The organism is Hominimerdicola alba (genome assembly GCF_900109655.1).
GTDB lineage: Bacteria > Bacillota > Clostridia > Oscillospirales > Ruminococcaceae > Hominimerdicola > Hominimerdicola alba_B.
Genome location: NZ_FOAT01000009.1, coordinates 1 through 57,671, shown reverse-complemented (window position 1 = coordinate 57,671; position 57,671 = coordinate 1). Strand labels below are relative to the sequence as shown.

Annotated in this window: 46 protein-coding genes, 1 pseudogene and 1 CRISPR repeat array; of the genes and pseudogenes, 31 read left to right on the top strand and 16 right to left on the bottom strand. The window is 38.5% G+C overall.

Annotated features, from left to right (window positions below):
- The first annotated feature begins 153 nt into the window (after positions 1 to 153).
- The 8 genes from BMY75_RS10790 to BMY75_RS18255 all read left to right on the top strand — a co-directional run bounded on the left by BMY75_RS10790 (position 154) and on the right by BMY75_RS18255 (position 6,058).
- Complete coding sequence (locus BMY75_RS10790) at positions 154 to 1,281, top strand: hypothetical protein (RefSeq protein ID WP_074833709.1); 1,128 nt, start codon at positions 154 to 156, stop codon at positions 1,279 to 1,281.
- On the top strand, positions 1,250 to 1,426 hold the full coding sequence (locus tag BMY75_RS10785; protein WP_081350523.1) for a helix-turn-helix domain-containing protein: 177 nt from the start codon (positions 1,250 to 1,252) through the stop codon (positions 1,424 to 1,426). The genes BMY75_RS10790 and BMY75_RS10785 overlap by 32 nt, the downstream gene beginning before the upstream one ends.
- A 113-nt stretch (positions 1,427 to 1,539) precedes the next feature.
- Positions 1,540 to 2,862 carry an ATP-binding protein gene (locus BMY75_RS10780; RefSeq protein WP_074833706.1) on the top strand — a complete coding sequence of 441 codons (1,323 nt, stop codon included), beginning with the start codon at positions 1,540 to 1,542 and terminating at the stop codon, positions 2,860 to 2,862.
- A 102-nt stretch (positions 2,863 to 2,964) separates the two neighbouring features.
- Positions 2,965 to 3,396, top strand: a complete 432-nt coding sequence (locus tag BMY75_RS18490; RefSeq protein ID WP_242940224.1) for a hypothetical protein — start codon at positions 2,965 to 2,967, stop codon at positions 3,394 to 3,396.
- Complete coding sequence (locus tag BMY75_RS18485) at positions 3,371 to 4,075, top strand: HipA domain-containing protein (RefSeq protein WP_242940223.1); 705 nt, start codon at positions 3,371 to 3,373, stop codon at positions 4,073 to 4,075. The genes BMY75_RS18490 and BMY75_RS18485 overlap by 26 nt, the downstream gene beginning before the upstream one ends.
- 370 nt (positions 4,076 to 4,445) lie before the next feature.
- Complete coding sequence (locus tag BMY75_RS10770; protein WP_081350522.1) at positions 4,446 to 5,213, top strand: class I SAM-dependent methyltransferase; 768 nt, start codon at positions 4,446 to 4,448, stop codon at positions 5,211 to 5,213.
- An 18-nt stretch (positions 5,214 to 5,231) separates the two neighbouring features.
- Positions 5,232 to 5,855: a transglutaminase-like domain-containing protein gene (locus BMY75_RS10765; RefSeq protein ID WP_074833702.1), complete on the top strand. Its 624-nt coding sequence runs from the start codon at positions 5,232 to 5,234 to the stop codon at positions 5,853 to 5,855.
- Between the two features lie 2 nt (positions 5,856 to 5,857).
- Positions 5,858 to 6,058 (top strand): type 1 glutamine amidotransferase family protein, encoded by a 201-nt coding sequence (locus tag BMY75_RS18255; protein WP_207646273.1) that lies wholly within the window; start codon positions 5,858 to 5,860, stop codon positions 6,056 to 6,058.
- 35 nt (positions 6,059 to 6,093) lie between these two features.
- Here the strand turns inward: BMY75_RS18255 and BMY75_RS10755 are convergent, their stop codons facing one another.
- On the bottom strand, positions 6,094 to 6,267 hold the full coding sequence (locus BMY75_RS10755) for a helix-turn-helix domain-containing protein (protein ID WP_002851751.1): 174 nt from the start codon (positions 6,265 to 6,267) through the stop codon (positions 6,094 to 6,096).
- 264 nt (positions 6,268 to 6,531) lie between these two features.
- On the opposite strand from BMY75_RS10755, the gene BMY75_RS10750 reads away from it, so the two are divergent.
- Genes BMY75_RS10750 through BMY75_RS10725 form a run of 6 tightly spaced genes read left to right on the top strand, consistent with a single transcriptional unit; the run spans position 6,532 to position 10,925 of the window.
- A complete protein-coding gene (locus BMY75_RS10750; RefSeq protein WP_074833700.1) occupies positions 6,532 to 7,479 on the top strand; it encodes a YqaJ viral recombinase family nuclease in 948 nt (315 codons plus the stop codon).
- A complete protein-coding gene (locus BMY75_RS10745; protein WP_074833697.1) occupies positions 7,476 to 8,012 on the top strand; it encodes a Rad52/Rad22 family DNA repair protein in 537 nt (178 codons plus the stop codon). Before BMY75_RS10750 ends, BMY75_RS10745 begins: the two co-directional genes overlap by 4 nt.
- 55 nt (positions 8,013 to 8,067) lie before the next feature.
- On the top strand, positions 8,068 to 9,189 hold the full coding sequence (locus tag BMY75_RS10740; RefSeq protein ID WP_074833696.1) for a zinc-binding protein: 1,122 nt from the start codon (positions 8,068 to 8,070) through the stop codon (positions 9,187 to 9,189).
- Between the two features lies 1 nt (position 9,190).
- A complete protein-coding gene (locus tag BMY75_RS10735) occupies positions 9,191 to 10,159 on the top strand; it encodes a class II glutamine amidotransferase (protein ID WP_074833693.1) in 969 nt (322 codons plus the stop codon).
- 15 nt (positions 10,160 to 10,174) lie between these two features.
- On the top strand, positions 10,175 to 10,489 hold the full coding sequence (locus BMY75_RS10730; RefSeq protein ID WP_074833690.1) for a DUF960 family protein: 315 nt from the start codon (positions 10,175 to 10,177) through the stop codon (positions 10,487 to 10,489).
- Between the two features lie 40 nt (positions 10,490 to 10,529).
- Positions 10,530 to 10,925, top strand: a complete 396-nt coding sequence (locus tag BMY75_RS10725) for a hypothetical protein (protein WP_074833687.1) — start codon at positions 10,530 to 10,532, stop codon at positions 10,923 to 10,925.
- Positions 10,926 to 11,041: 116 nt separating this feature from the next.
- On the opposite strand, the gene BMY75_RS10720 is transcribed toward BMY75_RS10725, so the two are convergent.
- Genes BMY75_RS10720 through BMY75_RS10690 form a run of 7 tightly spaced genes read right to left on the bottom strand, consistent with a single transcriptional unit; the run spans position 11,042 to position 26,060 of the window.
- A complete protein-coding gene (locus BMY75_RS10720; protein WP_074833685.1) occupies positions 11,042 to 11,704 on the bottom strand; it encodes a phospholipase D-like domain-containing protein in 663 nt (220 codons plus the stop codon).
- Positions 11,686 to 13,443, bottom strand: a complete 1,758-nt coding sequence (gene drmB, locus BMY75_RS10715; protein WP_074833681.1) for a DUF1998 domain-containing protein — start codon at positions 13,441 to 13,443, stop codon at positions 11,686 to 11,688. Before drmB ends, BMY75_RS10720 begins: the two co-directional genes overlap by 19 nt.
- A 2-nt stretch (positions 13,444 to 13,445) precedes the next feature.
- Positions 13,446 to 16,784 (bottom strand): DISARM system helicase DrmA, encoded by a 3,339-nt coding sequence (drmA, locus tag BMY75_RS10710; RefSeq protein ID WP_074833678.1) that lies wholly within the window; start codon positions 16,782 to 16,784, stop codon positions 13,446 to 13,448.
- Between the two features lie 15 nt (positions 16,785 to 16,799).
- On the bottom strand, positions 16,800 to 19,421 hold the full coding sequence (gene drmD / locus BMY75_RS10705; protein ID WP_074833675.1) for a DISARM system SNF2-like helicase DrmD: 2,622 nt from the start codon (positions 19,419 to 19,421) through the stop codon (positions 16,800 to 16,802).
- The gene (locus BMY75_RS10700; protein ID WP_074833673.1) at positions 19,399 to 20,694 is read right to left on the bottom strand and encodes a DNA cytosine methyltransferase; all 1,296 of its coding nucleotides are present in this window, start codon (positions 20,692 to 20,694) and stop codon (positions 19,399 to 19,401) included. Before BMY75_RS10700 ends, drmD begins: the two co-directional genes overlap by 23 nt.
- A gap of 21 nt (positions 20,695 to 20,715) precedes the next feature.
- Positions 20,716 to 23,619, bottom strand: coding sequence for a DEAD/DEAH box helicase (locus BMY75_RS10695; RefSeq protein ID WP_074833670.1), 2,904 nt, complete (start codon positions 23,617 to 23,619; stop codon positions 20,716 to 20,718).
- A 2-nt stretch (positions 23,620 to 23,621) separates the two neighbouring features.
- Positions 23,622 to 26,060, bottom strand: coding sequence for a DNA methyltransferase (locus tag BMY75_RS10690; RefSeq protein WP_074833668.1), 2,439 nt, complete (start codon positions 26,058 to 26,060; stop codon positions 23,622 to 23,624).
- Positions 26,061 to 26,456: 396 nt separating this feature from the next.
- Here BMY75_RS10690 and BMY75_RS10685 point away from each other — a divergent pair, with 396 nt between their 5' ends.
- On the top strand, positions 26,457 to 26,795 hold the full coding sequence (locus tag BMY75_RS10685; protein WP_074833666.1) for a type II toxin-antitoxin system RelE/ParE family toxin: 339 nt from the start codon (positions 26,457 to 26,459) through the stop codon (positions 26,793 to 26,795).
- On the top strand, positions 26,764 to 27,861 hold the full coding sequence (locus BMY75_RS10680) for a HigA family addiction module antitoxin (RefSeq protein WP_074833663.1): 1,098 nt from the start codon (positions 26,764 to 26,766) through the stop codon (positions 27,859 to 27,861). Before BMY75_RS10685 ends, BMY75_RS10680 begins: the two co-directional genes overlap by 32 nt.
- A 263-nt stretch (positions 27,862 to 28,124) precedes the next feature.
- Here BMY75_RS10680 and BMY75_RS18815 read toward each other — a convergent pair whose 3' ends face one another.
- Together BMY75_RS18815 and BMY75_RS18000 are read right to left on the bottom strand one after the other, a co-directional pair.
- Positions 28,125 to 28,280, bottom strand: a complete 156-nt coding sequence (locus BMY75_RS18815; protein ID WP_431602521.1) for an IS3 family transposase — start codon at positions 28,278 to 28,280, stop codon at positions 28,125 to 28,127.
- A 15-nt stretch (positions 28,281 to 28,295) separates the two neighbouring features.
- A complete protein-coding gene (locus tag BMY75_RS18000; RefSeq protein WP_170844287.1) occupies positions 28,296 to 28,451 on the bottom strand; it encodes a hypothetical protein in 156 nt (51 codons plus the stop codon).
- 91 nt (positions 28,452 to 28,542) lie between these two features.
- Here BMY75_RS18000 and BMY75_RS10670 point away from each other — a divergent pair, with 91 nt between their 5' ends.
- The 14 genes and pseudogenes from BMY75_RS10670 to BMY75_RS10600 all read left to right on the top strand — a co-directional run bounded on the left by BMY75_RS10670 (position 28,543) and on the right by BMY75_RS10600 (position 50,216).
- Positions 28,543 to 30,585, top strand: coding sequence for a DUF4357 domain-containing protein (locus BMY75_RS10670; RefSeq protein WP_081350520.1), 2,043 nt, complete (start codon positions 28,543 to 28,545; stop codon positions 30,583 to 30,585).
- Between the two features lie 78 nt (positions 30,586 to 30,663).
- The gene (locus BMY75_RS10665) at positions 30,664 to 31,701 is read left to right on the top strand and encodes a hypothetical protein (protein ID WP_081350519.1); all 1,038 of its coding nucleotides are present in this window, start codon (positions 30,664 to 30,666) and stop codon (positions 31,699 to 31,701) included.
- Positions 31,702 to 32,040: 339 nt separating this feature from the next.
- Positions 32,041 to 33,177, top strand: coding sequence for a hypothetical protein (locus BMY75_RS10660; RefSeq protein WP_074833656.1), 1,137 nt, complete (start codon positions 32,041 to 32,043; stop codon positions 33,175 to 33,177).
- On the top strand, positions 33,174 to 34,292 hold the full coding sequence (locus BMY75_RS10655; RefSeq protein ID WP_074833654.1) for a hypothetical protein: 1,119 nt from the start codon (positions 33,174 to 33,176) through the stop codon (positions 34,290 to 34,292). The genes BMY75_RS10660 and BMY75_RS10655 overlap by 4 nt, the downstream gene beginning before the upstream one ends.
- Before the next feature lie 561 nt (positions 34,293 to 34,853).
- Complete coding sequence (gene cas13d, locus BMY75_RS10650) at positions 34,854 to 37,688, top strand: type VI-D CRISPR-associated RNA-guided ribonuclease Cas13d (RefSeq protein WP_074833651.1); 2,835 nt, start codon at positions 34,854 to 34,856, stop codon at positions 37,686 to 37,688.
- Positions 37,689 to 37,769: 81 nt separating this feature from the next.
- A CRISPR array of direct repeats spans positions 37,770 to 38,069; the repeat unit is 36 nt; unit sequence CTACTATACTAGTGTGATTTTACACTAGTCTAAAAC.
- A gap of 133 nt (positions 38,070 to 38,202) precedes the next feature.
- A complete protein-coding gene (locus BMY75_RS17995) occupies positions 38,203 to 38,349 on the top strand; it encodes a hypothetical protein (RefSeq protein ID WP_170844286.1) in 147 nt (48 codons plus the stop codon).
- 221 nt (positions 38,350 to 38,570) lie between these two features.
- On the top strand, positions 38,571 to 39,251 hold the full coding sequence (locus tag BMY75_RS10645) for an SOS response-associated peptidase (protein WP_074833649.1): 681 nt from the start codon (positions 38,571 to 38,573) through the stop codon (positions 39,249 to 39,251).
- Positions 39,252 to 40,003: 752 nt separating this feature from the next.
- Positions 40,004 to 41,926: a hypothetical protein gene (locus BMY75_RS10640; protein WP_074833646.1), complete on the top strand. Its 1,923-nt coding sequence runs from the start codon at positions 40,004 to 40,006 to the stop codon at positions 41,924 to 41,926.
- Between the two features lie 152 nt (positions 41,927 to 42,078).
- Positions 42,079 to 42,939, top strand: coding sequence for a serine hydrolase (locus tag BMY75_RS10635; protein WP_170844289.1), 861 nt, complete (start codon positions 42,079 to 42,081; stop codon positions 42,937 to 42,939).
- 52 nt (positions 42,940 to 42,991) lie between these two features.
- Complete coding sequence (locus BMY75_RS10630; protein WP_074833641.1) at positions 42,992 to 44,674, top strand: SEL1-like repeat protein; 1,683 nt, start codon at positions 42,992 to 42,994, stop codon at positions 44,672 to 44,674.
- 49 nt (positions 44,675 to 44,723) lie between these two features.
- Positions 44,724 to 46,163: an AAA family ATPase gene (locus BMY75_RS10625; protein WP_242940222.1), complete on the top strand. Its 1,440-nt coding sequence runs from the start codon at positions 44,724 to 44,726 to the stop codon at positions 46,161 to 46,163.
- 8 nt (positions 46,164 to 46,171) lie between these two features.
- A complete protein-coding gene (locus BMY75_RS10620) occupies positions 46,172 to 47,191 on the top strand; it encodes a lipase chaperone (RefSeq protein ID WP_074833637.1) in 1,020 nt (339 codons plus the stop codon).
- An 863-nt stretch (positions 47,192 to 48,054) separates the two neighbouring features.
- A pseudogene (locus BMY75_RS10605) lies at positions 48,055 to 49,640 on the top strand (AAA family ATPase).
- A 138-nt stretch (positions 49,641 to 49,778) separates the two neighbouring features.
- The gene (locus BMY75_RS10600) at positions 49,779 to 50,216 is read left to right on the top strand and encodes a DUF4869 domain-containing protein (protein ID WP_037287285.1); all 438 of its coding nucleotides are present in this window, start codon (positions 49,779 to 49,781) and stop codon (positions 50,214 to 50,216) included.
- Positions 50,217 to 50,638: 422 nt separating this feature from the next.
- Here BMY75_RS10600 and BMY75_RS10595 read toward each other — a convergent pair whose 3' ends face one another.
- The 5 genes from BMY75_RS10595 to BMY75_RS10580 all read right to left on the bottom strand — a co-directional run bounded on the left by BMY75_RS10595 (position 50,639) and on the right by BMY75_RS10580 (position 55,561).
- Entirely contained in the window at positions 50,639 to 51,820 is a 1,182-nt protein-coding gene (locus BMY75_RS10595) for a tyrosine-type recombinase/integrase (RefSeq protein ID WP_074833630.1), read from the bottom strand.
- Positions 51,821 to 51,950: 130 nt separating this feature from the next.
- Positions 51,951 to 53,147 carry a plasmid recombination protein gene (locus tag BMY75_RS10590; protein WP_074833627.1) on the bottom strand — a complete coding sequence of 399 codons (1,197 nt, stop codon included), beginning with the start codon at positions 53,145 to 53,147 and terminating at the stop codon, positions 51,951 to 51,953.
- Positions 53,148 to 53,489: 342 nt separating this feature from the next.
- On the bottom strand, positions 53,490 to 53,663 hold the full coding sequence (locus BMY75_RS17990) for a hypothetical protein (RefSeq protein ID WP_170844288.1): 174 nt from the start codon (positions 53,661 to 53,663) through the stop codon (positions 53,490 to 53,492).
- A gap of 3 nt (positions 53,664 to 53,666) precedes the next feature.
- Positions 53,667 to 53,963, bottom strand: a complete 297-nt coding sequence (locus tag BMY75_RS10585; protein WP_074833625.1) for a helix-turn-helix domain-containing protein — start codon at positions 53,961 to 53,963, stop codon at positions 53,667 to 53,669.
- An 86-nt stretch (positions 53,964 to 54,049) separates the two neighbouring features.
- Positions 54,050 to 55,561 (bottom strand): YfjI family protein, encoded by a 1,512-nt coding sequence (locus tag BMY75_RS10580; RefSeq protein WP_242940221.1) that lies wholly within the window; start codon positions 55,559 to 55,561, stop codon positions 54,050 to 54,052.
- Between the two features lie 255 nt (positions 55,562 to 55,816).
- Between BMY75_RS10580 and BMY75_RS17690 the strand changes: the two genes are divergently transcribed.
- Complete coding sequence (locus BMY75_RS17690; RefSeq protein ID WP_139199802.1) at positions 55,817 to 56,845, top strand: BAR domain-containing protein; 1,029 nt, start codon at positions 55,817 to 55,819, stop codon at positions 56,843 to 56,845.
- A 155-nt stretch (positions 56,846 to 57,000) separates the two neighbouring features.
- Here BMY75_RS17690 and BMY75_RS10565 read toward each other — a convergent pair.
- A partial coding sequence (locus BMY75_RS10565) for an IS256 family transposase (protein ID WP_139199800.1) occupies positions 57,001 to 57,671 on the bottom strand: 671 nt, incomplete at its 5' end.

The window sequence follows — 57,671 nt, the reverse complement described above, 5'->3', positions numbered from 1 at the left end:
GCGATAGAAAAAAGGTAGCCCCCATACCCCCACGATCAATATTATAATACTTGTTATGTAAAAAAATAATAAATTATAAACTATAGTACTAATAGGTAATAATAAGCTATTATTTTACAACATTGTTATAATAATCAGATCGGAGGAATTATAATGAATAATTACTTTGTACATACCTTTGAATTGTCGTACCGAACGACACTAGACGACATATTAGAATTGACTGACCATAAGCTTGCCAATATAAATGGCGAGTATAAAAGCACTAAGTATACAGATCGAGGATTGACTATCGTAAGTCGAAAATGTAAAAAGGAAGGCAAAGACGGAAAGGGAAACCATAAGCTGATCCTGATCGTAAATCCAAGCAAACTGATCGAGCCCGGTACATTTTCAAATAATATAACGTGCGGAGACGATTTTGAAATGGCTTTAGTTATACTGGATAGGATGATAAGCCATTTATTCACGGAACTTGAGTTAGATGACTTTAAACTAAGCAGGATAGATATAACAAATGACATCCATAATGTACCTGAAAGCATTATTCAGGGATATATACTTATAATGCGTAAAATGTCGTTAAGCAGAGGCTACAGACCCAATACTGAACTGGAGGAAAATACACCTGAGTTCAGGTGTGAGGATTCCTTTAATGTGTGCAATGTATCTCAGGGTGCTGAGTTTGTAGTGTATAACAAGCACCGTGCATCAATAGATCAGGGTTATCCTCAGGAGGTATTATACTCATTTGAAGAAACTATGCGTGTTGAATTAAGATGCAGCCGCAGGTATATCAACAGGAAGACTAAAGGTCTTTCAACAAGTGATGCACTCTTGTTTATGTATCTGAGTCGAGCTGATCTGGTAAAAGAGTTTTATGATGCGATGTTCAGGTATCGCACCGACCTCTGCTATGTATCTGAAAGATGGCAGGGGCTATTGATCGAAAAATGGTTTGGCGGAAAAAAGAAAGCCAAGAAGTTGATTGACTATATCAAAAAGCTGTCGGAAATGGACATCCATTCAGAGACAGCATTGTATGACAGCTATAATACGAAGAAAGTGCGGATCAGAACACCATCAGTACTAAATGATATCGGTTTTTCACCGATCCCTATCCAACAGGATACAGTCTCATATATGTCACCACTTGACACAGTTTTAGGGTTTACTGATAAAAAGGTAAAAGATAAATGCTATAGGATCATAAAACACAGTAAAGGCAGAAAGAAGGTGATTTTCAGATATGAAGACTACAGATTATCTTACTATAGCTGAGGCAGCAGAAATACTGCACGTTAGCAAGCAGAAAGTCTATGCTATAGTAAAAACGGGTGAATTAAAGGTCATTAAGCTGGGACCCAGATCAAATAGGATCGCAAAAAGCAGTCTTGAAGAGTATATTAAGGATAAAACTAATTGATCGGATACGAAGCATATATTTTGAAATTTATCTAATTTGTGCATTTCAGTGCATAAACTTGACAAGAATAAATTTTTATGCTATGATAATACTATTGAAAGGAGGACAGAACCATGATAGAAAATAAAGAACTCAGGAACAGACCGCAGTATCTGGATAAGCTAATAGGCTTTCAGGATACCGAACCTGTAAAGGTAGTAACAGGAATACGCCGCTGCGGAAAGTCCAGCCTGTTAAAGCTGATGGTGAGACATCTGCTCGAAGAGGGCAAGTCGGAAGATCAGATAATACAGATGAACTTTGAGTCATATGACTTCAAAAACATGACTGTGGATGATATTTACAGCTACGTTAAAGAGCGTATTGTGCAGGGCAAAAGGATGTATCTGTTCTTTGATGAGCTTCAAAGAGTGGAAAAGTGGGAAGATGCGGTCAATGCTTTTCGTGTTGATCTGGACTGCGATATCTACATCACAGGCTCAAATGCTTATCTGCTGTCCTCCGAATATTCGACTTATCTTTCGGGAAGATGTGTTGAGATAAAAATGTTACCACTGTCGTTTGTGGAGTTTACGGACTTCTATGGCTTTGAAGTAAGAGAAGTCAACAGTGCTTTGGGAGGCACACGAAAGCTCGCATACGATAAGAATGGTCAGCAGTATGATCTGCGTGAGATATTTGATGCGTATATGCGCTTCGGCGGAATGCCCGGTATCGCAGATATAGGACTGGATCAGGACAAAGCACTTACGTTGCTTGACGGCATATATTCCACCGTAGTTATCAGGGATATCCTTGAACGTGAAAAGCGCAGAGGTCAGAAAAGTATAACTGATGCTTCACTTCTGCGCAAGATTATAATGTTCCTTGCAGACAATATCGGAAGTAGTGTTTCGGTATCGTCTATCGGGAATACACTTGTGAATGAGGGTCTGCTGAATGAAGAAAAAAGAAAAGGCAAGCCAAGCGCACATACGGTTTCGGATTATGTGAATGCCCTTACAGAAAGCTATTTCTTCTACGAGATAAAGCGCTTTGATATCAAGGGTAAGGAATATCTGCGTACCCTCGGCAAGTATTATATCGTAGACATCGGTCTGAGAAATTTCATGCTGGGCTTCCGTGACAGGGATACCGGTCGTGCTCTTGAAAACATAGTTTATTTTGAACTTATGCGAAGAGGCTACGATGTGGCTATAGGTAAGATAGACAATGCTGAGGTGGATTTCATAGCAACAAAAGCAGATGACAAGCTGTATGTCCAGGTCACTGAGTCGATGACAAGCGAATCAGTCAGAAACAGGGAACTTGCTCCGCTTATGAAGATAAGGGACAACTACGAGAAGATAGTGCTGTCCCTTGATACAGGACTTGAAAGCTCATTTGAGGGGATCAAGTCATTGAATGTACTGGATTGGCTTTTGAAATATAGTTGATGAAAACCTGTAATGAGGACTTTTTTCACGGAAAGCTGATCTTTAAGCGCACTTTTCTTGACATGAAAACAAATGATATAATGAGCTAAAGGTGGTGAGAACATGTTCAGGTATAATTTAATGCACAAGAACAAGATCATTGCTAAAGTCAAAGACAGCAAAGTAACAGCTGTTTTCGACAAGGCTCTTTGCCCTGACTGTATTTTTGTTGATGCTGACCTTGAAGTGTGGCTGAAAAGCAGAAGCATTGATACTCACCGTTCAAATTCCCGAAGGCTTTACCAACGTCTTGGATTGCGCACCGATGCGGATATTGATGAGATGATAAATATCGGTCATGGTATAACAATAACAGATAACTGGTGGATACAGCGCGAAGATGAGTCACTGGATTACTACTCACTTAAACAGTACAATGAGGAGCTTGCTGATATTTCGCTTTTCGGCTTTTCTGATAAGTGTAAAGAGAAATCAAAAGGCTACACCCAGCTTGGCACGATCGGAAGCTATGAAAAAAGCATGGCGTTTTATTGACGGAGCATGGTATATGTTCAAACTGGGAAGTAAAACAGAGCTAATATCGGAATACTATGCGCACTGCTTTCTTAAACATTTGAATGTAAATTGTGCCGATTATAAAGTTGAAAGACATGTGCTCGAAACAGGTCTTGAACAGGAATGTATTGTCACTAAGGATTTTACGCAAAACGCGCAGTATGATTTTGAACCATTTTTCAACTATTTCAATGAGAACGAGGATCCCGATTTTATACTGACAAGATTAGCACAAGCGGAGCAGAATGATGTTATGTTGAGGCTTACCGAGGATTATGTTAAGATGTGCTATTATGATGCACTTCTGATGAACGTTGACAGACATAATCTCAACGCAGGATTTCTGAGGGACAGCCAAAATGGTAATATTATTTGTCTTGCACCTAACTTTGACTACAATCTGTCACTTTCTGCGGCTGTATCCTTGCATTTCAATGAAACTAATGCAGATCTTATGAAGTTTTTCACCGAAAACGATAGGCTTTTGGAAGTAATGGGTCCTCTTATGCCCCGCAGGGAAGAGATAATATCTGCGGTTGAATTTGCGGAAGAAATGACGAAGAAAGCCTTTCCGAATGACAATTTCAAGTATTCGCTGTTCAGTGATTATATCATCTCGGCTTACGATTATTGCCGCAAAAAAATATGTAGTAATTGAAAGGGGCTGTTGCACAGCTTTCCCGCCGCTGTTTTCGGCATTTCACCGAGCAGCTACGCGGCTCGTTTCGTGTTTTTATGCTTATCAAAGTGCGATTATGCGCGAATCACGGTTACGCTGTTCGTGCAACAGCCCCATCTTTTTTCGCGCTTTCACGGAGTTGCGAAGCAGCGCCGTGATAAATAAACCCTGTAATTATGCAAAGCTGTACCAGCCCATTTTATCATCATTCTCCTGCTCCCCGGTCAACCATAATAGCTATCAGACCATACAGACCTTTGAAAAGCTGTTGACTCCCGGACAAATATATGATAGAATGATAGCATACAGATCGTAACGCTGGCGAGAGGCAGTGCTGCTTTAAAGCCGCATGAAAGGAGATGTTACCATGTCAGATACCAAAGAAACCATAGCCGCAGCAAAGGAAGGCTTTGAAGCGGCCTTCGCTGAGAAAAACTTCTATGCCAGACAAACCCAGGATGATACGCAGCTGAATGCGATAATCGACTTCCTTCCTGTAAGACCCGGGATGAAGATACTCGACCTGGGGGCGGGGACAGGGTATCTTACATTTGCGATAGCCAAGAGTTTTCCCGATGTTACTATTGTCGGCCTGGATATAGTTGAAAAGGCTCTGGAAAACGACCGCAGGCGTGCAGCTGATGAAAAGCTTGACAATATCAGCTTCTGCGTATATGACGGAGTGAATTTCCCCTTTGCGGATAAGAGCTTTGATATGGTGGTATCGAGATATGCGCTGCATCACTTCCCGGAGATAAGGGCGAGCCTTTCGGAAATATCCCGGGTGCTTACGGATGAGGGTTATCTGTTCATCTGCGACCCGACCCCCAACGATAACGACAAAGACGGTTTTATAGACGAATATATGCAGGTCAAGCCCGATGGTCATATCAGGTTTTATTCAGCAGAAGAGTGGAAAGAGCTTTGCAGGGAAAGCGGTCTGTTTCCTGCTGATTCTTTCAAGAGCAGTATCCGTTTTCCGAGAAAAATGGAACAGGCCTATCTCGATATTATGCGGAAATATGACCGTGATGTTGTCGAAAGCTACGATATGAAGATCATCGACAAAGAGGTATGGGTCACGGAATGGGTCAATAATATGCTGTTTTGCAAATAAGTGAAAGGACGCTACAGAATGGATATTACGGTTTATTCCGATAAGATTGAGGATTATCTTAATTGCTCCGATGCAATAGATTATTCCGATCAGGCTGTTTCAGAGCTTGCTGACACATTGTTCAATAAAGCAACAGATGAAACAGACTTTGTAAGAATAGTCTTTGAATATGTGCGTGATAACATATCACACTCGGCGGATATAAATGCAGATGAGCTGACCTGTTCGGCATCGGAGGTCTTGAAAGCGGGACATGGGATATGCTTTGCAAAATCTCACTTATTAGCTGCGATACTGCGCTGCAAGGGAGTCCCCGCAGGATTCTGCTATCAGAAGCTGATACTGGACGATGACGTCGCACCCATCCTCATTTATCACGGTCTGAACGGAGTATATATAAAGTCTGTCGGCAGGTGGATCAGGCTTGACCCAAGAGGCAACAAGCCGGGCGTGAACGCGCAGTTTTCTCTCGAAACAGAGCAGCTTGCATTCCCGATCCGTCCCGAGAAGGGAGAACGAGACGGCCTGACGGTCTATCCCGAACCCGCACCTCTGATAGTTTCAAAATTTGATAAGTACAGTTCAAGAGAGAAATTATGGGATGATCTGCCGGATGAACTGGGTTATATAACGGAGGATTAAACATGAAAGTATTGCTTTTTCTTGCTCAAGGCTTTGAAACAATGGAGGCGAGCGTTTTTGTTGATATTATGGGCTGGGCAGGTGTCGATGCTGTTACCTGCGCTCTGCGAAAGACGGTCACAAGCACTTTCGGTGTGTCGGTCAACGCGGAATGGGTGATATATTACAATGTGTTATATTGTTCTGGCTTTTCACAAAGGTAAGGAGGCTGTTGCGGTGTGCAACAGCCTCTTTTTGTCTATCTTCTCATAATAAAATCGATAACACTATACTTGTATATCCTCCATCTGTTGCCGATCTTGAATCCCTCCAGTTCACCTGAATGAAGATATTTCAGCATAGAATTTTTTCCGATCTTCAGAAGTTGCATACACTCCCTGGGTGTAAGGATATCCGGTACTTTTTCAAACATGATAAAACTCCTTTCGTAAGAAAAATGTTGGTTTAAAACGGTTTGTTATGTGTTATTTAAGTGTTCAATAAACCGTACACTTTTAAAAACGCATACCGGAATTTTACAGCTATACATTATCCTTTTGTAAACCATTGGTTTAATAAACAGACAGGAGGTTTTATTAATGAAAACAAAAGGTATCATGATGCTGGTAAGCTCGGTGCTGCTGAATGTCACAGGCAGGCTGATCCTGAATGCGCTCAAGAAGAAGGTGAGATGAACATGAAAGCAAAAGTATTTGCAGATACATCTGCAATGACCCGTGAGGAGTGGCTGAAATACCGTACAATGGGTATAGGCGGCTCGGATGTTTCTGTTATCGCAGGGATAAATCCCTATCGCTCTGTTTTTCAGCTGTGGCTTGAAAAGACAGGTCAGACCGAGCCCTGTGAAAACGGTAATGAGTGTACACATTTTGGTACAGTTCTTGAACCCATAGTAAAGCAGGAATTTACCGAAAGAACAGGCATTGCTGTTTCAGAGCCTAAGTACATCTTTCAGCACCCCGACTATCCTTTCATGTTCGCAAACCTTGACGGTGTAGTCAACGTTGACGGAGAAGAATGTATCTTTGAAGCAAAGACAGCATCAGTATACAAACAGAATGAGTGGAACACAGGCGTACCACCGGAGTATATGCTGCAGATACAGCACTATATGGCGGTGACAGGACTGAAAAAGACCTACATAGCCGCTCTTATCGGCGGTAATCATTTCGTGTATAAGACAGTTGAGCGTGACGATGAAATGATCGCTGAAATAATCGAAATGGAACGCAGATTCTGGGAAGAAAATGTCCTGGGCGGAGAAGAACCTGTACCTGATGGTTCCGAGGGTACAACATCATGGCTGAACGAACAGTATTCCGAAAGCAACGGTGAGAGCATAGAACTCCCCGAAGAGACTATTTCCATCTGTGATGAGTATGAAGATATTTCCGAACAGATAGAAGCATTGTCAGCAGAGAAAGACGCTCTTGGCAACCGCCTGAAAGCTATGCTCAAAAATAATGAGACAGGTCTGGCAGGGAAGTATAAGGTCAGCTGGAAGACCGTAAATTCATCCCGCTTTGACAGTACAAGGTTCAAGGCAGAGAATCCCGAGCTGTACGGTAAATATGTAAAACAGTCAAGTTCACGAAGATTCGGTATATCGGGAGGTGCTACATGAATAATCTGAGCATCAGACTTCTTCGAGCTGATGAGATAGAGTGTCGTATAGGTACCATAAGCGATAAAGGACTGTCCCTGCTGCTTTACACAGATGCCCGTGCAGATATGAAGATACTGGACGAGACCTTCGGTGTACTGGGATGGAAAAGATCTCACCAGAGTATAAACGGAAATCTCTACTGTACCATCGAACTCTGGGACGAGGATAAAAAGCAGTGGATATCCAAACAGGACGTGGGAACTGAAAGCTATACCGAAAAGGAAAAAGGTCAGGCTTCGGACAGCTTCAAAAGAGCATGCTTTACTGTAGGCATAGGAAGAGAATTATATTCTGCTCCTCATGTATGGGTGTCAGCCCAGAAGTGCAGGATACAAAGGCGCGGAGATAAGTTCGTCTGCTTTGATAAATTCTCTGTTGGACATATCGTGTACAGCGATGAACGTGAGATAGTCGGGCTCACTATAATCAATTCCGATACAGGTGAAGTGGTCTATAACGGCTACAAGAGATCACAGAAGAAAACAGCATGAGTTAAGCCCCTTGGCGATGATCGTCAAGGGGCTTTTTGTATTTGGAGGAACTTTTATGAATGAGATCTATGAGTGTGCAAACTGCGGATGCACCATTGAAAATGAGGAAGACCTTTACGAAGTTGAAGATCAGATAATATGTGAAGACTGCTTCAACGATGAGACATTTACCTGCAGTCACTGCGGAGAAAGATTTTTCTACCGTAATTCTGTATCCGATGATAATACAGCTATATGTCAGAACTGCTATGACAACTACTACCGCCGATGTGAACGATGCGGGTGTATCATCCATGATGATAATGTGTACTGGGACGGTGATTATCCCTATTGCAGTGACTGCTACGATGAAGAAGAACAGTGCAGGCATATCCATGATTACGGATATAAGCCTGTGCCTATCTTTTACAGATGCAGTGATGAAGGTGAAAATGTCCGCTGTTACGGAGTTGAGCTGGAGATAGACAGGGGAGGGAAGGACGATGACAACGCAGATACCCTTGAAAGCATAGCAAACAGGGAAGAAGAGATCCTGTACATAAAATCGGACGGTTCTCTTGACGAGGGTATGGAGCTTGTAAGTCATCCCTGTTCTTTATATTTCCACAAGTATGACTTCCCCTGGGAAGAGATAATGAAAAGGGCAGTACGTCTGGGATACAGGTCACACAACACAAGCACCTGCGGTCTTCATGTGCATATAGGCAGGTGTTCCCTGGGTAACACATACGAACGTCAGGAAGATGTAATAAGCAGGATACTTTTCTTCTTTGAGAGCCACTGGAACGAGCTTTTCAGATTCAGCAGACGTTCCGAAGAATCTGCCGAACACTGGGCAGCGAGACACGGCTATGAAGATCGTCCCAAGGAGATACTTGAAAAGGCAAAGAAGAGCAGCAAGGGCAGATATGCCTGCGTGAACATAACCAACATCAGCACAGTGGAGATAAGGCTGTTCAGAGGTACGCTGAAATGGAATACCTTTATGGCATCTCTGGAACTGGTTGATGCTATATGCGAGAATGCTATACGTCTGAATGATGATGAACTGCATAAGCAGTCATGGGCGGATTTTGTTATGGATATAAGTCCCGAATACACGGAGCTTATATCTTATCTGAAAGAGAAAAGGCTCTATGTAAATGAGCCGACAATTATTGATGAGGAGGATAATTGATATGTGCGCTATATTTGGATTTGTGAACTACCGTCATGCAGTAAGCGGAAGGCATCTGAAAGAGCTGGTAAACAGGCTGGCAGTTGAATCGGAAGTAAGGGGAACGGATGCAACGGGAATAGCTTACATCAAAGAAAATGAGCTGAAAGTCTACAAGAGACCGAAGCCAGCCCACAAGATGAGGTTCTATTTCCCCGAGGATACTACCATACTCACAGGTCACACCAGAATGACAACACAGGGCAATGCGAAATACAATTACAACAATCACCCTTTCACAGGACACACTGTGGAGGGTGATTTTGCTCTATGTCACAATGGTGTTTTATTCAATGACGATATTCTTCAGAAGGATGAAGATCTGCCGAAGACACAGATAAAGACAGACACCTATGCGGCTGTACAGCTGATCGAAAAATACGGCAGTTTAAGCTTTGAGACCATAGCGAAGATGTGCGAGACAGTTAAAGGTAATTTCGTGTTCACCATCCTTAATGAGGACAATACACTATATCTGGCAAAGGGAGATAATCCGTTGTGCATCGTACATTTCAAACAGCTTGGTCTGTATGTGTATACCTCTACTAAAAAGATAATGGAAGAAGTCATAGAGAACACTTTCCTGAAAATATACAAGTTCGACTTTATAACTTCCGAGGAAGGAGAGATAATTCGCATAGACAAGAACGGTGAGTTGATCAGGAGCAAATTTGAGTTTGAGGACTATTATGCTCTTGAAAGGCACTGGAATTACGCATCATACGGTCATCACCCGGATTATCTTTACGAGCTCTGCAATCTGTTCGGGCTGACAGTGGACGATATTTCTCTTCTGTATGAAATTGGTTACTGCGATGAAGACATTGAGATGATGCTGGATGACAGGGAGTATCTCAATATGTGTCTTGAAGAGGCTAAGGACTACTACGGTGACTGGCTTATGGAAGAAAGCTATGGTGTTAAGGTTTAGTGAAAGGAGATAGCTATGGTTTACAGATTTGACGGAAACAAGTATATTACAAAAGGAATAGAAGCGGAGATACCGCCTGCCTTACAGGTGATGATGTTTGAAAGCCTTGCGTTAATGGAGCGCAAGGCTGGAGAACTGGACAGGCTTCAGGTATTTAAGTTGACTACGACAGAAAAAGACGGTACCTTCCTGCTTAACATAAGGCATGAACAGGAGATACCGGAAGCTTTGATGGATTACTTTATGCCTGTGGATGCGGCGATCAATACTAAGGTCTATATTATTGATGATGTGGATCATGTTACTATGCTGCTGGCGGAGGAATACTGAATAGTATCTATGCATCATTATTTTGGAAAGGGGTGATAAAATGGTAGTAATGAACCCTAAAGGTGAGGTAGTTATCGCTCATCACGGCAAAAAGGAACTACGTGTAAAGTTTTGCAGAGACGGGATCCGAGCGCGTTCTGAACTTGGGTACAAGTCCTTTTATCTGTACAATAAAGATTTGTTTGTCAGGTCAACAGAAAGCGGTTATGTAAGTGAAAACTTGCAGTTTTCGCTTGTAAGGATCGAGAGATTCCTGATGAATGCTATGAAAATAATCGGTGCCGGGTTTGAAGAAAATGCTATACCCTCCGAATCCCATAAAGCAGCGGTTTTGATTATGCAAAATGTAAGCGATACTGAAATGACTTCGATCGAAAGATGGGCTGACTTTGACAAAAAGGTTGACCGTTTGGGCGGATGGTTTGGGAATTGGTAGAAAAAATACAGAGGCTGTGAGCAACAGCCTCTGTACAATTATAAAGCTAGGCGATATGAAATCTTCACATAATGAGTAAATAAAAATTGTTTATATAATGTATGTATATACTACTGTTATTTTAGTTCAACAAACGTTTTTTTGAATACAAGCTGTACAAAAACATCTTTGACTTGTTTTGCAATTTGTTCTGATTCAATTAATGTACCAAGTTCAATATTTCCTTCTTGACCATGATACGATAGATTAGCCGATGTAATTAATGTTTTTTTCTCATCTACTGAAATTACTTTAGCATGTAAAGCAGACATGGAATCATTGTTAGCAGAGTAATTATATACTCGCATAAACTTTCCTTTGTACCTATTTATCTTTTCTACGTTCTTCTGACTTTCAAAATCATTGATATAGAATTCAACGAAAACACCTGTTTGACTTTTATATATTATAATGTCTATCAAATCGTTGAAATACTCTGACAAAGAGTAACCCGTTATCAAGATGCTTTTCTTTGCCCCATTCACCATCGATTTTACTGTATTCTTAGTTGATTTTGCTTTGATTGAAAAAGTTGGTGGTGCTGTTACTGCAAGAGATATCTTTTCTTTTGATTTCATTTCTTTCATCGATAGGATAAGATCTGAAATCTCTTTAGCTTCTTTTTCATTCAATGATGGATACCTCTGTTTTACAGCTTCTATTCTCTTAATATTTTCATGAGTGTAAGATTCAAGATATTCGCTAAGAAACAAGTCAAGATTCAGATTTCCAGTTGACATAGATCTACCACCAATTCATTAAAATAGGCTTGATTTTCTCTGTTAGCAATAGGAACAACTAACGCTCTGTCAAGCATACGGTTTCCGTTTTCACATGCAGTTTCGGAAATCATACAACAAGAATGACAAGCCGCTCCGTTTGAATTATTGATTGCTGGCGTATTATTAAGACACTCAGGATCATTAGTACAGAGCAATGCTTCTTGAAAAGCATCTCTCATTAGTGTTAGCAGTTTTTTAACCGTTCCAAGTTCAACTAATCCGCCAAGTGAACCTTCTTTATCCGAACTACCCGTATAGAGAAGTATTCCACTCATTGTATCACCAAAATAAATCCTTTCGCGTATTGCTGCAGAAGAATATCCTGATGACATTGACATTTGTTTGATCAGCAAATGAGCAAATGTGTGCATCAAAACATATACTGCATTTCTTGGAATGGTAATTTTCCATTTCTTTTCATTGCAAAACTGAGTATAGCTTTCTTCGTATTTACGAGATACAGCTGAAACAGAAGCTATACTAAGCCAAGACTCCAAGGTATCTTTATTGAATTCAATAAAGATACCTTCGCCATTAACTTCCGCTGCCGGAAGCCACTTTTCGGTTTTGCCTTTATTTAAGTATACAATATTCGCTTGAACATCCGCATCAGGGTCTGGCGCATCTACTCTTGTAAATCCAAGCAGAACACGTACTTCTCTTAGTCTTGTAATTCTAATGATTCTAGAAAAGTATTTTTTAATTGTATATGGAAGATCTTCTTCCTCTGCTTTAAAATGTTTCTTATTTGAAGCATAAGCAGGATCATTATGATGAGTTATGGCATCATACTCCATCTGTTTGATTTCTTTGAATTCTGTGATATTCTTTTGTCTTCGTTCTAACGCTGAGTCAAATTCCTGTTTTGTATAATTCTCGGCAAAGTACATCTCATATATTTTCTCTATACCATCATTTCCCATCAACTTTTGAGCTAACTCTATATCACGAAGATGTTCATCTATCAGATTAAATAATGGATTGATCCAAGGTGGAATAGATATCGCACTTCTGCTGACTGAAAAGTAAACATTAGATGCACCACGTTGAGATGGTATCACGGGCTTATTACAGTTTTCTGGTCTGGAGTTAGGTCTGAAAGGATGATGCCCGGGACATTTTATTCCTATAAAATTATCTTTTTGAGTTGCTCCGCTCATGCTTCGTTTTGCACCACATGTTAAACATTCTACCCACATATCAGCTAATGTGGACGAATTACCAATAGAATACATTCTTAATTTTGGATTCTTACATACTGTATTTCCATTATGGACCCACCAATTCCATGGGAAATCATTCATATGACCATCTTCGCAGATAGTAATGAAACGAGAAGGGTAAGCAGTTTTATGACATTCAGGACATGTAACTCCAAATCGAAGATAAGCATCAAGTTCAAAGTTTTCACGAACATCAAATAATCTGCCACATTTAAAATTTGAACATACATGTATGTACGGGAATGATGTTACCGGAATATCTCCATGATAGGACGTCCTTGGCATATAGAAACAGTTTACTCCAAGGTATGATGCTAATCGACCATCTATGATTTTTTTGCCTTTATCCGCCCAGTAATTTGTATCAAGAACTGTAACAGAGTCTTTTATAGCATCTACTATTGCTCCAGGACCAAAAGTCGTAATAATCTGATTAGGACGTAACTCCCCGAGTTTATTATTATCATAAGCCATTATTAGTCCTCCGTAAAATAATACATATTTGCTGAGTTTTCAACTTCTCGCATAGAACTCAGTGTTGCTTTTTCAATATCTGTACAAATCTCACCGTAAAAATTCATAAGTCGGTTATACTTATCAGTCTTATATACATAATAACGAAGCTGTTTAGATTGAGCAGCCAGCATTTTCCATTTATCAATAAACTGATTGATTTCTTCATCAGCATCATCTCGTGCTGATGGTTTTATAATATTCAGACGATCAATAATAAGTTGTTTAACTTCATTTAACTGTTCTTCGGAAAGAGCATCTATGTTAGATGCTTCAGTATTTGTAGCTAGATTCGGATACTTTAATCTAATCGCTGATATTATTATCGCATGCATAACTCTGTCACGAGCTCTTGCAGAAAAAGGCGTAGCAGTAGTACCTTCTACAAAGCGATATAACTGTGAATGATAACCCGTAAAATTCTCATAATGCGACAGATCTCGTGGACGATAAGGATTATATAAGGTTATTACTAAGCCTGGGAAAGAACGACCAATACGGCTTGTAGCCTGAATATACTCAGAATTCTGTTTAGGCTGACCTGTTACAACCATTAATCCGAGTCTGTCAACATCCATACCAACTGCGATCATATTTGTTGCAATTGCAGTATCCAGACATTCCTTATCCTCAAACCTTGTTTCAAGTTTCTTTAATTGTTCCGGTATCTTGAAGGATGACATTCGAGATGTTATCTCGACATTAGCACTTCGGTAAAGATATCTTACTTTACTCATCTTATACTTCTTCTTAATACGATTGATTCTCTTTGGAATGTCGTCCTGAAGTAATCTTACAGCACCGCCTAATTCTCGTATACTGTTATAATAACCTACCAAAGTATAATACGGATCTATTACCTCTTTATATTCGTCCTGTAACGACAAGTCATATGTTGTTTGAAGCACTATAGCATAAATCCTGAGAAGAGCTGTTTTTACAGATTGTCCAGCTGCACAGATACCAACATATTTTCTGAAAGGATTTTCATTAACAGGTATCTCTTTTATAAAGAAACTATCACCTATTTCAAATCCATTCGGTGGAAACTGCGAAGTTTGATTTCTGCCATATAGACACTTCGTTTGCTCACTGGCATTTTTTATCGTCGCAGTTGAAACTACATACTTAGGATAAATTTTCTGACCATTGAGCGTATATGTACACATGTCCTCTATTATTGTTTCGTATGCACCATATACCGTTCCTAATGGTCCGGTAATTAAATGCAACTCGTCCTGAATTATTAATTCAGGCGGAAGAAACGGCTTGACCGATAATAATGTTGACGCAGGCAGCTGATTAGTTCGGTTATGCTTGGAATGAGCATCGCCTATCGCAACACAACCATCTCTGCTGCATACTCGATCTATTCTTCCAAAAATACTATTAGTTTTTACATCCCATGGTAAACGTGCAAATTTATCGACCGTGGATAATATTATAGTAGGACACTTAGCGTATATCTCTTCATCAACAAGATATACCGGAATGGAAATCTTATCATGAGGTTTGTACTTATAAAAAAGACAAGTAGGATCTCCGCAATATACTTTTACAGACTTCTGCTCATGTTCAATATAAAAATCATCTTCTGTAAGAGGTTTCCCGCAAAACGGACATGTCAGAAGCTGCTTATAGATAAGGTTCTTCTGTCTTCTTGCCTCACCTGGATTTTCAGAGTTTTCTTTTAAATCTTCAAAAGAATTTGGTGTTACACCGCCTCCGACCCAGAATCCAATGCTTATTGGTTCATTACCGTACTTTGGGTATTCTCTTCTCCTTATCATTTCAGCTGCAATAACCATCTTGGTAATACGATCACGTTGCTGAGTTGTAAGTAAACGAAGTGTGTAGCGGAGTATTGCAGTAACTCCTCCATCATGATTATACTGATCGTTTTCCCCTGCTCTCAAACGCCTATTGGCAATAACAAAAGCCATAAGTCCGAGATAAGCTTCGGTTTTTCCTCCGCCTGTTGGAAAGTATAATAAATCAACTACTTTTCTATCCTTATGATTAGGATCAACGATAGCAGACAGATTCATCAGAATAAAGGCTATCTGGAAAGGACGCCATCCAAAATTATTATCAGGATTCCTAGGATCAACAAAATCCTTAAAACTGCATTCTATACCAGCACCATGTTTTTTTGCATAATTGGATATATTTCTTTGAAGGATCATGCATCGATTCATAAAGCAAAACGCTTCAAATGATATTTCATCATCAATAAGAAGTTTTATTCCTTCACGAATACGTTCTAATGAATCATTACATTTCTGAATAACATCTTTTCCGATTTTATCAGCAAAATCAGGCTCTGACATCTTGGAATCGTTAATTAGCTTCTCGTTGATCCATTGTTCATAAGAATTTGCAAGTACATTCAGCTTTTCTATTATTTCGCTTTTCTTCGTCTTAACAGAAAGTGATCTCATAGAAAAATAGAAATTATCAAAGCCATCCAATGAAGCGCTTACTCCCGGAAATTCGTATTCAGGAATAAATGCAGATTTAACATATTCGGTCCTTCCATCATTAACTTCTCCCCAAACAGCAGCACAACCTCGACCTCTTCCCAAGATTGGTCTCTGTTTAAAGTAAAACTCATCTGAAGCAAGAACTTCACGACAAATATCTTCAGCTATAAACGGGGACTCACAATCTTTAGAAGAAGCCGTGATCTGAACCTGAAACATCAGAGTTTCAAGCTGATCTTCAGAATTTCTCCTTTTGTTGATCACGTATGCAGTAACAAGTGAATAGCCATTTTTCAATGTAATTTTTGAAATATGAACAGAAACATTTGAATCAGATATCAAAGAGTATTCCTTAGTTCTTTGAATATCTGAAAGATCAACATTTATGATTTCTTTCATAGGAATTCTGGAATAAGTCACTGCATTTATTGTTTTACCCTCTGCATTTTCCTTCGGTGTTATTTTTTTATTATAATCGCCCCACGAAATCTCTATCTGCAAAGATGGCAACTTGGTTTCAACATAAAAACTAATTCCTATCGAAGACGGTGGTGTGAAACGAGTAACTGTAATCGGTTCGTTATCATCATCTTCTCCAGCGGTAAAATCTCCGGCGTCATAATCAAAATCAGTATCAATTTCCTGATCATCAGCTACAGATTCATTATCATCTTTTTTCGGAGCAAGGACACCTACCAAATAAGCAAATTGAGGATTTTCATCCAATACTTCATTTTCATACATTGGTCCGATAAGATCTGTCTTTAATGCTTCTATTATTTTTTGCCTGACTTCCGAATATTTAAATCTATCCGCCATAGTTATTCCTCCGCCTTAAAATTTCAGAACAATATTAACAAGTAAGAATGGCTTATCAATTTCATATTTACAGTCAAATTCTTTGATCTCATTTTCTGCTTCTGATTCAATTTTACCTATAGTATCATTAAAGCTCATTCTAAGTTTATCAAGTTGTTTCTTTTTTTCGGATGCTTTTTTTAAAATATCTGATTTTTGTAATTTATCTTTTGCCCAAGATTCTTCTATAAGAAGATCTTCTATTTCTTTATTTAAATCCAATATCTGATTATTGAGCTGCTCTTTTTGAATATCCACCCAATTTTCAATTCTAAGCTTATTAGTCCTTTTTATAGGTTCAACTTTTTGATTGTATTTAAAGCACATTTCAGTGACAAGTTTATCATAAATACCTTCAAACAATTTTGCTTCTGACTTACTTGGAGTAAAATAATGAATATCATTGTCGTTTGCGTTTTCTAACGCACCTACCAATTCTTCTTCATTAAAATCAATATACTCTCCGTTTTCATCACAAAGTAAAAGAACCGGAGAAATCATTGTAGTATTGTTCATAAATGCCCCAAGAAAAATCCAGCCATGCGAACCAAGATGTTTTTCGCCCCAGTTATTGATCTGCCAGTAATAAAGTTTATTATTCATTTCTGGTTCTTCAATTTGATTCCAGAATTCAACCTCAGCAAGGTATTTTTCAATTTGCTTATAGGTTTCGTCCAGTGCAGAAGCTTTTGATTCAGGACTCTCAGTTAATAATACAGATCTAAGCTGATCAAACTGCTTACTTAATTTGGAATTAAGTTGCTTATCAAGTTTATCAAAAGCCTGTTTGAACTCACTTTTGGAATTGCAACGCTGATAAATATCGAGAATAGTTTTCTCGAAGCTTGTACCTGATTCCAATGTACCAAGTGCAATATCCGAAGCACCAAAAACACCTTCAAACAGTTCAAATTTTTTTGAAAGGATCTCATATACTCTCTTATCAGCTTCGTTACCTGTATTCAGCAAATTGATCGCAATGACGTCATGCGTTTGTCCATATCGGTGGCAACGACCTATTCTTTGTTCGATTTTCTGCGGATTCCAAGGAAGATCATAATTGATAACTGTATTGCAGAATTGAAGATTTAAGCCTTCTGAACCAGCATCAGTAGCTATCAAAATACGAGAATGGGTCTTAAAATAATCTACTATGGCATGTTTATATTCAACGCTGCGACCATAATTTGTTTTTCCAAAATTCTTTACCTGCCAGGTCCGAAATATTTCTTTCGTCAGTACGTCATTAAAATCTCCGTTGAATAATAAAATATCATCCTCAGAATACCCATCTTTTCTTAGCTCATCAGCAATATACTTTTGAGTTCGTTTGGATTCTGTAAATATCACTGCCTTTTGCTCTATACCATTAGAAGCCTGATGCTCAAATGCTAGGGAAAGTGCCGTTTTCAATGCAGATACTTTAGCGTTCTCCTCTATGCTGTTTGCAGTCTGTATAATGTTCTCTACAAGATGAATTTCTTCTTGAATCTGCTGTTTCTGAATCATAGTTTCTTCATCAACAGTTTCTTCAAATCCTGATTCATCTATTTCATCTTCAACATAATCCCAGAACAAATCAAAGCCTTCCATCGCCTGGGCAGACTTCGTTCCCTCATACAGCTTTTCAAGTCGTTTTTTTAATATCTCGAATGTTTCTATAAGAGCAAAACTTGACGATGCGAGAAGTTTACGTATTACAAGAATGATGAGTCCTTTATTATTTACAGGAATCGAATACAATGGTTCGCGCTTTAAGAACGAGTTTACCATATTATATAACATTGTTTCTTCTTCTGATAAATTAAAATCAACAGTCAGGCACTCGCGCTTTTTAAAATTCATGTATTTAGCAACATCACGTCTAAGTGTTCTGTACAGAACAGGACGCAGTTCATTTTTTAACTCATCATAATTCTCACCTTCAATATATCTTCTGTTGAATGATTTCTCAGAACCGAATATTCTCGGATCTATGTACGAAACAAGACCATGCAGATCGTTCAATGAATTCTGCAATGGAGTAGCTGTAAGCAATATCTTCGGTATATTCTTTGATATATCATAAAGATTTTTAGCACGCTTCGCCCCGTGAAATACATTACGAAGGTTATGAGCTTCATCAATAATAATGAAATCCCAAATAACTTTAGGATAACGTTTCATAAGCTTTGAAGAGTAATCGTATGATGTTATAATGACTTCTGTATTATTTTTATTTTCAATCCACGACTTCCAATAATGTATATCTTTCGATATAGTCAGTCTGTCAAGGATAGTAGACTTGATCTGAAATTTCTCTTCAAGTTCAATTTCCCATTGTTTGCGTAAGGTTGCGGGCAGAACGATAAGTACTCTCTTCGCTCCTGTGTTAAGAACATACTTTAAAACTAATCCTGCTTCGATCGTCTTTCCAAGACCAACTTCGTCAGCAAGAATAATTCCACCTGTTTTAAGAGACTGAACAGCAGCGCAAAAAGCATTTATCTGATGCGGATTGATCGCAATATTGGTATTTAGCAGAAATCTAAACGGAGATTCATTTAGTTCGTGTTTCTTAAAATGACTATATTGTTCAAGTAAAAGATTTCTTTCCATCGATATCGCCCTTCTTACTTAACTCATGTTCGACACCAACAGCAATTCCTTTTGCCATCAGTGGAGGAACAGCATTACCGATTTGAATGAATTGTGATGTTCTCGGGCCTTCAAAGAAGTAGTTGTCAGGGAATGATTGAATTCTTGCAGCTTCTCTGACTGTTATTGAACGATGCTGACTAATGTCCGGATGAATAAAATAATGACCGTCTTTTGATATATGAGCAAGCATAGTATGGCAATATTGTTCATCACCTTCAACTACCTTAAATCTGTCAAGAAATGAATCCCTGTTTTTATGAGTTTTCAGTTCCTCCGGCAGATCATTATAGTTTAATCTTTGATGTCCATTATTCCATAATTCTATAACTCGTTTGTATATTTCAATATCACGTTCTTTATTACTCCGGCTCTCATGAAGCGTAAGGATATCCCCACGTTCACGTATTTTCTGTGTTTTAACATATTTACTGATCTTACGATCAGAATACTCATTTGATTTTTCACCTGGTAATATAGCAGGTAAATCATTAAGCAAGTCATTTACCAATGCATCTGGCTCTATAACCTCAAATTCAGGATACTTCAATCCGGAATCTTTTAACCAACCAACAATGATCATACGGCGTCGATTCTGAAGAACACCAAAGCTTCTGGAATTCTGCTCATGACATTCGATCTCATATCCGACTCGTTTCAAATATGTTTTAATATTTTTCCATGTCTTTCCACCGTTTGCGGATTGTATACCCATTACATTCTCAAAGACAAACATACGTGGCTGATATCTTTTCAAGAATCTGGCATACAGTTTATAAAGTTCATTTCGCGGATCATCTTGCATAGGTGTTATCATATGACTGCTTTGAGCACGACCAACTAACGAATACGCCTGGCATGGAGGTCCTCCAATTATAACATCGACTTTGGATATATTATTCTCCGCAAGGATCATATCAATAGTATCAAAGATGCTTGGAAGTGTTTTATCAGACATTGTTTCACATAAAACTGATCTAAGGATTGAATCCGGTATTTTAGATAAGAATTCTTCCCTTGTAATTACCCCTCTTAAATAATCTCTGTATACTTTCAGCTTCTTGTTTGCCTTAAGATAGTAATAAGCTATTCTGGTCTGTAAAGTCTGTGCTGCAAACTGATTCATTTCAACATGAGCAAGAGGTTTGAATCCCGCTTGAACGAATCCTTCAGACAGACCTCCGGCACCTGCAAATAAATCTATAAAATTGTACTGGTTTATTATATTGTCCATCGGTCTGCCTTTCTTCTGTTATTAATCAAGGAATTCACCATCTGTATCAAAAATATGATCAAGCTCATCATTATTTATTGCTGCAAGAACTTTCTTTCGAACACTACCCTTAGCCATATCAAGTCGAATGAATCTTTCTTTTCCGGCAGCATCCCGAGTTGTTCTAATTAACTGAAGTCGACCTATTCTCTTTTCTTCTTCAGCGTAATTCGCAAACCCTTTTGCTTTTCCAAGATTATCATCAAAATCTGGATTATGCGGTTCAAGAATATCCATTACATAGCCGAGCTCTTCATCCTTTTTTACAATTATAAAATCAGGGTAAGCGGCTTTGGTTGTATTATCATTTTCATAAGGAATACAAAGTGACCATGGCTTTCTTGGAGGATTACGAAGCCAGCAAACAAAATCAGGTTGATTTTGTTCTTCTTCAAGCACACCCTTTTCCCAGTTATTAAGTTTGATTCTTGACTTACCATTTTCGTCAGCAAATAAATGGTTATCGTATACTATACCGTCTTTTTCCACTTTGGCACTAATGGTCTCAGGAAGTGTGAAATTATGCTTACTGATAATATCACCATCAGCAACTATATCACTGTACTGTTTACGACATTTCTCTGATTTGTTTACCACGTACTTTCTGTACTTATCGTTCATATCATGGAATTTTTTCTCTGCATATTTATTCAGTTTCTTTATGCATTCATCATCAGCGGCAAATAATATGCAATCCACTTTAAATTCATTTGGATCTTCAAAATTCAAATATTTTCTTCCGTAAGTATATGTGAAACCGTATTTTCCAAGTTTTGTATCAGCTGCTCGCAACTGTCTGTCAAGATCAGTTTCTGCAGTATGTAGTAAATCAGAATACTCAAAATCCTTGATTTCTTCACCAAACACATCAAATATTTGAACTGTTAGTTTGAACTCCATAACCTGTTTCATAAGTTCATTATACTTGCCTGAATTATGAAGATCATCTATATATGCCCTCATAAGACTTGTAACATCATTTTTTATTTCATCGTTAGCATTAGGAGCAATCTGATATTGTGTAAGTAAACCGGACAGATCAAGAAGTGACTTCAGGTAGCTGTTAGTTTTTACAAAGCGAACCATATAAGTTAAAAAACCTTGCTGATTTATAAAGTCAATAACCTCTTCTCTGTCAAACGAATGGAATAAAGTGTTGGTTGGTACTTGTTTTACAGTCTCACTATTGTTAGTATGCTTTTGTTCTGTTTTAGCTGGCTGAGAGTAAATGGGCGTTGAACTTGTCGCATGATAGCTCATAGTACTATCACTGGCTTGTTTTTCTATGTGTTTTTCAGAATTAAATGATACTTCATTATGGGTATGATCTTCAAATTCAGCTTTATATGATGAAGATAACATTTGAACATTCTCACCAATGCTAGAAGGAGTAATATTATGATTATCTCTTGTGTCAGCACTCATTTGAATCGAACTATTATAATCAGAAAAACTTAACTGACCGGGAATAATAGATTCTTTTTTATTCTTATGACCACTAGCGTGAACAGACCAAGGAACGTACTCCTGTTCTTCAAGGCTTTCGCCATCTATTTCAGTAGGTATTTCACCACCTTCTGAGCTTTGAAGTTCACTAATAACTTTCTGAACATTATCCTTGTTGAAGTACGGCAAATATAACCGAACATCATTAAGAGAATCATCGACTAATATATGACTCTGTAACGGTGTTCTTACCATACGGCCAAGTAACTGAGCTATATATGTTGCATCTTCTGCACGTCGGAACGACATCATTGTTTCTGCTCTAGGGCAATCCCAGCCTGTTGACAAGTTTTCTTTAAAAAGAACAACTCGAATCACTCTGTTATCAGCAATTTCTGCTGGTTCAACATGCGGAACATTTAACCCGTTTATTTCAAGGTTTCCGACGGAACCAAAAGTATGTACAACTTCTCCTTCTTTGAAGGTATCCCCAAGACGCTCCTCAATTTTTGAAATGATATCGCTTAAATCATTATCTGAAACCTTTTTACCAGAACCGGCAAGAACCTGAACAACAAAAACAGGATTTACATTAGCATAATGCTGCTCATAAGTATACTGATACCAGTGAGCACATTTATTGATCCACTCATCTGTTGCGGCCTGTAATACAGCCATGTCATTATGTTTTGTCGGATCTTCAGGATAGGTTATAACGATCCTGTCTTTAAGCAATCCGGATGCTCTTACCTGTGCCGGAGGAACCACTACTTTTTGTAGTGTGGAACTTGTATCACCAACAAGGTTATTAAATCTTTCTGATGTTGCACTCATTCCGATAACTACAGGAACAGGAGAAAGATTATGAGGAGCAGAACCTTTTATAAAACGTTGCATTATCGTTGTTGCTGTTCCAGCAGCACGTCCCTGCATACCTCTATGAGCTTCGTCGATGATAAAATACAACCTATCTGATTTTTCCCTTGCCGTATTCTCTATCGTTTCCCATATGGTATATTCTCTTGAATCAGAATGCTTTCCGAGATTACCACCGCTTCCAAGTTTCTGTGTATTCAGAAAATAAATATGCCCTTCTTCAAGCATTTCGCTGTCAAAGTTTTCATCAGTTATTACCACACACTGATCCATGCGTATCTTATCAGCCTTGTTATCTATTTTCTGCTTTGACTGCTCGTTTAATTGCGGAGAATCAGAGAGCCAAACGAAAATAGCTTCCGGCTGTTCAGGATATAACTCATTTCCGAAAAGAATATCCTCAATTAAAGCAGACATTATTATCGTCTTGCCTGACCCTGTAGGTGCCTGGAGTGAGACCACCTGTGGTATATGGCAGGAACTATAAGTATTCATAGCAATGGCTACACGTGATCTTAGATCAGCGACAGCCTGTTTTTGAAACGGAAATAATTCATTTATCATAATCAGTTCCTCCCGTAATTAATGCGGAAATTATCAAGATAATCCCTGTACAGTTGATAAGTATCCTTTACATCCAGTCCTTTGATCATTGAGCGGTAATTACTCTCATAATCAGTAATAATAAATGCTGTTTCTATGTTTTTATCTGAATTAACTGCTTCTTCAAATTTGTAATAAGCATTCTCATTTATCAAGATAGCCATTTTATTCTCAGGCAGTATAAGCATATCATCTGGTACATTATCAATACTCGGATATCTTCCATGAGCTCCTGCCTTCATCCAAAGTGTAGGGAGCATCTCCTTAAATTGCATACCAAGAGCAACAGCGGTTTTATCAAGAAAACCGAGTTTGAAGAATGCAGCGTTTGCTTTCAAACCATCTGACATCGGCATAGTCACCGGTTCAGTTACTTGAATATTGCCTAGTAAATCTGTAATATTATCTTTTACTTCCTTAAATATCTTATTATTTTTTGTTACGATATAAAAATCTGTGATATGATCCATTCCGTTAAGAGCTTCTAAAAAATCTTCATATACATTGTCATCAATCAATATCGCAGCGGTATGTGACTGTTCGCTTGATACTACATATTTAGTTTCTGAACTAACAAGAGTTTGCGGAAGTTTCCCTTGTGAAAGAATAGATACTAATTGCTTTATGTCATTCAGCTTTAAATTATTTACATCTTCAACAAATTTAATCTGCTTAATATTTCGACATTTTTCAGATGTTTTTGTACTAGATAGTATATATTTATCTGTGAGAGCTTTTCCATTAACATCATATCCATTTATGCTGCATACCGTTCGAGGCCACGTAATATATTGTGCAATCCCCATTTTTTCCCATTCAAGATTACCTGGTTTATAACCGGCCTTTGTGAGCATTTTGGATTCTTCGACAGAAACTTCATTATTTGTAATTAGAATACATCTTCTATTTCCACCATCTTCAGTATTAAGTAAATTTATAGCTTGAAGAGTAGTTCCAGAACCAGCAAAGAAATCAATAACTAATGCATTGGGCTTATTGGCCACAAAAAATGAAATTGTATCTTTTACAGAATATAACGATTTTGGGTATAAAAAAGTTCTATCAGATAAAATACCTTTCAATATTGAGGCTCCATAATCAGTAGCATTGTGCATTTTTTGGAGCCAAATTGTTCTTGGAGCAACAAGTTCATTTTCCGAATTAATATGCTCAATATCAAGAGAACCATCTGATTTTTTCCTAGTGACCTCTATTTCTCCAGATTCAATACGTTTTTGTAGGCCAGATGGAATATACAGTAAAGTCCATCGTTCTAATTTTTCATCATATTTACTTACTCTTATATATCCTTTTTCAACCCATTCTCGAATAGTTTTTGAAACACCTCTCCATATACATTCATTTCCTTTGTCATTTATAGGAAAAGCAGTTGCTAGATTTTCATAATGAGGAAATTCAGACCTTGGTGTGGTTGGTTCAAGAGGTTCTCCGACTTTAACGATATTCATATTGCTAGTGTCTATGTAAATAGGGAAAAACTGGTTATTCGCACTAGATCTTAAGTTGTTTCCTCGATTAAAAGAATACCACACTCTTGCCTTATTGGTTTCATCGGTATTTCCAAGCATATTATGACTAGTTTTATGGATTGAACATTCTCCAAATCTACATATGAAAATATACTCTTCTACACGTGAAAACTCATTTTCTCTATTAGTTCCACCTGGATTAATAACATCTGTAATCATCTGGATTGTTGCGTCTGGCATCAGTTCCTCAAGCAAACAACCTAAATGCAAGTATTCTTTTTCATCAATTGTTATAATTAATACAGAATCCGCTGGGTTCAATAGTTTTTTTGCGAGCTTCAAGCGTTTTTCCATCATTGAAAGCCATTTGCTATGTCTATATGAATCGCTACTGTCAACATAATCATTATTGTATTTCCAGTCTTTAGCACCGGTATTGTAGGGAGGGTCGATATAGATACAATCCACTTTTCCTGCATAGAGATACTCCAAAAGCTGTAGAGCATGATAATTATCGGCTTCAATAAGTGTGTGCCATAAATCGCTATCAGGAGCATTACAAACGCTGTCAATAGGTTTCAAATAAGGATAGATAGGCTCACCAAATTTAGCAACACAAACAAGATCATCAACAGGAACTTCTACTCCTTCAGAATTATCCTGCTTCAAGCAATATGCCTGCCCATTTTCGATTCTAATTACATTGTATAACTCATTAACATTACCATTTTTCAAGGCAACTTGAGAGCCTTTACGCACCTGAATATCATAAAGAGGAGTGCATTCCGGTAGATGTGATTCAAATACAAGACCGAATTTCTTCTGTTTAGCAAGTTTCTCAACTTCATTCTGTATTTTGTCACGTAAGCCTTCGTCCTGGATCTGTGATATAAGGTCATTCAATGCAGACATAGTGATCTCTCCTTGTTTGTAAATAAAAAATCCATATTATTCCAAAAACGGAATATATAGTTAAAAATGTACAATTCTATATTTATCATTCTATCATGTTTTTTATATAAAATCAAGAGGAGTAATCATTTTTCTACACTTTCAACCACAAAAAAATGTTATCATTATTTGTTTTGCTCTGTAGATGATTTACATGTTTTCTGGTTGATGTGTGAAAAGCCAGAGAGGAGATGATTGAGAAAGCAGAAATATACAGTTTTATTCCAAGTCAATTAATCGACATAAAAAATCTATTTATTTTGGTATTGACACTTTGTATTTGATATGATATAATATAAATAAACCAATTGGTTTATTTATATTATATCAGCTTGAGAAGGTCGTGGTGACAACTAATTGAAAATTACTTATGCGAATTCTAAAGTAGAAAAATTTTTTACAGATTTTGATAAAATGAAAAAGAAAATTCCTATTGAATGGGTTAGAACGATAAAAAAGCATTTAAACCATTTGGAAGCGGCTGATAATTTTGGAACTTTTCTTTCGCTTGGATTAGGTCATCCAGAACAATTAAGTGGATATAGTTCACCGACTTATTCACTGAGGGTTACACCTAATGTTAGAATGATTATCGAAGTCAAATCGGATCAATGTGAAATTATGATTTGTGAGGAGATTGAAGTGGAAGGAGTGTGTGATTATCATGGCGATAAAGAAAACTGGTATATCTCGTGATTTAATTATTCATCCGGGAGAAACAATCGCTGATATTCTTGAAGCTCGTAACATGACACAGGCTGAATTAGCTGTAAGAACAGGAGTAAGTCCAGCTTTTGTTGGCAATGTTATTGCTGGACGAAAGGATATTTCTGGTAAATTTGCTATGGCTTTGGAATATGCTCTTGAGGTACCTAAATCATTTTGGCTTAATCTTCAAGCAAGATACGATGCTGAAATATTAGAAGCTGATGAAGAGAGTACGATTAGTGATGAAGAAAAGTTAGTTCGTAAAGACTTAAATGAGGTTGTAAAATATCTAAGAAAGCGAAGTGCTTTACCTGTTAAAGAAAGCACTAGTGAATCAATTATATCTTTACGCAAAGTATTAAAAGTTAGCAGCTTATGCAATTTAAAAAAGATTCCTATATCTAGTGCATTTAGAATTAGTTCACAAAAAAAAATCAATCCCAGTGTTTTGGGGGCGTGGATAAGAATTTGTCAGATTCATGAATGCACGTTTGATATTGAAAAAAATTTTAATACTAATGAAATTGACAGTCTGATAAACGATTTAAAAAATCTTATGTTGTCAGATACTACAGAACTACCTCAAAAAATTAAAATGGTCTTTTATGAATATGGTCTCGATTTTGAAATAGTTCAACATTTTAGGGGAGCACCGGTTCAAGGTTTTCTCTATAAACGCATAGATAATAGAATTAAGATTTGTATGACTATACGAGGAGCTTTTGCCGATATTTTTTGGTTTTCTCTATTTCATGAACTTGGACATCTTTATAATGGAGACCTTTCTAAGACATCTCAGTTCCTTGATGATGGAGTTGATATAATAAAAGAAGAAGCTGCTGATAGATTTGCATCAGATAAACTAATAAATGGCGATGAATATAAGATTTTTGTTTCAAAATATAAAAATTCTCCATCTTTTGAATTAATTGAGAGATTTGCTTCAACACAAAAAATTCGTCCTTTTATTGTTATTGGAAGAATGCAAAAAGAAGGCATAATAGCATATCAACAATATTCATTTGCTAAGATACGCTATAAGTGGGCAGAATAGTATAAAAATAAGGACATTTAATAGATACTTTTATTCTATAAGATTCTAAGTTGCGTCAAATCAAAAGAGGACGCTGCGGGTGTGAATCGCCCACTGTCAAGTAGACCAAGCAAAAAACAAAAATAACCTATATAGTAACCAAAAGCAGTCTGTGCAATTTGTGCAGGCTGCTTTGTTGTAGGCAGTAATTGGCAAGCACTTTTTGTAGTGAGAAGCGGAGCGACTAACGTAGAAATGTGCTTGCTACGGTGCCCGCCGAATGGTCACGCAGCATACGCTTCATGGTATTCCATAGGAGTCATGCTACTTAGTTTGATCTGGTATCGACCGGTATTGTAGTATCTGATGTATTCTTCGATTGCTGCAATCAGACCGGCTTTATCCATTAACTTACGAAGATAGTACATTTCGGACTCTATGATGTCCCACCAGCCTTACATCGGTTCGTTGTCAATGCATCTTCCTACACGGGACATACTCTGTATCATTCCGGCTTCGACAAGCTTCTGGTGGAATATTGTATGAGCCTCAGGATTCAGCCGGACAGCTTCATCAAACGTGGAAAATACAAGATCATTGTTATTACACATTTTTTATTTCCAATATGAATGCCTCTATTGCTTTTTCATCGAAAATAGTGTATAATTATTTAAATAGTATATTCCAGAGGGAGTGAGCAAGTTGAGTAATAGAATCACAGGAAAAGAGTACGCATTAAAAGATATATTCAGTCAACAGTTTGACTATCACATTCCGCCGTATCAAAGGCCGTACGCATGGACAGAGGAAGAGTGTGAAACTTTGTTTGATGACCTTTATGATTTCTTTTTAACAGAAAAGACCGACAATTATTTTCTTGGCAGTATTGTTTTAAAAAAGGAAGAGGATAAGCCTTGGGCAGATGTAATTGACGGTCAACAAAGGCTTACAACCTTAACTATTTTGATTTCTGCAATTGCATCTTGTCTCACAGGAACCACGAGAGTCACGTGTGAGAAATACCTTCGTGAGCCAGGGGATCCTTTGATTGGATTAAAACCTGAACCACGTCTGCATCTGCGTGAAAAAGAAAGATCGTTTTTTGAAATATACATACAGAATGTTGATCTGGATACTCTTATTGCTCTTGATCCGGAAACACTTGAAACAGAAGCTAAAAGACATATCCGAGCAAACTGTGAAGTCTTTTTAAAGCGGATAAATGCTAAGTTTAATAATGACGAAACCAAAGTGCAGCCGTTCTGTACTTTCTTGCTGACACGGTGCTTTCTAGTATCTGTCAGTGCACCGAGCCAGCAATCTGCTTTCCGTGTGTTTTCTGTAATGAATAATCGTGGGCTGGATTTGCTTCCCATCGACATCATTAAGGCAGATGTAATTGGTGAAATATCTGCTGATGATCAGCAGTCTTACACAGAGAAATGGGAAGACCTTGAAGTTCAGACAACTCGTGACGGCTTTAATGAAGTATTTACACATACAAGAATGATTTTTGCAAAAGCAAAGCCCAAAAAGAACTTGCTTGATGAATTCAGAGAATATGTGCTGACAAAGCTGAAGCCTCAAGAATTAATTGACGATTACCTCACTCCGTATGCAGAGGCATATAGTATTATGAAAAACAGAAAATATGTTGCTGCAAAAAACGCGGAGGAAGTTAATGGATATTTACTGTGGCTGAATAAGATCGATAACTCTGATTGGATGCCTTCTGCTATCCGTTTTTTTGCGGAGCATAGCAATAATCCAGATTATATATTGTGGTTTATAAAGAAGCTGGAGCGACTTGCATCATATCTTCATATTACTGCAAAAGACGTCAATCGCAGAATTGAACGTTATGCACTTCTTCTGGAGGAGATGGAGAAGAATCCCGATAGCAGTTTAGAAGATCCGCTAACTTCAATTGATCTAACAAACTCTGAAAAAGAGGAGTTTGTAAAGGTATTAGGCGGCGATGTTTACAGAATGACTAGTAAACGCAGAAACTATGTTATTTTGCGCTTGAATGCGTTTGTTAGCGATGGAACACCTATTGATTATTCTCCCGCTCTACTTACTATCGAACACGTTCTACCACAGACGGTTGATCCTAAATCCCAATGGGCTACAGTATGGTCTGATACCATTAAGCGAGAAGATTGGGTGCATAAGATTGCAAATCTCGTACCGCTTACAAGACCAAAGAATTCAGAGGCACAGAACTTCGACTTCGACAAGAAGAAAAATGTTTACTTCACGGGAAAAAAAGGAACTACAGCCTATCCACTTACCACGCAGGTAGTACATGAGATAACCTGGGATGAACAGACAGTTATTAAAAGGCAGCAAACATTGATAAAAATATTCGCAGATGAATGGGATCTGAAATACATTTCTCAGGGTACTGTAGATTTGACAGATGATGGTTCTATCATTTATCATGTTTCTCTACGTGGAGCAAACGCATCTGGGTACGCAAGCAATGATCATTTTATTGTCTTAAAAGGAAGCAGAATTGCAGCAGATACTGTATCGAGTTTTGCGCAGTATTATCCGAATGCTTTTGATCTTCGTAATAAACTTATTTCAGATGGTGTAATCGTTGATAATTTATTTACTGTAGATTATAACTTTGACAGCCTTTCTCTCGCTGCATCGATTGTTATTGGTAGAACTGCAAATGGATATCGGGAGTGGAAGGATGGCTCTGGACTTTCTTATAGTGAAAATCGCAAAAGATAACACTACTATTACTTGTTTAAGAAATGACAAGATAAGATGTAGTTTCGTATTATATTCTAGCTTGGGAGGCATATTATTATGAATGAACAGGAGAAAATAAATTTTAAGAAGGAACATAATGACCGCATGCGTAAAGCTCGTGCAAACATAAAACCTTCTAATTGTATGCTGTGTGGAAAACCTATTACGAGCTTCTGTAATTCTCATTCTGTACCTAAATTTTCACTGAAATATATCGCTAATGACGGAGAACTTCTTCGAGCTTCTGTACTAGCAGATCCTGAAAAAATTAACGTATCTTCTGGACTTAAAAATACAGGAACTTTTCATTTGATATGTAACGAGTGTGATGGTACTTTTTTTCAAGATTATGAATCAGAAGAAAAGCTTAAAGGAGAATTATCCGATAAGATTCTTGCTCAAATAGCTGTTAAAAATGTACTTATTCAGTTATTCAACAAAAAATTAGAGATAAGTTATATACGAATTTTTCAGAATGAAACAAATTTATTTGCAAATTTTGCTGATTATGAGGCCACACGACAATTTGATGTGAATACTTATATTAAAGAATTTGAATTTCATAAAAATATAGCTGAAAATTCTATTTCAGGCGGATATCAGATAATATATCATGAGATACTGCCATATAAAATACCAATAGCATTTCAAGGTATGATAGCAATGAAGAATGATTTTATAGGCCAAAGAATAAATGAACTTCATAATTTTAAAGATTTGAGTTATAAAATTCAACATCTACATATCTTAGCTCTTCCATTTGAAAACGAGAGCTGTGTACTTGCGTTCTATCATAAAACTGACAGAAACTATCAAAAATTGAGGCATTATTTTAATAGCATTTCAAGAGATGAAAAACTAAAATGTTTGAACTATCTGATATTGGAATATGCAGAAAACTATTTCTTTTCAAGCAAAATCTATAAAGAACTTGAAACTAATAAATATTTAAAACAACTTAGCCGGGAAGCTAACGGTCGTCCTGATTTTGGTTTGTTAGCTGAAGAGAATTCTTATGGAATAGGATATAAACCTGTTACAAAGGATGATATACCTATTTTTCTTTCAAAGGAATGGGCTTTAAATTCAATATAATATTAATATATAATGGCATAATTCCATAAGAATAAGCATAAAGATACTACTTATTTGATAAAGTCGACTGTTCCTACAATAGGTCTCATAATATACATTTTTTGCTATATTTTTGTTTACACATAATATGGAATCTATTGTATCAGAAGTTAATATCTACAAATGTTATTTTGTTTCTTAATCTTTGAACCGTATAAAGATTCCTTTTTTGACTCTTGTAGACAACACTCAATAAATGTTTAGCAGTACTTTAATTTGATAGGGTAGTAAAACTTAATGATAGTCAGAGTAATAACTCTTCGTTATACAGTAACTAATTAAGATTGTGAGGTGAGTAGTATGGGTGATAATTTAAGCAGAATATTTATATCAGATTACAATACGCTCAGGTCAAGCATTAAGGATAATTTTAAATTTGGTATATGGGCATTTCTTAAAGAACGGGATGATAGGAGTGACAACTATATCAAAAAAACTTTGCGATTGCTGTTTATTGTGAACAGCAGCAGGGAACAGCCTGAACGCAAAAAATCAGGCAGAAAAAAAGAGCAAACAGAGCTTTCGGACGACAGATATAACTTTTCAAACGAACCCGAAAAAGTCATCACACTTTGTTCGTTCAGGGTGGAAGATATATTTCCTGTTATAAAAATACTAAGCAGCATTAAGCAGGGATTAGAAACTAGAGTAATATCAGAACAGATCTCTGAAAATCGCACCGTAGTGAATGAGTACGTCAAAGAAGATCATACCCTTAGTATTGTTGAAACAGGAAAAACGAGGAGCAAACAATACGTATTGAACGATGTGCTTGATCTTTCTGAAGATGAATGTATCAGGTTGTATAATGCGTTGACAATAGCGAGACATTTTGAGCCTTTGACAGTACCGGGATGGCTTATAATGGATAAGCTCATAGCATCAGTTAATGATAAGAGAAAACTGCTTGATAATGGTGATCTGATATTGCAGTATGATGTCAGCGACCGCGTATTTGAGGAACCGCTGATCTGGACATTTCTGCGTGCTGTTTGGGAAGACAAAGGTCTCTCCATTGTTTTTTCAAAAGGCGGAAAAGAGAAGTTTCAAGCTTCTTCAGCAGAATTAATTTTCAATGACATGAATGGAAAAGTCTATCTTAATACGTATCTGAATGAACATGAAATCAATACAATCAGAGATATAAGTATCGAAGAAGACAGCAGATCTGACATTGTCAGAGAAAAGAAAACCAATATTGTACTTAAGTTTTCTGATATAGGATACAGCGTTGATGAACTCAAAGAGATGTTCGGCGATGATGAAGTCACATTAAGCCATGATGGCTGTATCACTATAAAATGTGATAACTATAAGGACTACAAGCCATTTATAAGAAAGAATTATATATCCTTTATACCCGACGATGCCAGAATAAGAAAAGAACTGAAAGCTGATTGTCTTGCGGCACTTGAAAACTATGGTGAAACTATATGAGCAAGTATAAATACGAGATCTATAAACCCTACAACAATTTAGTATTTTCAGAACTTATCGAATTGTATAACCGTTGTCGTAACGGTATGGACAAAAAATCATTTGATGCTGATTTTATGAAGATATGTCTGGGTGACGGCTTATTAAAGGATGAAGTATATAAAAAGGCGCTCAAATCATATCTGTTCAGTGAACAGGAAGGCAAGATATTTTCAGCGGAAGACAAACCTATACCATATCTTTTGTCCGATTGTGAGATGTACTATATGCAGTATATCTTTGGAAACAAGCTGTTTAGAGATATGCTCGGAAATGAGCTTGCAGAAAAATTATCCCAGCGTACAGCTTCTGCAAATGCTGATAAGATAAGAGCAGTCATACATACCAAGTTCAGTTTCAGGAAGAAATATGATGACTGTCATGCCGAGATACTGAATGTTATAGTGCAGGCGATAACAGAAAATAAAATGCTTGAATATGAATATACAGACAGTAACGGCAATTGCAGGAACGGAAGAGAAATACCTGTAAAGATACAGCTTAACAAGCGTACTGGTGTTATACAGATAATAGCAAAGCCAGAATATGAAGATCGTTTTATAAAGCAGAGCTTGCATAAATTTGTATTGGTAAAAATAGCGGATGAAGGCGAAGAGACTGACTTTGACAGCTTCATAATGAGCAAACGCCGTACCGCGGTCATAACCGTGAACCGTGAAAAAGGTCAGCATAATGTTGAAACGAATGTATTGAAAAGATGTATCAATGTGTTCGGTGATGTGAATTCAAAGGTCATCAGAAAGGAACACGACATTGAACATCTGCTTGATAATTACTATATACAGGGCAGTGATAAAAAGAAGGTTGAACTTAAAACTGGCGGACTTGAAGAAGAACTCAAAGAAAAAGTTAGAACGCTTTTCAATACCGAGGGCTTTATGGATAACCACTATATAATGCTGGTAGATTATTTTGAATTTCAGGATGACAAAGAAGAATTCATAAAGGATATATTCTCCTTTGGTCAACATATTACTTTGCATTATCCCGATGGTATAAGGAACGAACTGATAAAACGCTTCAAAGAATTATACAGCAGGCTGGATAAGCATTGACAATTATCTTTTTGTATGCTATAATATGATTACAGAATAAAACATTTCTGTCAAGGTGCACAAAATATCGAAAATATTTTGACCCTTTGTACTATACCTGTTTTACACAGGTCTAAAACACTTTAGCTATCTCAATCCAGGACTTTTTCCCTTTGTACTATACCTGTTTTACACAGGTCTAAAACTTCTGCCATAATATCACCTCCATTATACTACCTTTGTACTATACCTGTTTTACACAGGATAATAACCAAAATCAAACTCCTTACAGTTTTTTGTGAGGAGCTATTTTTTGTACAAAAATATGGTGTAATATAGCTCGGTAATATGTTATCATAAAGATACGGAAAACGACATGATATGGCACAAAGCGGGGTGGCAGTATGAATAAGGAGAAAGTAGCAATCTGCGTTAAAGTTGCAATGAAGGTCGGAGATTGTATCCTTGGAATCATAAAGATAATCGGCTGAAAAAAGCCGATTAGAAATTGGCGAAAATGCAATTAAATTGTAGACAGATAAATTAAATTGTGTTATAATAGTACAAAGGGAGGGCTGCGTTATGGCAAAAAAATCGAAAGGTATGAGCCTTAGAGAAAAACGTGAACTTGAAAAGCAGAAAAGGATACAAAAGGCAGCTGTGAATTCAGTTAATGATACACCTGAAAAAACAGAAGAAGCAAATGTCGTATCTGTAAATGTCAGGACATCGGCTGAGAATAAGCATAGTAAAAAATCTGCTGCCAAAGCTTTGGGACTGAAATCCGGGCTGGTTATCGGTGATGAGCTGTACCTTACTTCATTCGGCAGAGGTAACGAAGCAAAGCTTGAAAAGAAGATATCCGGTGACACTGTCGAAAAACTTGGCATTGGTGCTTTTGAAGTCGCCGAACGTGACGAATCAACGCTTACCCTCGAAAGTGGCAGGATAAAGGACAAGACCGCCAGACCCAAAGACCCCAGACATATAACCGTCGATACACAAGGTAAATTCAAGGAAGATATGCTTGGGATACGCAGTGTACTGGAGAAAAAGATATTTGGCAAAACATTTGATGATAATATCCATGTTCAGCTTGCGTACAATATCCTGGATGTCGAAAAGATAATGGCACAGTATGTCAGCGATATCGTATATATGCTGCATAATACTGATAAAACAGAAAGAAACGATAATCTTATGGGGTATATGAGCATCAGGAATACCTATAAGACATTTTGTGATACGTCAAATCTTCCCGATGATACAAAACAAAAAGTTGAAAATCAGAAGAGAGAGTTTGACAAGATCATAAAAAGCGGCAGACTTGGGTATTTCGGCGAAGCTTTTATGGTAAACAGCGGCAATAGTACCAAGCTTAGACCCGAGAAAGAGATATATCATATCTTTGCGCTTATGGCGAGCCTGAGGCAGAGTTACTTTCACGGATATGTAAAAGATACCGATTATCAGGGAACCACATGGGCATATACTCTTGAGGACAAGCTGAAAGGTCCGAGCCATGAGTTCAGGGAAACCATTGATAAGATATTTGATGAGGGATTCAGCAAGATCAGCAAGGACTTTGGCAAGATGAACAAGGTCAACCTTCAGATACTTGAACAGATGATTGGTGAACTGTATGGCAGTATAGAACGACAAAACCTCACTTGCGATTACTATGACTTCATTCAACTGAAAAAGCATAAGTATCTTGGATTTTCTATAAAGCGTCTTAGAGAGACCATGCTTGAAACAACACCGGCTGAATGTTATAAAGCTGAATGCTATAACAGCGAGCGTCAAAAGCTGTATAAGCTGATAGATTTCCTGATATATGATCTTTACTATAACCGTAAGCCTGCACGCATCGAAGAAATCGTGGACAAGCTGAGGGAATCTGTGAACGACGAAGAGAAAGAATCCATATATTCAGTTGAGGCGAAGTATGTCTATGAATCACTTAGCAAAGTTCTGGATAAATCGCTGAAAAACAGTGTGTCTGGTGAAACGATAAAGGATCTCCAAAAGAGATATGATGACGAAACAGCAAACAGGATCTGGGATATCTCACAGCACAGTATAAGTGGAAATGTCAACTGTTTCTGCAAGCTAATTTATATTATGACCCTGATGCTTGACGGCAAGGAGATAAATGATCTGCTGACAACGCTGGTAAACAAGTTCGATAACATAGCATCATTTATAGATGTTATGGACGAACTTGGCTTGGAGCATAGTTTTACAGATAACTATAAAATGTTTGCCGACAGCAAGGCTATATGCCTTGATCTGCAGTTCATAAACAGTTTTGCACGTATGTCAAAGATCGATGATGAGAAGTCAAAAAGACAGCTTTTCCGTGATGCGCTTGTCATACTGGATATCGGTAATAAAGATGAGACTTGGATAAATAATTATCTGGATTCTGATATTTTCAAACTGGACAAAGAAGGTAACAAGTTAAAGGGCGCAAGGCATGATTTCAGGAACTTTATAGCCAATAATGTTATAAAGTCATCACGTTTCAAATACCTAGTAAAATACAGCAGTGCCGATGGTATGATAAAGCTGAAAACGAATGAAAAGCTGATAGGCTTTGTTCTGGATAAGCTTCCAGAAACGCAGATAGACCGCTACTATGAATCATGCGGACTTGACAATGCGGTAGTAGATAAGAAAGTCAGGATAGAAAAGCTATCGGGGCTTATCAGAGATATGAAGTTCGATGATTTCAGCGGTGTCAAAACCTCAAACAAAGCAGGAGATAATGACAAACAGGATAAGGCGAAATATCAGGCGATAATAAGCCTGTACCTCATGGTGCTGTATCAGATAGTCAAGAACATGATATATGTCAACTCACGTTATGTTATCGCTTTCCATTGTCTTGAACGTGACTTTGGTATGTATGGAAAAGATTTTGGAAAGTATTATCAAGGCTGCCGAAAACTTACAGATCATTTTATTGAAGAAAAGTACATGAAAGAGGGTAAACTTGGCTGCAATAAAAAAGTCGGCAGATATCTGAAAAATAATATTTCCTGCTGCACTGATGGACTGATAAATACCTACCGTAATCAGGTTGATCACTTTGCAGTGGTAAGGAAGATAGGCAACTATGCGGCATATATCAAGAGTATCGGTTCGTGGTTTGAACTTTATCACTATGTAATACAGAGGATAGTTTTTGACGAATACAGATTTGCACTTAACAACACTGAAAGCAACTATAAGAACAGCATCATCAAGCACCATACCTACTGTAAGGATATGGTCAAGGCACTGAACACACCTTTCGGTTATGACCTGCCGAGATACAAGAATCTTTCTATCGGTGATCTGTTTGATCGCAATAATTATCTGAATAAAACAAAAGAGTCAATAGATGCAAATAGCTCTATTGACAGTCAGTGATAATTATGCTATAATGATACTGTGAGATGAACTATTGTTCATCTCATACAAAGTATCACAATTTAATTTGTGTACTTTGGCCTACTATACTAGTGTGATTTTACACTAGTCTAAAACTTCATTGATTGCGTCGTTTATCTCTTTTGCCTACTATACTAGTGTGATTTTACACTAGTCTAAAACCTATAACCATAAGTTCTTCTGCGTTCATATCTACTATACTAGTGTGATTTTACACTAGTCTAAAACTTTGTTGCAACCTAATGTTTCTTTGTAGCCCTACTATACTAGTGTGATTTTACACTAGTCTAAAACGAGATTAGCTGAAGCCAGTCTATTGTCGCACTACTATACTAGTGTGATTTTACACTAGTCACAACCGAAGAAAAAACTCCATGCAAAAAATGCATGGAGTTATTTTTTGTACAAAAACCGGGTACAAAGAAGCGTAGAAATGCGATATAATATAGTTACAGTAAAGGACAACCCGAATCAAAAACAAGGAGGAAACAATATGGATAAGGAAAAAATGATAAACATTGGACTATTGATCTTTACAGTACTCTATGTGGTATCACCTGATCTTTTACCAGGACCAATAGATGATCTGCTACTGATAATGTTCACTTACAAAAGGAACAAGAGGATGGAGCAGAAGTAAAAAAGTAGTGGATGGGCTATATACAGTTCAGATAGTTTCTGTTTTCGAAGCTGTCTGAACTGTTTTTTATAGTGAATTTTCACCTCGCAGGCGGCGATATAGTGACATTATCTATAATTGTCAAGAAAAAGAAAGTGATATTTCGATATTGATTTTTTGAAAATAATGTGCTATAATTGAATGAGAATATATGTTCTGCTAATGATCTGGAGGTGAATCTCATGTGTACCTGGTACTATGCTGAAGCAAAATCGCTGTCTTTCTTCATTGATAAGGCTAGTCAACTGCCACTCTCAGACATCATTATGAATACTATGTCAAAATCAAAAGCAATGTCAGGTAATATCCGTCCTACAGATATGGCAGCTGTACTTGCACCGAATAAGCAAGGAAATGTAGCAGTATTTCCGATGATTTGGGGCTTTACGCATGAATCAACTTCAAAACCTGTTATAAACTGTCGTATCGAGTCCGCTGATACGAAGCCATTATGGAAAGATTCCTGGTACAGGAGAAGATGCGTTATTCCCGCATCATGGTATTATGAATGGGGTGTACCACCATCAGAAGGCGAGCTTTATCATAAAAATGAGTATAATAAGATACAAAAAGAAAAGTATGCGATACAGCCGGAAGGGGCTGAGATCACATACCTTGCAGGGCTATACCGTTTTGAAGAGCATAGAGGCGTTCAGGTGCCGATGTTTGCTGTTATAACAAGAGAATCGGTTGAACCTGTCAGCTCGATCCATGACAGAATGCCGCTTATTCTTGGTAAAGACAGTCTGAGTGAATGGATACATCCTAACGGCGATCCGAACAAGATAGCAAAAACGGCTTTAACAAAGATGGTAATGGAAAAGGCCATTGACTATCCTGAGCCAGAACCTTCGTTTATGTAAATATAAGAATACAATGGATTTAAAGTGAAAAGAGGCTTTTGTAAAATGCAAAAGCCTCATATAATTATGTGGTTATCAAGATCGCACAAAAAGGTTTGCCACAAAAAAGCAGTGCAGAAAAGAACCTTAAAACAATAAAAAAGCTATAACATGTTGGTACTGTTACTATAAAGCTATCGACTGAAATATATATAATTTGGTAAACGCAAAACGGATAGACCGTCTTTAAATGACAAGACGGCTATCCTTTTTTATTTAGTAAGCATAAAACCCTCCACCATCTCAATTTTTATGTATTGACTCAGTACCCATTATTCATTCTAGTATTTTAAATTATTCTCTCTACGTCTTGATATTATACATACCTTCTTAAATTTAGTTTATATAGTATAACCTAAAAAACAATAATAAGGACCAGTATAGGCAGTTGCATAATTTATATTCGTTTTTAAATCACATTGTTATAGTTGATAATTATTATTTCTTTGAACAAAATGTGCAAATAGTGGGCAACATCAACAAACTCCTTGGTGAAACTTTATCAATTAAATAAATTGAAATAAATATCATGCAGTGGTATAATTAAATATATAATATATATAAATTTAGCTTATGGTAAAGTAATGGAATTTATGATTAATCATTATTTACTTCATATCATTTATTGGCTTTTTTCAAAAGTATCTTCATTTATTTTAGTATTATTTGAAAATAAATATCGTTTCATGATCACTACTTGGAGGTAATTCAGTATGGCAAAGAAAAACCGATTTCCGTTGAAACTAAATGAGACTGACGTTTATAACATAGAAGAACTTAGAGACAATTTCGATATAGATGCAATTATTGAATATTACAAAAGCGGACAACTTTTAACGTGGCTTAAGGATCGGTATTATTATGATGAAGCTGATATTATTGAAAGTTTATCTGCTTACGACGGACAGCTTCAAAATAAGATAGCCCAGGCGTTGGGTGCTGAAAACGAGTCAAATAACGCTGTAATAGAACAGAATAAAGTGTCGTTACCTCAATCAGTTAATAGTGTGATTTTACCATCTGATTCTGACAATAATAGCAGTGATAAAAAAACTGATAAAGAAATGGCTGTAAAATCTGTTCCTAAATCAGAAGTGTCGAATTCACTTTCAACAGATAGTAATAATTTGAATGATGACATCAATGATCAGTCACAAAACACGGGTTCAAATAAAAACCAAATCAATTCGATATCTTCTAGTATTCCGGTTGTAAGCAATAGAAATGATTTCGATAATAATGATGATAAGAGTTCTGAACATAATCAGATCCCATCCGATACAATGTCGGCTAGAGAGGTTGCTTTGGAAAATAAAACTTATGAAAATCGATCATTTTCATCAAACACTTCAGATTTAGATCATATAGCTGACTCAATAAACTCAACTTCAGATTCATCAAATGTGGTTTCACAGATAATTGTCAACGATGATAATAATATTTCAGAAACTCAAAATATTATTCATCCATCGTATGTATCTAACTCCTCAATAAATAATTCTGAAAGCATACATACAAATACAACCACGTTAAAGCCTGAACCGACCATATCAAATAGTGTTGAACAAAGTATAGATCATCAAAATCATATGCCTGTTCAGCCACAGATAATGTTGCCTACGACTACAACAGAATCAGATGCTCCTTCTAGAACTATTATTGGCAAAATAGGCCTTGTGGTTAGAATTCTTTTTCTTTTGTTTTTCTTATTTATGACTCTGGTATCATTTACAGAGGGACCTGTCTGTGGTTTGATTGCACTTTTGGGATCATTTATCATGTGTCCTTTTGGAATAAAAAAGGTCAGAGATAAAGTACCCGTCTGGGTGCAGATTATATTGTCATTTATTCTTATTATTGTGAGTATATCGATGTATTCTGATAATTCAGATAAATCGTCTGAAAACTCTGATTTAAAAGCTGATGATTCAACAGTTCAGAGTACTGTTGAAGCTACTGAAACGAATACAGTGCTTTCAAACAACGAAGTAATTACAGAAACGACGACAAAGGCAGTTACGACCACTGAAACGACGACGACTACAACTCCTACAACAACAGAAGCTACAACAACTACTACTGCAAAGCCTGCCGATGCAGTTGAAAATGATTATGATGTCTTTGAGACTTCGCTTTTTGTTCATGTTGATGAAGCAGATACGCTACCATTAAGGGATAAGCCTAATCGTGACACTTCATCTATAATTCTAAGGATCCCCGATAAAACAAGAGTCGATGTTCTTGGATATAAAGATACAGGTTCTGAGATATGGTTCAGACTAGACTACGAAGGAACAAAGGGCTGGGCAAGAGGCGGTATGCTTCAGCCTAAAAATCTTAATGATATCTGGAACGAAGAATATGATCTTCCCGGAATGGATAAATGGCGCTCTAAGTTTATACTTGATGAAGAATATAAGATGAATAGCAGAGAGGTTTATGCTAATTTCCAGGGAACATTATATTTCCAGCCCGATCTCAGCAGCGGTGTTCAAAAGAGATTTAAGTCATCTGTTTTTGTTCGTGTATACGGTGTAAGTTATGATTCTTCGGAATGGTACTATGTAGGTACAGGTGACTCTGCTCTTGAAAGCGAAGGCTTTGGCTGGGTACATAGCAGTCAACTTTCATGGTGAGGAATATGCTGAAACAAACAATATGTGCTGCGTTTATAATTTGTGTTGCTGTAATTCTTTGTGCTTGTGGAACTGTGAATGACAGTTCGATCACTTCGCAGGCTGGCGAATCAACAGTAAGTAATATCATTACCGAAAGTACGGATGATATATTGACAACAACATCAAAAATCTCAGAGGATACAACCGAAGCATCAACGGTTATTGAAGAAGTGATAACTATATCGGAAGAACCTTCGGAGGATAGCATTTCAGATCAAGCATCGGAAAAAGGTGATGAAACTGTTATTGATAACAATATCTCATCGGCAGCAGAAGAGCTGTTTATCCCTATATCTGATATGGGCGGACGTTATTCTGCTAAAGCGATAATGTCGGACGGCAGTGAAATAATTGCTGTTGGTGACTATAATGAAAAAATGGTCTCGGCAAGTCTGATAAAACTATACGTTGCAGCTGTTGTTTATGAGAACAAGGACAGTGTTGTTTCACAGGAAAGCTATGTCGGTGAGACAGATGATATGCTGGATATAATGATCTCTCAAAGCGACAACAATGCCTGCAATACTTTGGTGACAAGATTAGGCGGCGGAGATCCTGCTGTTGGCATGGAAAAAGTAAATGCTTTTTGTGCTGAAAACGGTTTTGAAGACACCGAGATGAATCGCTTGATGCTTGATTTCAACGGGTTGGAGAACTATACCTCCGCCGATGACTGCAGCAAGATACTGAAAGATTTTTATTACGGTCGATTCAAAGGTTCAGAGGAGATCATCGGCTTCATGAAAAATCAGCTTACACGAACAAAGATCCCGGCAGGGATACCCGATGAAGTGACTGTTGCCAATAAAACAGGGGAGCTTTCTACTGTTGAAAATGATTCTGCGATCATTTATTCTGAGAAAGGCGATTATATCATGTGTGTTATGACAAATGATGTTCAGGATACATACACAGCAAGAAATGTTATCGCTGATTTTTCATCTGAGATCTATGAGGTTTTGTGTAGATAGTTAAATGTAAATAATTCAAAGTTAAGTTAATGGGATATGGAGGTAATTCATTATGGCAAAGAAAATAAGATTTCCCTTAAAAATAAACGATACTGACGTTCGCAGTATCGAAGATCTGAGGGATAATTTTGACTTGGAAACCGTACTGGGTTATTATACGAACGGCAAGCTTGTGACATGGCTGAGAGATCGCTATTACAATGAAGAAGCTGATTCAATAGAAGCTTTGTCTGCTGATGATGAGCAGCTTGGTATCAAGCTGGCTAAGGCACTCGGGGTAGAGATCGAAGCCGATGAAAATCTGGACATCGAGGAAGTAAGGCTTCGCAGAGAAAAGCTTGAAATGCTTAGCCGTTATATTTCCGACCGTAAAATACTTGACAATATGGATATAGTAGCGGTAGATCAGGATGATCTTTATGACATTCTTGATTCCGGTGCTGATAAAGTATATCTGTTTAAAGAAACTTTTTCCGTTCCCACCAGGCGGGGCGATGTAACTTATATTGGATTGAATGGAGCTAAGGTCAAGCTACAGGGAAAGACAGATTATGATTTTAATGCTGTAAATATCCATTTTGATAATGTTGAGTTTACCGGAAGTAATGATCCGGAAGAATATTGCAATATTGCAAATTGTTACTATGATGGAAATGGTGTGTCAGAAAACTATGATAAAATGTATGAATACTATAAAAAAGCTGCTGATATGGGATATGCAGAGGCAGAAGCTTATGTTGGAATGTGTTATCTTTCTGGTAATGGAGTAAGCGAATCTGATTTTGAAGCGATGAATTGGTTTAAAAAGTCAGCAGAACGAGGTTGTGGTTTAGGATATTATGGTATGGCTGACTGTTATTTAAATGGTTACGGAGTTGAAAAAGATGAAAATGAAGCTTTAAAGTGGTACAGTAAGGCACATGATCAAGGAGTGGTTCGTGCTGCAAAGGATATTGCCGAAATGTATGATAATCAGGAAAACTACAGAGAAGCTATAAAATGGTATGAAAAATATTTAAATCATGGTAATAAGGTGACAGATGAATTTCAAGATGAGGTTACAAAGTATGTAATTGGAGAATGCTATTTTAAAATTGGAGAGCAATATAGGAACAGTAACAGCGAAGATAGGCTTATAAACGCATTAGAAAACTACAAGATAGCATATGATTATTATAATAGTTATGACGCATTTGTAAAATTAGGAGAATGTTGTATATTTGAATCTTTTCCGGATGCTTATAAAGATGAAAAATCTAAATGGTATACTTTAGTTGCAGAAAAATATGGAAAAGCTGCAAATGACGGTAATATGTATATAGCATCTTATTATGGTGCATTTTACTATTATGGGTTAGGTGTTCCTAAAGATTATCAAAAAGCAATCGAATGGTTCCAAAAGTCTTATGATTACAACCCATTTTCTATGTATAAATTAGGAGATTGCTATTTTTATGGTAATGGTGTTGAAGAAAACTATTACGAAGCAGCAAAATGGTATAAGAAAGCAGCAGATCAAGGTTATGAAAAAGCATATACAGCACTAGCAGATTGTTATTGCTCAGATGGATCGATGGAGGATTTAGATGAAGCAGAATATTGGTTTGAAAAAGCAATAGATGCTGGAATAGATCGCAATGGTGATTTTAGACTATGCAGGATTGATTGTATTATTCAATTGAAGCGATCTGATGAACAAATGGCTGGTCTAATCAATTATTTAAAGGGTGATTAAAATGACTCTAAAAGAAAGCTTAGCAAGATACATAGACGCTGGTTTCCCTATGATATACATAAATTCATTTGAGGAAGCCAAAACAGACAGGATAATCAAGGAGGTCATGGGCAGGCATGAGGTGCTGGAGTGGAACGGTGCTGCCGGGCTTGTTGATTTCCGTACCAAAAAGCCTTTGATAAAGGACAGATCGCTTGTTGCTGCACTTGATCTTTTGCGCAAGGACAAGGAGCTTGATGAAAAAAAGCTAATACTGAAAGACATTTCGGGCTATTTGGAAGACAGCGATAAGCAGGTCATCGCACTGCTTAAAAGTATGGCGATAGAAATATCGCAGGAACTAGATGCCAATATAATCATTGTTTCTTCAAAGGTCGTTATCCCCCGTGAACTTGAAAAATTTGTAACTGTTCTTGAAAATGATTATCCCGATCAGAACGAAATAAAAAAGCTGGTACAGGGATTTGCAGAGGAGCAGGGAGAGACTATAAATGATGAACTCATAGAAGCAATGTCTATGGCGTTCAAGGGGCTTACCGAATTTGAGATCATAGACCTCCTTAATCTAGCCCTTGCTAATGAAGGCAGATTTACAAGGGGAAGTCTTTCTCTGATATTTGATCAAAAACAGCAGATGATCAAAAAATCGGGAATTCTCGAAATGATACCCCTTAAAGAAAAAGCTGAAGATATAGGTGGGCTTGAAAACCTGAAAGAGTGGCTGAAACGTAAATCAAGAGTGTTCAAGTCAATAAACAAGGCTGCTGCATTTGGTGTGGATATGCCAAAGGGCGTGCTTATCGCAGGTGTTCCCGGCTGTGGAAAATCTCTAACAGCAAAGGTTACAGCTCAGCTTTTTGAAGTCCCGCTTTTAAGGCTGGACATGGGCAAGATAATGGGCAAATATGTGGGTGAATCTGAAGAAAATATGCGTCGTTCCATCGCACTTGCAGAGACTATCGCACCATGTGTGCTCTGGATAGACGAATTGGAAAAGGCATTTGCGGGTATCAATGGATCCGGCAGTGAGGTAACAGTAAGACTGTTCGGTCAGTTCCTAACTTGGATGCAGGAAAAGACCAGTCCGACTTTTGTTATCGCAACTGCAAATGACATAACGAAGCTCCCGCCGGAACTTATGCGTAAGGGTCGTTTTGATGAGATATTCTTTGTAGGTCTGCCTAATTCTAATGAACGCCAAAAGATATTTGAGATACACATCAAAAAACGAAGACCTAACGACCTTAATAATATCCGTATTTATGAGCTCGTAAATAAAACCGAAGGATACAGCGGTGCAGATATTGAAGGTGTAGTTAGAGATGCTATTGAGAATACTTTTTCTGATGGTGAACCAGCACTCACGACAGAGTATATCCTCTCTGCAATAAATGAAACTCATTCGCTTTCAGAGATAATGAAAGAGTCACTGGATAAACTGTCTGAGGAATACAAAAACCGTAAGTTCAAGAATGCATCGGAGGGTTGATCAATCTTATGGAAAAATGGACTAATGAGAGATCTGAACAGTTTGCCAGACTATTGCAGGAATCGGTGGAAAGCTATCTTGAAAACAAAGATGATATGAGTGCATTTGATTGGGCTAAATCCTATCTTGCGCAAAAACTTACAGATAAGGCTGAACAAGAAGTATACAAAATTGCTGATGATATCGTTAATGCGATCAAAATGCAGACAGATAGTCTTCAATCTCTTCGAAATGCAGAAGAAAATGGTCAGAGTGCAGAAGCTTGGTTTACAGAAGAAACAGCGTTTGATGATGGCTCATATGGCAAGCAAGCCATGTTATTATCGGCGGCGAATGAAGCTTTTTCAGAATATGATGAAAACACTCCTGAAGTAGAAGTATTAGATACAGATTTTTCAGATGATAACTGGAACAAATATAGCGTTAAAGAGCTTGCAGCGAAAGTAGTTGAGAATGCTGCTGAATCGGCACTTTATACAGCATTTGATGTGCTTTCAGAATCGTACTCCGCTCTCGGAGTTGATGCTGTTACAAATGCTGATAACCTTATTGGAGCACTTAGATCCGGTGCTTCGGATGGAATTAAAACGGCTGCTGCTTGTGCTGTTAATATTGCTTCTGAAACCGGCATTTTACCTGATCCTCTGACTGCTGCTGCAAGTGCATTTATTTCAGGAATGAGTGTTGAAAAGGTTATTCAAGAAATAGAAATCGGTGATGGAGTATCCGTTATTACCAACGGTATTAAGGCAGTTCAGGACACAGCGACTGCAACAGCCGCTGCTTCGATAAAAATGGCAAAGGAGCAGATAGGAGAACGAGCTGGATTAATCGTAGGCGGAACTATAGGCAGCGTATTTGGTCCTGGTGGTACTATAGTTGGTGAAAGAATTGGTGCAGTTGTAGGTAGAGCTTGTGGAACTGAAGTTTGTGATCTTATTTCAGCTGGAATAAATAAACTGAGCAATATTGCGGTAAATACAGTCAGCAAGGCGGTAAATGTATTTAAAAATCTGTTGACCATATGATATGGAGGGTATACATGGATCAATTGTTAACAGCAGATATTCACAGACCAACGAGCAGACACTGTGCATTCTGCAAATACTGGAATGACAGACAGAATAAACATATCAAACACAAGGTACACGATATATGGTATTATGAACCGTATGTACGTGAATATTGTGCTAAGAAACAGCTGGCAACCAAAGGCATTGGTTGTTGCCAAAATTATGAGAGCAAATTCTAAAAAAGTGAGGTGAAAACAATGGCAATGTTTCCGATTCAGTGTCCTTTCTGCGGTACTATAGAGACCAAGAGTGAAAACACAAGTTATATCTGTAAGAATCCAAAGTGCAAGGCACGACTGAAAACAGGCAAGGGAGGCACGTTAGTGTCAGCTAATCCAAAGCCTTAATCTTAAATTTTGAGCTGCTGTTTTTCACGGCAGCTCATTCTCTTATTTTGTAAAAACGTTGAAATGAGGTATTAGTAAATGTTCGAAAAAGTAATAAAAAATGAAAAATGTCGTGATGTCAACAAGTGCATATACTGTAAACATTGGCTGGGAACAAGACCGGAAATCCAATCATATAATTGGACTTGTTCATATAAAGAGAGTGAAGCATCATGTGCACTTGATGAAACAGATAGTAAACATAAAAGCAGTGGTTTGTGTCATCGGTTTGAAAAAAGCCGTGTATATCTATAAAGTCAGGAGTAATTGATTGAATCCAAAGTCTTAATGGAATTGTTCTATGATACTGTTTGGTAAATTAGGATTATATTCAGTGTAACGTAAAGATGTTGTTGCGTTTGCTGCATCCTCTTTACAATTCAGGTAATCTGTGCTATAATAATGCCGTAGAGATATTTAGGAGGCGGTAACATTGACAATTATCTCAATCCTGATAATATAGATTTTCGCAGGGCATTGAATTCGGAGATATATGTTGATAAATCCGAGCTTATAAAACAGATAAATAAAATATTGGATACCGAAAACCGTTTTGTCTGCGTCAGCCGTCCCAGACGTTTCGGAAAATCGATGGCTGCTAATATGCTGACTGCATATTACAGCTGCGGCTGTGATTCAAGAGATATGTTTGCGCCACTTAAAATATCATCATATGACAGCTTTGAAAAGCATCTGAACAAGTATAATGTTATCCATATGAACATGATAGTTTTTCTAAATAATGGTGATAGTATAGCAGAAAATCTTGACTATCTTTCAAGAATTCTTATTTATGAAATCAAAAATGAAAATGAAGAAGTTGACTGCTTTGACCGGGATGATCTTGTTACTGTTCTTGGTGATGTTTTTGCTGAAACTGGGAAGCAGTTCATTTTTATTATTGATGAATGGGACTGTGTTTTCAGGATAAAAAAGTATTCGGCTGATGACCGGAACAAGTATCTTATTTTTCTGAGAAATCTGCTGAAGGATAAGAGTTATGTTGCACTTGCTTACATGACAGGAATACTTCCTATCAAGAAGAATGGTTTTAATTCCTCTTTGAATATGTTCTCAGAGATTTCAATGATAAGTGCGGACAGATATGCTGAGTTTACAGGCATTACAGATGATGAGGTCCGTGCATTATGTAAGGAATACAGCACATCTTTCGAGGATATAAAGCGTTTGTTTAATGGATATTTCCTTGAAGGTATTTCGATTTATAATCCACTTTCTGTCATTGAGAGCATACGCAATAATAAAATCAGCAACTACTGGACGAAGACTGAGACCTATGATGCTTTGAAAGTCTACATTCAGGCGGATTTTGACGGCTTGCACGACAAGGTCACTCGAATGATAGCAGGAGAGAAGATAGAAGTCAACACAGCGAAATTCCAGAACGATATGACCACATTTGCCTCGGCTGATGATATCCTAACGCTTCTGGTACATCTTGGCTATCTGACTTACGAAGCTTTCGGAAAAAATGCTTTGGGCAGAGGTCTTGTATGGATACCAAATGCGGAAGTTCAGCAGGAATTCATCAACTGTATCGAGGATTAAGGGCTGGGAGCCTGTTATGAAAGCAATTCGTGCATCAGATGAATTGATACAGGATATTATTGACGGTAATGCAGAAAAAGTTGCTAAAGGTGTTGAGATATGTCATGAGGATAACACCTCTATACTGCAATATAATAATGAAAATTCGCTCAGCTGTGTTATCTCATTGGCATTCTATTCTGCAAGAAAATATTACAAAATCATCAGAGAGCTGCCAGCAGGGAAGGGCTTCGCAGATATCATTCTGCTGCCGTATCAGAATACTGATAAGCCCGCAATGATAATCGAACTTAAACATGACAAGTCGGCAGATACTTGCAATCAGACAGATAAAAGAAAAGCGCTACACGGGAGCGCTTGCAGGATATACTGATGAAATTATTCTTGTTGGAATAAGCTACGATGACAGCAAGGGGCATAGCTGTGTTATAGAAAAATTGACACGATAGTTTATAATTGCTATACGAAAATATACCCACTTGTGTGTGGCAAACATTTTATGCTATGAAAAAAGTCATGTGTAATAAAATATTATAGGATGAGGATATATTTCAGAATAATGCAAATAATTAAAGTGGAGATAGCTCATGTTGAATGTTATTTTTGGTGATACTCCTGATGCTATATATAACACAAAGCTTTATTTTAACAACACCTATAAAGACAGCTGGATCGTAAAGCCTTTGTCAAAAGAGATCATCAAGGCGGTCGATAAATCTGAAGTTATCGATGAACGAACAATTATCAGCCCTGTTTTCGGTATTATGAGTCCCAAAAAGTTGTCCGGAGGAGTGAAAACTCTTTTGCTGATAGCTTATGATAACTCTAAAATTTTTAATGCATCGACTTGTGGTGATAACTGTGCTGAATGGCTCCTTAAAATTGCAAAAGATAAGAAAGTTGTTATCAACTTAAGGCATCTTATGGATTTTGGCAAGGGCGAATTTAAGATAAAGATCCTTAATACAGGCAAAATAGTAAATAATATGGGCGACCTTGTTGACGAAGCCGGAGAATTTGTGTGATGTAATTATGACAGAAATCCATCATGTTGAAGTGAAAAACAGAGCAGGTGAATTTCGCTTTCATTTCATGAAAAGGAAAATTAACGGGAATATACCTCTTATTGGTAGAGGTAAAGTTCATTTTGGACTAAAACTACGTTAGTATCGTACCTCTTATTTACCTCTTATTGATGCTAAAAACCACTGAAAATGGCTTTAGAACAGAAAAAGTCAAATGTCATAAAACCGCGTAAAATAGGGGTTTTCGTAGTGCGGAAGAGAACGAAAAATGTATACTAAATATTTCAATTCCCGTACGGGTCACCATTCAACGTTCTCGGAAACAGCGTAATTACGTTGTTTCCGAGTTTTTCTTTTATACCGAAAATAGGGTTTGTCCGCTACTTGTCCGCTATTCGGATTTCGTAGCGGACATTCTTGTTTTAACTTGTGCTATCCTGCGGAAGAAAGCTGAACGCTCCGTCCATCGCCTGAGCCACTCTCGCCTGTGCTGTCTGGAACATATGAGAATAAATGTTCAAAGTCGTTCCCGAATTGCAATGTCCTAACGCTCCCGATACCGTGACTACATCAAGCCCTGACGAGATCAAGGCAGAAGCTGCGAAGTGACGGAAACTGTGAATACCGTAGAAAGGCATATCATTCTTCTCGCAGAACTCTTTCAGCCAGCCGTAAGGGGTCTGGTTGTTCATGGGTTCGCCGTTCCACTTGACAAAGAGCCTGTCGCTCTCCACCCACTTGTCACCCAAGCGGAGTGCTTCCTCGTCCTGCTCGTCTTTCAGTTCTTTGAGGATACCCATGATGTAGGGACTGATCTTCAGCACACGCTTCGAGCGTTTGGTCTTTGTGGTGTCGGTGTAGATGCCACGCTCAGACGTGTAGTTGGAAGTGCGCTTGATGCTGATGATATTGTTCTTGAAATCAATGTCCTTCCATTCAAGACCGAGCATCTCGCTCCTGCGGAAACCGCTGTACGCTATCAGATAGAAGAAAGCACGGTACTTTGTGTCCTCGCCGTTGATAGCTGTCAGGAGCTGTGCGATCTCCTCCTGAGAGTAGATAGGCTTCTCCTTGACCTCGCCTTTCGGGATAGTCACTTTCCTGCACGGATTGTCCGATACCAAGTCCATACGGACAGCGTAGCTGAACACGTCCGAGATGAAGCTGAGATTGTGACGGATCGTCTTCGGTGCGAGGGGCTTACCTGTCTTTTCGTTTGCTCCCTCTTTAGCGAGAGAGTTCACAAATCCCTGCAAATGCCTTGCTGTGATCTTGTCGATACGCAGATGGCCTATCGCAGGATAGACACGGTGCGTGAGCTGGAGCATACGCTCGTATGTAGTGCTTCTGAGGGCGTTCTTAGCATAATTCTCGAACCATTCCTCCGCAAGTTCCTGAAACTTCATAGCGGAAGTCTTGAAACCGTGGTTTACCGACTCCTCAAACATTACCGCCTGACGATTCAGCTCCTTTTCGATCTGCTTCTTGGTCATACCCTCATCGGGCTTCCAGGTCATGGACTGTTCCTTGTGATTGCCGTTTATATCGTAGCCGCAGCTCACTCTGATAAGATAGCTGTTGCCACGCTTCTTTATTGTTGCCATAGATTACCTCCTAAAAATCTATGACATACCCTTGTACATCTATAATCTTAGCGCAATATTCCGCTGTTGTCAAGAGATTTGACGTATCTTTTCAGGGTATGTCATAATGTTATTCTTTTGTTCTGCTCTGTTATTCTAATTCTGTACTTCTCGACCTGTTATATCGGTACTTTGCAAAGTCCTCCGCAAGCCCACAGGCGGATATGAACGCCCTTGCCTTTTGCAGGTCATGGGAGAGCTGATCTTCACGTTTGATACGCTTAGCTTCGGCGTTCTGCTTTTCACGGGAGAAGAAACGTTTGTTTTTTTCCTCTTTTTTATACTTACCAAGCTCCGAAGATACAGCCGAAAACTGCTGCTTCATTGCACCAAGCTCCTGTACGGCAGCATCACGTTCCTTTTTCAGCTTTTTGATGTTCTTTTCCATAGCGACATACTTCTTTGCGGTATCGCTGAGTTTATCATAGTCCTCCTTGGTGAGAGTGACCTTTTTACCGAACATGGACTCCTTGGCTTCGATGCTCTCGATCTCAGTGATATTCACTTTCTTTTTCGAGAGTTTTTCAAACTCGGCAACAGTCTCGTCACGCTCTGCGGTGAGCCTTTCGATCTCGGCGTTAAGGGCATTTATCTTGTCCTGATGCTCGCCGTATTCCTCAACCGTGTAGCTGTAACCCCTGGACTTCTTCGGCTCACTTATCTCAATACCGTGAGCGTTGCAGATATTCTTCAAAATATCCCACTCATTTCTTCTCCAGCGGTCATTCGATTTTGCATCATTTCCGAAGCCCATTTCTTCCATAGCCTTGTTCTTGGCATTGCGGACTTCAAGACCACGGGTGAAGTGACCAATGGGGATATAGTTGATTTGCAGATGCGGTGTAGATTCATCGAGATGAAGTACCGCATTGAACACATAAAGGTTCGGGTTTCTTTCCTGAAAGCCCTCCATGTATTCACGCAGACATTCAGTCGTTATCTCAGCATCGGGAGTGCCGACACCGCTGTCTTTTCTCGTTCCGATGTAAACAAGATGCTCATAGAAGCTCTTGTGCTTGTTCGTACCTGTGATAACGCTCTTGCTGGGCGGACGATTGAACAGGTGTTCAAAGTAGTCACCGATCTTGCGATCCTTTCTTTTCTGACGGGCGTTATATTTCTCAACAGCTTCATCAAAAAGCTGATGATAAGCATTACTCAGATCCTGCTGAACAAACACGATGTTGTTAGGTGTTCTGGAACTGTCGATATTCTTGGCAGTGAACTCTCTGTTGTTATGTGAAAGGCTGCCTTTACCCTCACACATAGAGATTGATTTTTCACTCATAAAAATGTCTCCTTTTTATATTTTTATTGATCCCTCTGATGAGGGAAAACAGGTACGCAAAAGGCTTGATGCCTTTGCTATGTGAGCGCCCTTGATGGGCTTTGATTGGCTTGCAACGATACAGTGGTGATCGGCAAACCAAACAGCGCGGAGCGCTGAGATTTACTTGCGGAGTGCCGCCAGTAACCCCAAAGCACTTTTGACAGCCGCATACACGACTATCAAAAATGCCGGGGCTCTGCGAGGCTCCTATCGGCTGACGGAGCAGCCGAAAATGTGGGCGCATTTATTCAAAAATCCGCATTACAAAATTTCAGAAATGCGATTCTGAAAATTGTAAAATCAGAACGGAAGCTCTACCTCAACTTCGTATTTTTCAAGGAGCTGATCAATCTCTTTTTCGTAGAGCCTGATCTCCTCATTCGACAGGTACTCATAGTAGCGAGCGAGAGCATCACGGAGATGCAGACCGCTTCTTTTCCAAAGGAAGAATTTCAGCGTTTCGAGTTTGCTCATGTCTCACACCTCCTTCCCGTTGAAATACTCCACAAGGTCAGCCTTGTTCACGAGTATTTTTCCGTTCCTGCCTGCGCCTGTTCTTACGGACTTGACCTTGCCCTGTCTCACAAGCTGGCGTACTGTGTGTTCGGAAAGTCCGCTGATGAGTGCGGCACTCTCCTTGATAGTCAGCATCTCGACCTTGTTGGAAGTCGGTGCGGTAGTGGTCTGTGGAGCGGAGTTCTCCCCGTCCTCAGTGAGCTGGATCAGCAGTTCCAGAATGTTGTCTACGATAGCTTTCTTTTCTGTTGTAGTCATAGTAATAAACCTCTCTCTTTCTACGGTTTTTATGTTGTGAACTTTAAGCATTTTAAGCACAATAGCCCCTATAATGTCTATAATGTTTATTGTGTACGGATGTGGGGATTGATATAGACCATTACCCCAGAACGATTACAGCCGTTTGCTGCCGGAATAGTTTCACGGCGGAGGTAGTTGTATTCCTCCAGCATCTCCATTGTCTCAGCAAAGTCGGCGGCGTTCTTGAAAAGTGTGCATCTGCACAGCTTGTACAGGTCGTTCTGCCTTATCTGTGTGATGTGCTTGGAGCGAATCTTGTTCAGCACACGTTCCGCCTTGATCGTTCCGAGGTCAACGTCACCGAGACTGTAAGCGTAGATAGCCTGTTCACGGAAATATTCGCCTATCTCGATAGCATTGCAGAACGTATCAAGCGTCACACGGTTTTCCACGGGATCAACATCGTTCAGAGCACACTTGATGCAGTGAATGATACCGCAGAGGCGGAGCAATTCACCGTGATACTTGCCGCCCCAGTCCTTGCAGAAAGCCATATCCGTGACAAGGTGCGGTTCAATGAAGTTGTTGTAGTAGTCAACGAACTCGCCATATGCCTTGCTGTCAAAGTGGAGATACCGCTCTTTCTCGTCATGGTAGGTGAACTTCGCACCGAGGAGCTTGTACACAAGGTTCTTATAGTTCTCAGCGACCTGTTCGGGAACAGCCTGCGTATCGTACTTTCGTGTGCCGATATTGCTCACAGGAAAACAATACATGAACCTCGCTATCAGACCGCTGCCACGGAACACAGGATTGTTTATCATACCGTCAAATACATAGGGCTGGCACGCAAGGCAGATGCTCATGTAGGGCTTTTTGAGAACAATGCTCGCCCTGGTCGCTCTATCGCTGATATAAGTTTCACCATTCCACGATTTCAAGAGTAAATCAAGGTTCGGGATATTATTGCTGTAACGTCCGCTGAAATTGCCGAGCATTCCGGCTTCGTCTGAGATCATCAGCAGAGTGCCGTTTTCTTCAAGCAGGTTCACAAGTGATTCAGGTGTAACATCGTCCACCGCTATCCTGCGGAAGTTGCTGGGCGGAATGTTGCTCAGTTCTGTTTGCAGCTTGGCGATCTCCTCGGCAGTCACATCTTTCTTCTTTTCAAGTGCTTCCAGCTTGCCCTGCAACAGCTTGCGTTCCGCCTGAGATGTGAAGATGTCCTGCTTGTTGTTCTCGTTCCAGTCGTGGGCGAACTGAATGTACGGACGCTTTATCAGTGACATAACAGGAGACTTCTTGAAGCTCGGCTCTGCTATCGTCAGAGTGTCAAGCACAAGCGGCTCGGTGTGGTCACGTTTGGCGGACATTCGGTATACTCCCGAAAAGCAATAGCTCACCGCCGAGAGTATTGATGTACCTGCCATTGCAACGTCCGTTGAGGTGGTTGTTGCTATCGCCTGTGCCATGTCGCCTATAATAGGTGGGAGTGCGTTCACAGGGAACGGCAGAAGGTTTGTCCCGTCGGGACGGAGTGGTGTGGGCTTTGACAACTGTGTTTCATTGTTCAACGATCTATCATCGCCTTTCTGTATTATTTTATAGATGCGCATCTATAATGGTTGCGGTCAACATGAAGTATGTTGTTCCGCTGTCAGATGTCTTTCTCTCCTGACAATCCCATTTTACCATAACGGCACTTTTCAAATCTATAATATCACGTTATAATTCGTACAAACTACGTTATTTTCTTTGAATTCGCTATAACGTATCATAATTTGAACGTTATTATCTTGACTTTTTCAGGCTGTAATGATATAATTATCATAACGTACTCTATCTTGAACGTTATAGAAAAGGAGCATAATATGGGTAAAGATAAAAAAATCCTGCTCTATCGCATCGACGAGCAGGCTAAAGGCGTGATATTTGTTGTTACCGAGGATAACGAGAGCGTATGGGGAAAGATCTCCGAGGACGCTTACAGCATTGTCAGCTTTGATGATGTGTTCAGGGACATAACAGAGTTCAGGAACAACTTCCTTGATTATGAGCAGCTCACCGATGAGCTTATCGGAGCTATCAACGGCAGAGGTGCGGTGTTCCGTGAGATATTGGAACGGTTTGATGATAACCGCCTGAACAGCTTCAACTTCTTTACACGATATTATTCCGACACGCTCCGTGATGTGTTCACCGAAGCGAGAGCAGATATAGACAAGGCAGGAGCTTTTTTCAATACCCGTGCTTTGAAGAAGTCCACCGAGTATGTCAATGAAGTGTTCAATCATATCCGTGAAGTTATGCGTGACGACTGGAACTTCGACTTCAATTCCGAGAGCGATATGAAAGCATTCAGGCTCAGTTTTGATAAAATAATCATACGGGGAAATGACCGTAACGATATTTACACCGTAGCCGATACAGCTCTTGTGACCTTCTTCTATGATTTCAGCTTTGCGATCCATAAGATGAAGCTATATGTATGCGATTGCAAATATTGTCACAAACGCTATCTCGGCAGCAGGAACAGCGTTTGCTGTGATAGTAAAGAATGTCAGAGCTTGTATCAGCGTGATATGAAAAATGAGAAACGGAGAACCAAAGCGAAAGACCCTTACGAAATCCACAAGACGAAATTGACAACGTATCTCTCTCAGCATACATCTGCATTGAAAGCTACGGTACAGGAAGATATGAAGTATGTCAATAAATTCAAGGCAAGGAACAGCGAGTTCAAGCAGAGAATGCAGGACGAGATCGAGCGTTGCCGAGCTGAGAACATTATCCCTGGTGACGAACAAGACAAGCTCCTGCAAAAGATAGAAGCGGAGATAGTGGTGTATCAATCGCAGATCGAAGATGAGTGGAGAGTAGCACAGGGGAAGAAAAAGTGATGGGTTCTGATTGTGGTGGGGGCAAAGAGTCAATCCCAAATTCTGTGTAAACTACAAATAGTGTAATAAAAGAGTATATGATGAGACCGATTGTGAAAGCAGTCGGTCTTACCTGCATATTAGCACATGATTATTTGATTGTCAAGATAAAAATGTTATTCAGGTATCCTGTCACCGTAGTAAATAACCAGCTGAGCATAGATTCGGCTCCAGTCCTGACGACGCCCCGTCCACTTTTTCGTGATGTCCTTCATAGCCAGATACAGCATCTTGAAAAGGCTGTCATCTGTAGGAAATACGGATTTTGTTTTGGTCACTTTCCTAAGCTGACGGTTGAATCCTTCGATTGCATTGGTGGTATAGATCAGCTTCCGAAGCTCCTGCGGGAACTTGAAATATGTGCTGAGATTAGGCCAGTTTTCGTACCATGACTTTGAAATCTTGGGATATTTGCTGTCCCAGACAGCGGCAAATTCGTCCAGAGCGTCCAAAGCAGCTTCTTCAGTGGCGGCAGTATAGACCTTTTTCAGGTCGGTCATAAGCGCCTTGATATCCTTGTAGGAGACATATTTGCTTGAATTCCTGAGCTGATGAATGATACAGTTCTGGATATCAGTTTTCGGAAATACAGCCTCTATCGCCTGAGAAAAACCTGTCAGGTTATCAGTGCAGGCGATAAGAATATCATCAACGCCTCTGTTACGCAGACTATTCAGAACGCCTGCCCAGAATTTGGCACTTTCATTTTCACCTACCCACATACCGAGAACGTCCTTCCTGCCGTCCATATTAACGCCTATCGCTATGTAGACAGCCTTTTTGATGA

Coding starts and splice junctions, on each gene's coding strand:
- BMY75_RS10790 (WP_074833709.1), top strand. CDS start 154: ATGAATAATTACTTTGTACATACCTTTGAATTGTCGTACCGAACGACA.
- BMY75_RS10785 (WP_081350523.1), top strand. CDS start 1,250: ATGAAGACTACAGATTATCTTACTATAGCTGAGGCAGCAGAAATACTG.
- BMY75_RS10780 (WP_074833706.1), top strand. CDS start 1,540: ATGATAGAAAATAAAGAACTCAGGAACAGACCGCAGTATCTGGATAAG.
- BMY75_RS18490 (WP_242940224.1), top strand. CDS start 2,965: ATGTTCAGGTATAATTTAATGCACAAGAACAAGATCATTGCTAAAGTC.
- BMY75_RS18485 (WP_242940223.1), top strand. CDS start 3,371: ATGAAAAAAGCATGGCGTTTTATTGACGGAGCATGGTATATGTTCAAA.
- BMY75_RS10770 (WP_081350522.1), top strand. CDS start 4,446: ATGAAAGGAGATGTTACCATGTCAGATACCAAAGAAACCATAGCCGCA.
- BMY75_RS10765 (WP_074833702.1), top strand. CDS start 5,232: ATGGATATTACGGTTTATTCCGATAAGATTGAGGATTATCTTAATTGC.
- BMY75_RS18255 (WP_207646273.1), top strand. CDS start 5,858: ATGAAAGTATTGCTTTTTCTTGCTCAAGGCTTTGAAACAATGGAGGCG.
- BMY75_RS10755 (WP_002851751.1), bottom strand. CDS start 6,267: ATGTTTGAAAAAGTACCGGATATCCTTACACCCAGGGAGTGTATGCAA.
- BMY75_RS10750 (WP_074833700.1), top strand. CDS start 6,532: ATGAAAGCAAAAGTATTTGCAGATACATCTGCAATGACCCGTGAGGAG.
- BMY75_RS10745 (WP_074833697.1), top strand. CDS start 7,476: ATGAATAATCTGAGCATCAGACTTCTTCGAGCTGATGAGATAGAGTGT.
- BMY75_RS10740 (WP_074833696.1), top strand. CDS start 8,068: ATGAATGAGATCTATGAGTGTGCAAACTGCGGATGCACCATTGAAAAT.
- BMY75_RS10735 (WP_074833693.1), top strand. CDS start 9,191: ATGTGCGCTATATTTGGATTTGTGAACTACCGTCATGCAGTAAGCGGA.
- BMY75_RS10730 (WP_074833690.1), top strand. CDS start 10,175: ATGGTTTACAGATTTGACGGAAACAAGTATATTACAAAAGGAATAGAA.
- BMY75_RS10725 (WP_074833687.1), top strand. CDS start 10,530: ATGGTAGTAATGAACCCTAAAGGTGAGGTAGTTATCGCTCATCACGGC.
- BMY75_RS10720 (WP_074833685.1), bottom strand. CDS start 11,704: ATGTCAACTGGAAATCTGAATCTTGACTTGTTTCTTAGCGAATATCTT.
- drmB (WP_074833681.1), bottom strand. CDS start 13,443: ATGGCTTATGATAATAATAAACTCGGGGAGTTACGTCCTAATCAGATT.
- drmA (WP_074833678.1), bottom strand. CDS start 16,784: ATGGCGGATAGATTTAAATATTCGGAAGTCAGGCAAAAAATAATAGAA.
- drmD (WP_074833675.1), bottom strand. CDS start 19,421: ATGGAAAGAAATCTTTTACTTGAACAATATAGTCATTTTAAGAAACAC.
- BMY75_RS10700 (WP_074833673.1), bottom strand. CDS start 20,694: ATGGACAATATAATAAACCAGTACAATTTTATAGATTTATTTGCAGGT.
- BMY75_RS10695 (WP_074833670.1), bottom strand. CDS start 23,619: ATGATAAATGAATTATTTCCGTTTCAAAAACAGGCTGTCGCTGATCTA.
- BMY75_RS10690 (WP_074833668.1), bottom strand. CDS start 26,060: ATGTCTGCATTGAATGACCTTATATCACAGATCCAGGACGAAGGCTTA.
- BMY75_RS10680 (WP_074833663.1), top strand. CDS start 26,764: ATGGCGATAAAGAAAACTGGTATATCTCGTGATTTAATTATTCATCCG.
- BMY75_RS18000 (WP_170844287.1), bottom strand. CDS start 28,451: ATGTGTAATAACAATGATCTTGTATTTTCCACGTTTGATGAAGCTGTC.
- BMY75_RS10665 (WP_081350519.1), top strand. CDS start 30,664: ATGAATGAACAGGAGAAAATAAATTTTAAGAAGGAACATAATGACCGC.
- BMY75_RS10660 (WP_074833656.1), top strand. CDS start 32,041: ATGGGTGATAATTTAAGCAGAATATTTATATCAGATTACAATACGCTC.
- BMY75_RS10655 (WP_074833654.1), top strand. CDS start 33,174: ATGAGCAAGTATAAATACGAGATCTATAAACCCTACAACAATTTAGTA.
- cas13d (WP_074833651.1), top strand. CDS start 34,854: ATGGCAAAAAAATCGAAAGGTATGAGCCTTAGAGAAAAACGTGAACTT.
- BMY75_RS17995 (WP_170844286.1), top strand. CDS start 38,203: ATGGATAAGGAAAAAATGATAAACATTGGACTATTGATCTTTACAGTA.
- BMY75_RS10645 (WP_074833649.1), top strand. CDS start 38,571: ATGTGTACCTGGTACTATGCTGAAGCAAAATCGCTGTCTTTCTTCATT.
- BMY75_RS10640 (WP_074833646.1), top strand. CDS start 40,004: ATGGCAAAGAAAAACCGATTTCCGTTGAAACTAAATGAGACTGACGTT.
- BMY75_RS10630 (WP_074833641.1), top strand. CDS start 42,992: ATGGCAAAGAAAATAAGATTTCCCTTAAAAATAAACGATACTGACGTT.
- BMY75_RS10625 (WP_242940222.1), top strand. CDS start 44,724: ATGATATACATAAATTCATTTGAGGAAGCCAAAACAGACAGGATAATC.
- BMY75_RS10620 (WP_074833637.1), top strand. CDS start 46,172: ATGGAAAAATGGACTAATGAGAGATCTGAACAGTTTGCCAGACTATTG.
- BMY75_RS10600 (WP_037287285.1), top strand. CDS start 49,779: ATGTTGAATGTTATTTTTGGTGATACTCCTGATGCTATATATAACACA.
- BMY75_RS10595 (WP_074833630.1), bottom strand. CDS start 51,820: ATGGCAACAATAAAGAAGCGTGGCAACAGCTATCTTATCAGAGTGAGC.
- BMY75_RS10590 (WP_074833627.1), bottom strand. CDS start 53,147: ATGAGTGAAAAATCAATCTCTATGTGTGAGGGTAAAGGCAGCCTTTCA.
- BMY75_RS17990 (WP_170844288.1), bottom strand. CDS start 53,663: ATGAGCAAACTCGAAACGCTGAAATTCTTCCTTTGGAAAAGAAGCGGT.
- BMY75_RS10585 (WP_074833625.1), bottom strand. CDS start 53,963: ATGACTACAACAGAAAAGAAAGCTATCGTAGACAACATTCTGGAACTG.
- BMY75_RS10580 (WP_242940221.1), bottom strand. CDS start 55,561: ATGCGCATCTATAAAATAATACAGAAAGGCGATGATAGATCGTTGAAC.
- BMY75_RS17690 (WP_139199802.1), top strand. CDS start 55,817: ATGGGTAAAGATAAAAAAATCCTGCTCTATCGCATCGACGAGCAGGCT.